The organism is Arthrobacter sp. Leaf234, from assembly GCF_001422665.1.
In the GTDB taxonomy this organism is placed as follows: Bacteria; Actinomycetota; Actinomycetes; order Actinomycetales; family Micrococcaceae; genus Arthrobacter_D.
Window position 1 is genome coordinate 57,672 of sequence record NZ_LMLU01000010.1, and the last position, 43,228, is coordinate 100,899.

Consider the following 43,228-nt stretch of genomic DNA (forward strand, 5'->3'; position numbering starts at 1 on the left):
CATGGGGGACCACCGCAACGCCTCGGCCGATTCGCGGGCGAACCGTGACAAGCCGGGCGAGGGCTTCGTGAGCGTGGACGAGATCGAGGGCAAGGCCGCGGTCATCGCGTGGCCACTCAACAGGATCGGCTTCCTCGGGAACCATCCCGAGGTCTTCGACGGCATCCCCGAGCCGGAGGCCGCGGCCCGGCCCACTCCCGCAGCACCCACGCCCTCGGGACCATGACCGCAGCGCGCAGGAAGCGCACCGCGGCCCCGAACCTGACCTTCGAACGGACCTTCGGTGAGCAGGGGCACCGCTTCGTCGCCGGCTGCGACGAGGTGGGCAGGGGAGCGTTGGCCGGGCCGGTGTCCGTCGGCATCGTCGTCGTGGACCTGTACTCCGTCGCCGGCCTGAGGGGCGTCCGGGACAGCAAGCTGCTCGCTGCCGCCGAGCGCGAGGCGCTCGTGCCACGAATCCGGCGCTGGGCGGTCGCTTCCGCCGTCGGTCACGCCTCCGCTGCCGAGATCGACGCCCTCGGGTTGCTACCCGCGCTGCGCACCGCGGGTAGCCGTGCGTGGGACGGGGTGCTCAGGACCGTGTCTCCCGACGTCGTCGTACTCGACGGCAACCACGACTGGCTGTCCGCGCGGCAGCAGGAACCCCTGTTCCTGACGGACGAGGGCGCCCCTCCCGTGGAGGCCCGGGGATGCACCGCCCCCGTGCACACGAGGATCAAGGCCGACCTGACCTGCCTCAGCGTTGCGGCGGCCAGTGTCCTTGCGAAGGTCGAGCGGGACGCGTACATGGTGACGCTGTCCGGCGATCATGCTGCCTTCGGCTGGGACGTCAACAAGGGCTACGCCACAGAGGCCCACCGGGCAGCGATCGACGCCGTCGGGCCCACCGGGTTCCACCGCAGGACCTGGCGGCTGGGCAACCTGGAGCGCGTTGGCGCGTCGACCACGGAGAGTGGGGGATGATGGTCCGATGAGTGCCGAGGATCTTGAGAACTACGAAACCGACATGGAGCTCCAGCTCTACCGCGAGTACCGGGACGTCGTGGGGCTCTTCAGCTACGTGGTGGAGACGGAGCGCCGGTTCTACCTGGCGAACAACGTGGACCTCCAGGCGCGGTCGGCAGACGGCGAGGTCTACTTCGACCTCACGCTGCAGGACGCGTGGGTGTGGGACGTGTACCGTTCCGCCCGCTTCGTGAAGAACGTCCGCGTCATCACCTTCAAGGACGTCAACGTCGAGGAGCTGACGAAGTCGGACGACATCGCGCTCCCCAAGGACGGGACGCTCGGCAACTGACGCGTTCCCCGGCGTTCCTTCCTGCTCTCCCCTCCTGCCGTCGTGGGGTCCGGTGTCGAGTGGTTGATGTCGGGACCGCGATCTCCGTCGCCTGGCGCCTTCGCCCTGATTCCCCCGCGGCTCGTCCATCGGGTCGGCGACCCGGTACGGCGTCCGGCTCAGGGGTGAGTTACTCAGGGGGTGAGTCCATCCTCGTCGGCGCTGCGGGAGAAGGTGTCCTCGCCGTCGTCCGGGCCGGATGCGGCCTGCTCCAGCCGGTCCGCCTCCGATCCACCCGTCCCGCCGCCGTCGATGCCACCTCCGGCCGTGGCGTCGTCCGGCTGCGCCGGTGTTCCCTGGTCCTGCCGGTCTGCCTCCGATCCGCCGGTTCCGGCGTCCGCGATGGTGCCGGACGCGGTCGGGGCGTCCGGGAGCGCCGGTGTCACCTGGTCCTGCCGGTCTGCCTCACTGCCGCTGAACTCCGACATCGACGCCTCCTCGGCTCTCGTGTGTCGGCATCCATGGATGCCGCTGGCCTTCCACCGTACGAGAGGCAGCGATGCGGGGGCCAGTACTTCCCGCTGCCGGGATGGCGTCCCCGTGGACACCGGTTTCCTCGACGTCCGCAGATCGGGCACGTCGTGATTCCTCCGTTGTCCACATAGGGCATCCCGCCCGGCTGTCGTCCTCCCGCTGCCCCGAAGCTGGGGAAGGAGGTGATCGCCATGGTGGCGAAGGATCAGTTGGGCCGCCGCGGAGAAGCGACGGCGGCGCAATATCTGGAACGCGCAGGACTGCGGATCGTGGACCGGAACTGGCGTTGTCCGGTCGGCGAGATCGATCTCGTGGCCGTGGACGGGTCCACGCTCGTGATCGTCGAGGTCAAGACGCGCAGCTCGGACGATTTCGGGCAACCGCTCGAGTCGATCACGGCGAGCAAGCTCGAGCGGCTGTATGTCCTCGCGTCCCAGTGGGCCCGGGCGCACAACCAGCGCTTCAGTGGCTTCCGCATCGATGCGGTGGGCGTTCTCGACGACGGCAGCGGTGACCCGCGCATCGAGCATGTCCGGGCGGTGATCTGACCGTGCTCGGTCGGACCTACGCAGTGTCCCTGGTCGGGATGAACGGGCACATCGTCGAGGTCGAGGCGGACATCGGGCAGACTCTTCCGGCGTTCGTGCTCCTCGGACTTCCCGATGCGTCCCTGAACGAGGCGAAGGATCGCATCCGTGCGGCAGCCCGCAACGCCGGTGTCCCCCTCAGCAGGCGCAAGATCACCGTCAACCTCATCCCGGCGTCCCTGCCGAAGCGGGGATCGTCCTTCGACCTGGCGATCGTCATGGCTGCACTCGCTGCGGCAGGAGATGTGCGGGGTTGCGGCACGACGGTCTTCATCGCGGAACTGGGACTCGATGGACAGCTTCGTCCCGTGCGCGGGATGCTGCCTGCGGTGATGGCCGCCGTGGACGCCGGCTACCGCAGCATCGTGGTGGCGGCGGAGAACGAGGCAGAGGCGGCTCTCGTCCCGTCGGCGGAGGTCAGGTCCTTCCACACCCTCAGATCAGTGGCCGCGGGCTTCGGCGCGGACGTCGAGGGCGAGGACCCCGCCGAAGCAGCGCCACGGGACCCGGTCGCTGTCCCAACCGCGCAGCCCGGCCTCCTGAAAGACCTGTCCGACATCGCCGGACAGGTGGAGGCCCGGTTCGCTCTGGAGATCGCCGCGGCGGGAGCCCATCACCTCCTGATGGTGGGTCCTCCGGGCGCGGGCAAGACGATGCTCGCCGAGAGGTTGCCGGGCATCCTGCCCGATCTGGAGGACGACCACGCGATGGAGGTGACAGCCATCCACAGCCTGAGCGGCGAGCGGCACTGTGCGGAGCTGGTCCGGAAGCCGCCCTTCGAGAGCCCGCACCACACGGCGACACCGGCGTCGATCATCGGTGGCGGGAGCGGCATCCCCAGGCCGGGCGCGGCGTCCAGAGCCCACCGCGGCATCCTCTTCCTCGATGAGGCGCCGGAGTACGAGCGCCGCGTGCTCGAAGCGCTCAGGGAGCCGCTCGAGAGCGGTCGCCTCGTCCTTCATCGCGCCTCCGGCACTGCCTCCTACCCCGCCCGATTCCAATTGGTGCTCGCCCTGAACCCCTGTCCGTGCGGACTCGCGAACGGGAAGGGAATCGACTGCCTGTGTACGGCGCAGCAGCGACGCCGGTACTTCAACCGGTTGTCCGGACCGCTCCTGGATCGGGTCGACCTCCAGGTGGTCGTGCAACGCGTGAGTCTCGCGGACTACGCGGACGGGGCGCCGTCCGAGGCCTCGTCCGTGGTGGCGGCTCGGGTGGCCGAGGCACGAGCTGCCCAGCGCGCCCGGTTGGGCCGATGGAGCTATGCGACGAACTCGGAGGTGCAGGGCCGCATCCTGCGCGGCGAGCTCGCGCTTCCGCGCAGGGTGACGGCGCCCCTGGACCGGGCGCTCGATCGTGCCCTCGTCAGTGCGCGTGGCTGGGATCGTGTGCTGCGGGTGGCGTGGACCATCTGCGACCTCAGCGGCCGCGGGAGCCCTGATGCGGACGACGTCGTCACCGCCCTGGGGTTCCGACTTCAGGAGCGTGCCGCGTGAGCGCGCCCGTCTCGGCCGCGGTTCAGGCGCGGGCTGCCCTGTCGAGATTGTTCGAGCCGTCCGATACGGTCGGGCTCGGGCTGGCGGCTGTGGTGGGTGCCGTCGATGCCCTGCGGATCGCCCGGAGGGAGCTCAGGGCCGGGCGCGAGATCCGAGCACAGCTCTACGACCTCCTGGACCTGACGGAGCACGGGAGCCGCGACCACCTGCAGGAGGGGTTGGACCGGTGGGCGCCTCGCCTTGCCGACCTCGCGCCCGACCGCGATCTGGCGACTCTCGCGCGCCTCGGGGGTCGTCTGGTGACACCGGAGTCGGGAGAGTGGCCCGGCGCGCTGGACGATCTGCAATCAGCTGCTCCTCTGTGTCTGTGGGTGCGCGGCCGGCCTGAGATCCCCGACCGCCGTCGGCTGGCGGCCGTCGTCGGATCGAGGGACAGCACCTCCTACGGAGCGTCCGTGACGGCGGACCTGGCCGCCGGTCTCATCACCCGCGGGTACTCGGTGGTGTCCGGTGGTGCCTACGGGATCGATGCCCAGGCTCACCGCGCCGCGCTCGCCTCGGGGGAGGATGACGGGTTTCCGCCGACCGTCGCCGTTCTCGCCTGCGGCATCGACCGCTACTACCCAGCAGGGAATGAGGAGCTTCTGCGCGTCATCGCAGAACGGGGACTACTCATCTCGGAGGTGCCTCCCGGCAGTTCGCCGACGAGGTGGCGGTTCCTGCAACGCAACCGGCTGATCGCTGCACTGAGCGGGGTGACGGTTGTCGTCGAAGCCCGCTGGAGGTCCGGCGCCCTGAACACGGCCCATCATGCGGCCGGCCTGGGGCGCCCTGTCGGGGCTGTGCCAGGGTCGGTGCACTCGGCCAATTCGGCGGGGTGTCACCGGCTGCTGAGGTACGGTACGGCAGTCTGCGTGACCGATGCGGCCGACGTCGCCGAGCTCGCAGGGCCCCTCGGCAGCCTCCCGACGGGGGATCGCACGCGTGAGGCCGCGACGCCCGCGAAGGAGCAGGACGGGCTCGCCATCCCCGATCTGCTGGTTCTGGACGGTCTTCCGGTTCGTGCGTCGACGACGGTCGACAAGCTGGCCGTCGTGGCGGGGCTGTCCGCCCGGGAGGTGATGGGCGGACTCGGTCGGCTCGAACTCGCAGGGCTCGCCGTGAGGACGCCGGAGGGGTGGCGCCGGCAGAAGGCCTGAACTGTTGCGGACCGCTGTCCCTGCTGCCCTCCTGAGTCGGTACCACAGGTGTCCATCGCACGAACCCCAATGAACCCCCATGCACCCGCACGAACGCACCTGAAGGAGATCCTGATGTCCGAAACCCGGTCCACCGGTCCGCGGAAATCTGCCGGGCGACGCGACGTTCGCTGGTACCTCGACGTCGACAGTCCCGTCGGCACACTTCGCATCGTGGTCGACAGTGAAGCTGTCATCGGTCTGTATCACGGAGAGCACGTGCCGCGTCCCACCGCGGAGGTCCTCGGACACCTGGCGTCGGTGCCGCCCGACCCACCAGTAGATGTGCCATGCGGCCACGTGATGCCCCCGTCCGCTCTGACGGCGGGCGATGACGCAGTCGGCGAGCGGGGCCGTCCCATCGCAGCAGCGGGGGAGAGCGTCGTCGTCGTTTCGGACGCGGCACGGCGACTCCTGGTGCGGACGGCCGGTGAGCTCCGGGAGTACTTTGCAGGAAGTCGGCAACAGTTCGACGTCCCCGTCGTACTGCGGGGCACCGCGTTCCAGTGTTCGGTGTGGGCCGCCCTGACAGACATCCCCTTCGGCGAGCGTCGCAGCTATCGCGACATCGCCGAGCAGTTGGGCAATGCGAGCATGGGCAGGGCCATCGGAGCCGCGGTGCGAGCCAATCCGGTGTCCATCATCGTGCCCGGACACCGTATCGTCGCCAGTACGGGCGCAGTCGTGGGCTACGCAGCAGGCATCGGCGTGAAGACGGCCCTTCTGGAGCACGAAACGGCCGATCATCCCAGGACCCCTCTTCGTGCGGCTGCACCGGTTGAATCGGGTGAGGTGCAGTAGTGCGGAGGTGCAGGGGGATCGGCAGGGCGCTCCTTCCGGGCGGAACCTTGATCCGGGGAGATACTGGTGACGTGCACGGAGGCGACATGAACAGGGGACACGTGGTCGATGCCGTCGCGGACGGCCCGACCCCGAACTACGCGGTCGAGGCTGACGCCGTCGCGGCCGGTACAGTCACGGACAGCGGGGTCGAGGCCGGCACCGTCGCGAACGACGCCGCAGGGCACCAGGCGGTCGTCGAGTCGCCGGGCGACGCCGCGCACCAGTTCGCCTTCTCCGCCGCGCTGCGGGCGTTCGAGGACTATCTGGCGTTCGAGCGCAACCGGTCCGTTCATACGATCCGGGCATATCTGAAGGATGCCCGCCTCTTCCTCAGCCACGCGCAGCAGGCCGGCGTCACGAGCCTCGGCCAGCTCGAGCTCCGCCACTTCCGGAGCTGGCTGGGAGTGCTCGACGACGCAGGGTTGGCTCGCTCGACCCTGGCCCGGCGGGCGGCATCCGTCCGGACCCTCATGGACTGGGCGGTGCGTGAAGAACTGGTCCCGGCCAATCCGGCCCTCCGGCTCCGTGCGCCCAAGCGCAGCAGCGCGCTGCCCGCGGTCCTCAGCCATGCCCAGGCACAGAGCTTGTTCGAGGGACCGGTATCGGACGTCGGTACGGACGCCGGTCTCCTGCAGCGCCGCGCCATCCTCGAGGTGTTGTACGCCACCGGGGTCCGCGTCGGTGAACTGGTGGGGATCGACATCGACGACGTGGACACGGGGCGCCGTACCCTCGTCGTCACCGGCAAGGGTGACAAGCAGCGGACCGTTCCGTACGGCGAGCCCGCCGGTAACGCGATCGAGGCGTGGCTGCGCCACGGCCGTCCGCAATGGATCAGCCCGGCGAGCGGACCTGCCCTGTTCCTCGGCAGGCGGGGAGGGCGGATCGACCAGCGGTCGGTCCGAAGCCAGGTGAAGGAGGCGCTCGATGCGCTCGATGACACGGCAGCCCGAGGCCCCCATGCCCTGAGGCATACTGCGGCGACCCACCTGCTCGACGGCGGGGCCGACCTCCGCGCCGTGCAGGAACTGCTCGGCCACTCCAGCCTCGCCACCACGCAGCTCTACACCCACGTCTCGGTCGATCGACTCCGACGCAGCTACGAGCAGGCTCATCCGCGCGCCTGATGCAGGCAGTGTGGCCCAGCTCCGGCGCGGCGCTGCCGCTCAAATGGCACCGCGGTAGTTACAGTGGCGAAATTCAGGTTCGTCGGGCACAATGAGCAGTGGCAACACAGAGCTCGCACTCCGGTGCGGGTGGGTCTCGTAAGGTAGCAGCACGCTCGTTCGCAGTTTCATCAGCCAGTGCAGGTCGTTGGGGAAGACGTACCTACAGCTATGGAGGATGGAATGTCTGTTGTGATGGCGCGCGGTGTCCTGTACGTGCACTCAGCCCCTACTGCGCTGTGCCCTCATGTCGAATGGGCCATCGGCTCGGTGCTGGACAAGCGCATCGACATGGAGTGGACGGCTCAGCCTGCCGCGCCCGGAATGCTCCGGGCAGAACTGTCCTGGGTCGGCCCCCAGGGAGCCGGCGCGCAGCTCGCATCCGCTCTCCGCGGCTGGGCGCATCTCCGCTACGAGGTGACCGAGGAGCAGAGCGCAGGCGCCGACGGCGGCCGGTGGTCCCACACTCCAGAGCTCGGGATCTTCCACGCCACGACGGACGTCCACGGAAACATCATGGTGACCGAGGATCGCATCCGGTACGCCTACGAGGCCGGCGCCGGCGATCCCGCAGCGGTGTACCACGAGTTGTCCCTCGCCCTCGGTGAGTCCTGGGACGAGGAGCTCGAGCCCTTCCGCCACGCAGCCGAGGGAGCGCCGGTGCGCTGGTTGCACCAGGTCGGCTGAGCCACCGCATCCCGTCCGTCTGCGCCCTGCCGCGCAGCGTGATCCAGGGGGATCCGCACTACGGGATCACCGCCCGTGCCCCTCGTCCATAGCGTCGGGTCCGCGGCTGAATGAAGAAGGCGCCGCCCCGTCCGGGGCGGCGCCTTCTCGCGTAGCAGGTGTCAGACGCTGCGGAGGACGATCACCGCGTTGTGCCCGCCGAACCCGAACGAGTTGCTGAGTGCGACGATGTCCCCGGACGGCAGGTCGCGCGGCGCTGTGACGACGTCGAGGGGGATCTCCGGATCCTGGTCGTCCAGGTTGATCGTGATCGGCATCGTGCGTTCGTACAGGGCGAGGACCGTCATGACGGCTTCGACGGCACCGGACGCCCCGAGCAGGTGGCCCGTCTGCGACTTGGTCGCGGAAACCGCGACCTGATCGAGGTGCGAGCCGAGAGCAGCCTTCAACGCCGTGTACTCCGGCTTGTCGCCGACCGGCGTGGAGGTCGCATGCGCGTTGACGTGCACCACGTCCTCTGCCTGCGCTCGCGCGTCGAACAGCGCCGCCTTGAGCGCCCGCGTGGCTCCGAGGCCCTCGGGATCAGGGGCAGTGATGTGGTAGGCGTCGGCGGTGACGGACGTCCCGGCCAGCTCGGCGTAGACACGGGCACCGCGGGCACGTGCGTGCTCCTCGGCCTCGAGGACGATCGCCCCGGCGCCCTCGCCCATGACGAAGCCGTCACGGTTCGTGTCATAGGGCCTCGACGCCGACTCGGGGTCGTCGTTCCGCCGGGACAGCGCGTGCATGGAGGCGAAGGCAGCGATCGGCATCGGGTGGATCGCGGCTTCCGCACCGCCGCAGACGACGACGTCGGCCTTGCCGGACCTGATGAGTTCGAGTCCCTGATGCAGGGCTTCGGTTCCCGAGGCGCAGGCGGAGACGGGAGTGTGCGCGCCGGCGCGGGCGCCCAGATCAAGGCTCACCGCTGCTGCGGGCCCGTTCGGCATGAGCATCGGTACCGTCATGGGCAGGACGCGCCGCGGCCCTTTCTCGCGGAGGGTGTCCCAGGCGTCGAGGAGGGTCCAGACGCCACCGATGCCCGTTGCGAAGGCGACCGCCAGACGGTCCTTGTCGATGTCCTCGATCCCGGAGTCCCGCCAGGCTTCGCGGGAGGCGACGACGGCGAACTGCGTCGACGGGTCCATGCGCTTGGCTTCCACGCGGGACAGCACCTCCGACGCCGGCACCGTGATCTGCGCGGCGAAGGTGACCGGCAGTTCGTACTGCTGCACCCAGTCGGCTTCGATGGTCCGGGCGCCCGATACTCCCTTGAGGGAGTTGGCCCACATGGTGGGGACGTCCCCGCCGATCGGGGTGGTTGCACCGAGTCCGGTGATGACGACTTTGCGTGGCATGGTCACTCTTTCGAAGCTAGGGCGTGCGCCGGCGGAACGGGGCGCAGGGATGACGGAGACGGCCGCCCCCGGCAGGTGACACCGGGAGCGGCCGTAGCGCCGGGAGCTGCAGGACTAGGCCTGAGCGCCGGAGATGAAGTTCACGGCGTCGCCGACGGTCTTCAGGTTCTTGACCTCTTCGTCGGGGATCCGCACACCGAACTTCTCCTCGGCGTTGACGACGATCGTCATCATCGAGATGGAGTCGATGTCGAGGTCGTCGGTGAAGGACTTGTCCATCTCGACGGACTCGGGCGCGAGGCCGGTCTCCTCGTTGACGATCTCGGCCAGACCGGCCAGGATTTCTTCGTTGCTAGCCATGTTGGCTCCTTTTCTGTTGCTGCCGGTACACCGGCGGGGATGGTCAAACCGCGCTGTCACGGTCTGGGCTTGAAAACTAGGGAAGGACCACGACCTGTGCCCCGAAGACGAGGCCGGCCCCGAACCCGATCTGCAGCGCGAGCGTGCCGCTGAGTTCAGGCTGTTCCTTGAGCGTGCGGTGCATGGCGAGGGGGATGGACGCGGCCGAGGTGTTGCCTGCATCCACGATGTCCCGCGCCACGTACACGTGGTCGGGGAGCTTCAGCTGCTTCACCATCTCATCGATGATACGGATGTTGGCCTGATGCGGCAGGAAGACCGCGAGGTCATCGGCAGTCACCCCGGCGGCGTCGAGCGCGCGCTGCGCCACCTTCGCCATCTCCCAGACCGCCCAGCGGAAGACGGTCGGCCCGTCCTGGCGCATGGTGGGCCAGAGACTCTCGCGTGCGGCGTCGGCGTCCTGTTCGGCCTCGCCCTCGGTGGAGACGGTCCCGAGCGAGAAGTCCCGCGTGTCGAGCAACGACCTCGTCATGCGGATCGCCCCGTGCTTGCTGCCATCGGAACCCCAGACCGAGGGGCCGATGCCGGCCGAATCGCCAGGGCCGACGACCACGGCCCCGGCTCCGTCACCGAGGAGGAAGGAGATGGTGCGGTCGGAGTTGTCGATGAAGTCCGAGAGCTTCTCGACGCCGACCACGAGGACGTACTCGGCGGTCCCGGCGTGCACCAGCGCGTCAGCCTGGGCGATGCCGTAGCAGTAGCCGGCGCATGCCGCAGAGATGTCGAAAGCCGGTGCGGGGGTGGCTCCCAGGCGATCGGTGAGTTGCGCGGCCGCGGAGGGTGTCGCGTGCGGGTGGGTGACGGTGGACACGAGGACGGCGCCGAGCTGCGACGCCTCGATCCCGGCGGCGACGAGTGCTTCCCGTGCTGCTGCCTCGGCCATGTCGATGACGCTGATGTCCCGCGGTGCCCGGTGCCGGGTGACGATGCCGGTGCGCTGTCGTATCCACTCGTCGGACGAGTCGATCCACTGGCACACGTCCTCGTTGGTGACGACGATCTCGGGCCGGTAGGCGCCGACGCCGAGGATGCGCGTGTGCTCACGCAGGGGTGATTGCTTGATGGCGCTGATGCTCACTGAGGTCCTTCGGAGATGGGTGCGGTGACCGGGTCCGTGGTCCGCGAGTGTTCCTCGATGAAGCTGCGCGCGGCGTCCAGGTCCTCAGGAGATTTTACGGCGAGGGTGGCCGTACCGCGCATTCCGCGCTTGGCCAGGCCCGTCAGCGTGCCGGCGGGGGACAGTTCGACCATCCCCGTGACCCCCATGGCCTGCATCGATTCCATGCACAGATCCCAGCGCACGGGGCGGGAGACCTGCGCGATCAGGCTGTCGAGGTTGCCCTGGCCGGTGGCGATGGGCTTCCCGTCGTCGTTGGACATGAGGGTCGCCGTGGGATCGGCCGGCGTGAGCGTGGGCCGGAGCTCCTCGAGCGCCGTCACGGCGGGCGCCATGTGCGCGGTGTGGAAGGCGCCGGCGACCTTGAGGGCGATCACGCGGGCTTTCGCCGGGGGGTTCTCGGCGAGGCCGGCCAGCTGTTCCAGGGTTCCCGCTGCCACCACCTGTCCTCCGCCGTTGGCGTTCGCCGCCGTGAGCCCGAGGTCGGCGAGCCGTGCGGCGACCTCCTCGGGATCACCGCCGAGCACCGCGCTCATGCCGGTAGGCGTGGCTGCTGCCGCTTGGGCCATCGCGTTCGCCCGTACGCGGACGAAGGCGACGGCGTCGTCCTCCGTCAGGGCCCCTGCAATGGCGGAGGCGGTGAGTTCACCGACGGAGTGCCCGGCGACGACGGTCGCTGCGGTCATCGTGTGACCGGTCAGGAGCAGGCGGGCCGTGACGAGTCCGGCGGCGACGATGAGCGGCTGCGCGACGGCGGTGTCCTTGATGGTCTCCTCGTCGGAGGTGGTCCCATGGCGGACGAGGTCGGTGCCTGCGCGGTCGCTCAGCTGCTCGAGGTGCTCGCGGACTCCGGGGAGCTCGAGCCAGGGGGCGAGGAAGCCGGGAGTCTGGGAGCCCTGTCCGGGGCAGGCAATTGCAAGCACTCTTCCAGCTTTCCAAAGGGGAGGGGCAATATCGGGTGTTCAGCAGAACCAAGCTGACGGTGTCGCGTTGTAGGAAGTCTACAAGGCTGCGGCTCTCCCCGCGGCTGTCACGCCCTTGTCGACACTGGCCGGCCGGGAGGTCCGGGTGCTTCCCCCGGCCGCGGCGGAGCCGGGGCCGGCCGGTGCCGTGGCAGCGGCCAGCCGCCCCACCACGAGCGCGGTCTGCAGGACGTAGGCCTCGCGCGGGATGAGCGGATCCCACCCCGTGACGTCACAGACGCGCCGCAGGCGGTACCGCACGGTATTGGCGTGGACGAAGAGTGACCTCGATGTGGCTTCGAGGGAGTGTCCGAGGGTGAGGTACGCGGACAGCGTCTGTTCGAGACCGTTGGAGGCTGCGAGGAGGGGACGGTAGATGCTGCGGACGAGGGCGCGGCGCGCAGTGTCGTCGCCGGAGATGACCCGTTCGGGCCACAGGTCCTCCGAGGACACCGGCCGGGGGGCGGAGGGCCACGCTCGGGCAGCGGTGAGACCCGCGAAAGCGGCCTGCGCGGACGTGCTCGCCGCGACGAGCGACTCGGCTTCCGGGCCGAAGACGACGGCCCCGTCGCCGAAGAGTTCGCTGATCCTGGGATAGGCCTTGTCCGCATCCCGGACACCGCCGAGGACGAGGATCAGCCGTTCGCCCTGGATCCCCACGAGGACGTCCTCGGCGAGACGCCCGGTGATCCTCCGCAGCTCGTTGAGGAAGCCCGCATTGGGTTCAGATGGGGCGCTGCCGACCATGACGGTGATCGGGGCCTGAGAGCTCCAGCCCACCGCGGCGATCCGAGAGCGCAGTGCGTCCGAGCTCTCCCCCCTCAGGATCGCGTCGACCACGAGGGCCTCCAGGCGTGTGTCCCAGGAGCCGCGGGTCTCGGCGGCACGCGCGTAGACGTCCGCCGCGGCGAAGGCGACCTCCCTGGAGTACCTGAGCACGGCTTCGCGGAGCGGCGCCTGGTCGGCGGCAGGCGCTAGGAACGGCACGTGGTCCTCGACGACCTGCACCACCACGCGGATGAGCTGGAGGGCTTTCTGCAGGCTGATGGAGCGAGTGAGTTCGGTGGGGGCCGTCCCGAAGACATCGCTGAGCACCCAGGCGGGGGACACGGGCTTCTGGTACCAGTTGACGAAGGACGCGATGCCCTTCTGGGCGACCATGCCGAGGGCGGAACGCTCATCCGGGCGGAGTCCCCGGTACCACGGCAGGTCCGTGTCGAGTTGCTTGAGCGTCGCCGTCGAGAGCGAACCGATCGTGGCGCGCAGCTTCTCGACGGTGGCGGGATCGGGGGGCGCGGCACCCGCGTTCGTGGCACCGGACGCGCCGGGCCTGGTGCCGGAGGACGTGCCGGAGGAGGTGGCGGGGACATGGTCGGGCTGCCGCATGCTTCGAGCATACGGTCTCGGCGACGCTGCTCCCCCTTTGTGAGAAGGCTACAAAAAGGGCGACGGCGGGACGCAGCGTGCGCTGCGTCCCGCCGTCGCCCGTCGGGCTGGTGGCCGGACTAGGCGTCCCCGCCTGCGTTACCGGTGGTCCCGGCATTCACGTCGAGGAGGCTGTACTTCTCGATGGCCTCCCTCGGCGCGTTCGCGTCGACCTCGCCCCGGCGGGCGAGCATCTCGAGGGCGCGGACGACGACGGAGTGGCTGTCGATCTTGAAGAACCGGCGTGCCGCAGCGCGTGTGTCCGAGAAGCCGAAGCCGTCGGCACCGAGGGTCGCGAACTCGTTCGGCAGGAACTGCCGGATCTGGTCGGGAACCGCCTTCATGAAGTCCGAGACCGCGACGATCGGACCCGTGGCCCCCTCGAGCTGCTGCGTCACGAACGGCTTGCGGGCTTCGGCGCCGGGGTTGAGGAAGGCGTCCTCCTCGGCATCGAGGCCGTCGCGGCGGAGTTCGTTCCAGGACGTGACCGACCAGACGTCGGCGGACACACCCCAGTCCTTCGCGAGGATCTTCTGTGCCTCGAGCGCCCACGGCACAGCCACGCCGGAGGCCAGCAGCTGCGTGCGGGGACCGTCGACCTTGGCGGGCTTCAGCAGGTAGATGCCCTTGAGCAGTCCCTCGACATCCAGTTCCTCCGGTTCGGCCGGCTGCACGAACGGCTCGTTGTACACCGTGATGTAGTACATGACGTTGCGGAAGGACTCCGGCTTGTCGCCGATGTCGCCGTACATCCGGTTCAGGCCGTCACGGACGATGTGCCCGATCTCGTAACCGAAGGCCGGGTCGTACGTGATGACGGCCGGATTCGTCGACGCGAGGATCGGCGAGTGACCGTCCGCGTGCTGGAGGCCCTCGCCGGTCAGCGTGGTGCGGCCGGCCGTGGCTCCGATGATGAAACCGCGGGCCATCTGGTCGGCTGCCGCCCAGATGGAGTCGCCCGTGCGCTGGAAGCCGAACATCGAATAGAAGACGTAGATGGGGATGAGCGGCTGCCCCTGCGTGGCGTACGCCGTGCCCGCCGCGGTGAAGGCGGCCATCGATCCTGCCTCGTTGATGCCCGCATGCAGGATCTGCCCCTCGATGGACTCCTTGTACGCGAGGACCAGGTCGCGGTCCACGGACAGGTAGTTCTGACCCTTGGGGTTGTAGATCTTCGCCGTCGGGAAGAACGAGTCCATGCCGAAGGTGCGCGCCTCGTCGGGGATGATCGGCGCGATCCGCTTGCCGAACTCCTTGTCCCGCATCAGGTCCTTGAGGATGCGCACGAACGCCATGGTGGTGGCGGCCATCTGCTTGCCGGAACCGCGCTTGGCCATCTCGTACGCCTTGTCGCCCGGCAGCACGATGTCGGCGTGCTTGGTGCGGCGCTCGGGGATGAATCCGCCGAGCTCACGGCGACGCTCGAGGAGGTACTTGATCTCTGGAGCGTCGGCGCCCGGGTGGTAGTACGGAGCGTTGTAGAGGTCGTCGTCGATCTGCTCGTCGGTGACCGGGATCCGGAGGTGGTCGCGGAAAGCCTTGAGGTCGGCGTTGGTCAGCTTCTTCATCTGGTGGGTCGCGTTGCGTCCCTCGAAGTGCGACCCCAGGCCGTAGCCCTTGACGGTCTTCGCGAGGATGACGGTCGGCTTGCCCTTGAACTCCGTCGCGGCCTTGTACGCCGCGTAGACCTTGCGGTAGTCGTGCCCGCCGCGCTTGAGGTTCCAGATCTCGGCGTCGGTCAGGTCCTCCACCATGGCCTTGGTCTCGGGGGACTTGCCGAAGAAGTGGTCGCGGACGAACCCTCCGGACTCGGCCTTGTACGTCTGGTAGTCGCCGTCGGGCGTCTGGTTCATGATGTCGACCAGGGCGCCGTCGTCGTCCTTGGAGAGCAGCGAGTCCCACTCCCTGCCCCAGACCACCTTGATGACGTTCCAGCCCGCACCGCGGAAGAACGCCTCGAGCTCCTGCATGATCTTGCCGTTGCCGCGCACGGGTCCGTCGAGACGCTGCAGGTTGCAGTTGATGACGAAGTTCAGGTTGTCCAGGTTCTCGTTGGCAGCGAGCTGCAGCAGCCCACGCGATTCCGGCTCGTCCATCTCACCGTCGCCGAGGAAGGCCCAGACCTGCTGGTCGGAGGTGTCCTTCAGTCCGCGGTTGTGCAGATAGCGGTTCGACTGCGCCTGGTAGATGGCGTTCATGGGGCCGATGCCCATGGAGACCGTGGGGAACTCCCAGAACTCCGGCATGAGGCGCGGGTGCGGGTAGGAGGACAGCGCATGGCCCTCCTTGGACTTCTCCTGGCGGAAGCCGTCGAGGTCCTCCTCGGTGAGCCGTCCCTCGAGGTAGGCGCGGGCGTACATGCCGGGGGAGGCGTGGCCCTGGAAGAAGATCTGGTCCCCGCCGCTCGGGTGGTCCTTGCCCTTGAAGAAGTGGTTGAAGCCCACCTCGTACAGGGTTGCGGCGCCGGCGTAGGTGGAGATGTGGCCGCCCACCCCGATCTCGGGGCGCTGGGCGCGGTGCACCATGACGGCTGCGTTCCAGCGCAGCCATGCGCGGAACTTCCGCTCGATCTCCTCGTCACCCGGGAACTCGGGTTCCTGGTCGGCGGGGATCGTGTTGACGTAGTCCGTCGTCGTGACCATGGGCACGCCCACGGACTGCGCACCGGCACGCTGGAGGAGCGAACGCATGATGTACTGCGCGCGCTCGGTGCCCTGGGTGCGGATCAGCTGGTCGAGGGATTCGATCCACTCAGCGGTCTCCTCGGGATCCCCGTCGGGCTTGCCGACTGTCAGACCGCTCAGAATATCCGCCGTACCTTGTTCAACAGCCACGCGATATCTCTCCACTTCCACAGATTCTGTCTGTGTCGTTTTATGCCTGCGCACGGCTCGTTGGCCCGCGCAGAGATGCATGCTCGGCCGGACGGTGTGAGCACCGTGGCCATATATCGGTTCACTCTATCGCCGCCGTACGGTCCGTGCGTAGCGGGATGGGGGTCGCCGGGCAGATTACGCCGAGGGCTTGCGCACGCCACGTCCGGGGGCCGGTCCGAGCGTGCCTGCGGACGACGGCGGCCAAAAGCGCCCTCCGGCTTGATGCTTGGCGTATAAAGGTGTTGGCTGGTAGCAATGTACATCCATACGAGGGCGCGTCAGGCCCGTCTTTCCAGGAGGAGCTAAGTGAGCGAGGCTGAAGCCGCCACTGCGGTCAACGTGGCAGGCAAGTTGGGTTTCAAGAAGGGAGACCTCGTTCAGGAGCTCGGATACGACGACGACGTCGACTTCGAGTTCCGGGAGGAACTGGAGGACGGCCTCGGGTCCGAAGTGCTCACGGAGGACGACCAGGACGTCGTCGACGGCGTGATCCTGTGGTGGCGGAGCGGCGACGGCGACCTCGTGGACGCCCTGGTGGACGCACTGACCTCACTCGGGGCGGGGGGAGTCGTCTGGCTCCTTACGCCGAAGTCCGGCCGTCCCGGATATGTGCCGCCCGCTGACGTCCAGGAGGCGGCTCCTACCGCCGGCCTCCACTCGACCTCCTCGGCCGGCGTGTCCAGGGAATGGTCCGCCACCCGGCTCGTCAGCCGACGGAAGCAGTAGCGGTGCCCCTCGAGATCGGTTCCCCCGCACCCGCCTTCACGCTCGCCAACCAGTTCGGCGAGGTCGTCGAGAGCTCTTCCCTGGTGGGCGGCGCCGTGGTCGTCTTCTTCCCCTTCGCCTTCTCCCGCGTCTGCACGGACGAACTCGGCCAACTGCGCGACAACCTGGAGCTGTTCGACGCGGCAGGCGTCACGCTCGTCGCCGTCTCGGTCGACCACAAGTACACGCTTCGTGCCTTTGCGGACGCCAACGACATCTCCTTCGATCTCCTCGCCGACTTCTGGCCGCACGGCACCGTCACAAGGAGCTACGAGGCGTTCGACGACACGAAGGGCTACGCCGATCGTGTGAGCTATGTCCTCGACGGTTCCGGCACGGTCCGCGCCGTCGTGTCCTCCGACCACGGACAGGGACGCCCGATCGCCGACTACGCCCACGCGTTGTCCTCGGTCGAAGCAGCCCTGTGACGCCGTGACCCCCACGGTCCGGGCGTGACGACGAGTTCGGCGGGGGACCGTCCCGTCCGGCAGGACGATCTCCCGGGACCGGAGTCCAACCCGAGGTTCGGTCTGACCGGGTTCGTGAGCGAAACCCCCTCCGCGGCCCTCGCACCGCTGGGCCCGGAGGAGCGCGCAGCACTGGAGCGTGCGGTGTCCCTCCTCGCCGGCCGACGCCTCGCCGTTCTCACCGGAGCGGGCCTGAGCACGGACTCCGGGATCCCCGACTACCGCGGGCCCACATCCGTACCCCGCAATCCCATGACCTATCAGCAGTTCGTCGGCGACGAGGTGCTGCGGCGGCGTTACTGGGCGCGGAACCACGTGGGCTGGCGACACCTGCGCCGGGCCGATCCCAACGCCGGCCACGCGGCCGTGGCACGGCTGGAGCAGCGCGGCCTGCTGTCCGGGCTCATCACGCAGAACGTCGACAAGCTGCACTCCGCGGCGGGCAGCACGAGGGTCATCGACCTGCACGGGACCTTCGACCGCGTGGTGTGCCTGCAGTGCTCGTCGACGTTCCCGAGATCGCGGATCGCCGAGATCCTCGAGGATCTGAATCCCGGCTACCTGGAGCGGGAGTCCGACGCGGGCGATGTGGCTCCCGACGCGGATGCCGATGTCGACGACACGGGCGACTTCGTCATGGCACCGTGTCCGGTGTGCGGTGGCATGCTCAAGCCGGACTTCGTCTACTTCGGCGAGAACGTCCCGAAGGACCGCGTCGCGGAGGCGTATGCGCTGGTGGACGGCGCCGAGGGCCTGCTGGTCGCGGGCTCCTCCCTCACGGTGATGAGCGGACTGAGGTTCGTGCGGCACGCCTCGAAGGCGGGAAAGCCCGTGGTGATCGTCAACCGCGGGTGGACCAGGGGGGACGAGTTCGCCTCGCTGAAGATCGAGGCGGGCGTCTCCGAGGCCCTCACCTATCTCGCCGACGAGTTGCCCGACCTCCCGGACTGACACGTGCTGCCTGCTGCCGGAAGCAAGTAGTCACTGAACGATTCGAGTATCGGCTACTGTTCCGGCCCCGCCCCGGGCGTCCTACGGTCTACCCATAGGTCTCTCACCCGGGGTGGAAAATGCGTTCGTCGATCAGGTCTCTCGCCATCGTTCTCAGCACTGTCGCGGCCGTCGTCGTCGTGCCTGTCGCCGTCGATCTCCGCAGTGGAGCGGGGGTCGATGATCCGACAGGGATTGTCGAGGCGACTGCTGCAGGCGTCGCCGAGCGCTCCCCGGGGCACGGTGCCGGTGTGTCCGGTCCTCCGGACGAGCCGTTCGTCCGATCGGTATTTACCCCGGTCGGTCCTTCCGACGCAGACGGATCCGGCAGTGTCGGGACGGGAGTCGCCGACCCCGGCGCGTCGGTTCCGGCCGGGCCTCGTCCGCTCGACGCCGTCGCCGGGCCCGCGTCATCCGTTGTTCCTCCTGCCACCCCGGTGGTGCCGGTGATGGTCGAGCGGGCCGAGGTCCAGATCGACGTTCCGCCGTCCGCGGAGGTGACAGTCGTCGTCGTGGACGCCGGCGGGACGGGTCGGCCCGACCCGGGGATCGGCAGCGGAATGGGCGGTGACCTGCCGCCCGGGAACCTACCCGCACCGCCCTACCCGCACTGCCCCATCACCGCGGCCGGCGCCTGGTGGACCGACCCGGCCGACCCCTACACATGCATTCCGCCGGCATCGGTCCCCTGGCACGAGCCGACTCCGCCGGGTATCGATCCTGAGCTCCTGGAACCGATCGTCGAGGTCGAGGCTCCGCCGGCATCGGTCCCCTGGCACGAGCCGACTCCGCCGGGTATCGATCCTGAGCTCCTGGAACCGATCGTCGGGGTCGAGCCTCAGACCGGTTTTCTCGACGACGGGACACACTCCACCGACGCTGCTTTGGCCGATACCGCGCTCGTCGTCGCGACCCGGCGATAGCCGCATCCGCGACGATCATCCCGACGCCGCGCCCTGCCGTCCGCCTCGACAACAGAAGGAGCCCCGCCGTGGCGGGGCTCCTTCCGTCGTGTACTGCCGGTGGTGGGTCCTACCGGGATCGAACCGATGACATCCACGGTGTAAACGTGGCGCTCTACCAGCTGAGCTAAAGACCCATCGAACCTGATGCCGCCATCGGATCCTGACGGACGGGCTGCATCACGAGGACCGACTATACCGGCACGCCGAGTGGTCGCGCCACTCAGACGATCGCTATTCGCCCGCCGCGAGCTGGCCGCAGGCGCCGTCGATCTCCTTGCCGCGGGTGTCCCGCAGCGTGGTGGGGATACCCGCGGCGCGCAGCCGGTTGATGAACTCCGTCGAGACGCTCTTCTCCGACGCGGTCCAGATGGAACCTGGCGTGGGGTTGAGGGGGATCGGATTGACGTGTACCCATCCGCGTCCGCGCTGGTTCAACTTCTTGGCGAGGAGATCGGCCCGCCAGGCGTGATCGTTCATGTCCTTGATGAGCGCGTACTCGATGCTCACCCGGCGCCCCGTGGTCCGGTAGTAGTTGTACGCGGCGTCCAGGGCCTCGTCGACCTTCCAGCGGGTGTTGACGGGGATCAGTTCGTCGCGCAGTTCGTCGTCGGGTGCGTGCAGGGACAGGGCGAAGGTCACGGGGAGGTTCTCCGCGGCCAGCTTGTCGATCGCAGGCACGAGGCCCACCGTCGACACGGTGATGTTCCGCGCGGACATACCGAGGCCCTCGGGGGAGTCGTCGACGAAGCGGTGCAGGGCCGCCATGACCCGCTTGTAGTTGGCGAGCGGCTCACCCATCCCCATGAACACGATGTTGGTGACGCGGTCGGCGTCGTGCCCACCGTCGGTCCGCAGATCACCCAGCGCACCCTCGGCGAGGGCCCGGTTCGCCGCGACGACCTGATCCACGATCTCCGCCGTCGACATGTTGCGGGTGAGGCCGGCCTGGCCCGTGGCGCAGAACGGGCAGTTCATGCCACAGCCCGCCTGCGAGGACACGCAGAGCGTGACGCGGCCCGGGTACCGCATGAGCACCGACTCGACGAGGGCTCCGTCGAACAGGCGCCAGAGGAACTTGATGGTGTCGCCGTTGTCCGTCGTCAGGCGCTTCACCTCGGTGAGCAGCGGCGGGAACATCGCCGCCACCAGCTCCTCGCGACCGGCCTTCGGAAGATCGCTCATCGCGGCGGGATCCGTGCTGTAGTGCGAGAAGTAGTGAGTGGAGAGCTGCTTCGCCCGGAAGCCCTGGTGCCCCAGCTCCTTCAGGCGGTCCTGCCGCTCAGCGAGCGTGAGATCGGCCAGGTGCACCGGCGGCTGACTGACGCGCGGCGACTTGAACTGCAGCAGAGGCCGGCCGTCGCTCGCCACGATGGGCTGCGCACCTTCGACTTCCGGGCGCACCTGAGGGCGCGCCGTGGCGGGGGCGGGGGCAACGGGGGTAACGGTAACGTCGGACATCCCTACCATTCTTTCACGGATGGCGCCAGCGACCCAGCCGGAGCAGCTGTCGATCGGGACACATGTCCGGCGGTCCCGGAATCGTCGCCCGACGAAACAAACCGTCCCCGCAGGCCGGCGGTGTAGCGGCAGGTGTCGCGACGGTAATAGTGTGAAAGCGACCGGACGGCCCGCGCGGAGACGCGCCGAGCACCGGCACCTGCAGCGCACATGCATGCAGCTGACAAACGACGGAGAACACATTGAGCGCACAGATCGGCGTCACAGGCCTGGCAGTCATGGGAGCGAACCTGGCCCGGAACCTGGCCCGCAACGGGTACACCGTGGCCCTGCACAACAGGTCCATCGAGAAGACCGACACCCTGCTGGAGAAGCACGGCGGCGACGGCGAGTTCATCCGGACCGAGACACTGCAGGAACTCGTCGATTCCCTCGAGAAGCCCCGCCGGGTGCTCATCATGGTCAAGGCGGGCAAGCCCGTGGACTCCGTCATCGACCAGCTCACGCCGCTCCTGGAGCCCGGCGACATCGTGATCGACGGCGGCAACTCCCACTACGAGGACACGCGCCGCCGCGAGGCGGCCCTGTCGCAGCAGGACCTGCACTTCGTGGGCGTCGGCGTCTCGGGCGGCGAGGAGGGCGCCCTCCTCGGCCCGTCGATCATGCCCGGCGGATCCCGCGAGTCCTACGACTCCCTGGGCCCGATGCTCGAGAAGATCTCGGCCAAGTTCAACGGGGAGCCCTGCTGCCGCTGGATCGGCACCGACGGCGCCGGCCACTTCGTGAAGATGGTGCACAACGGGATCGAATACGCCGACATGCAGGTCATCGGCGAGGCCTTCGACCTTCTGCGCTCCGGCGCGGGCATCGAGCCCGCCGAGCAGGCGAAGATCTTCACGGACTGGAACTCCGGCACCCTGTCCTCCTTCCTGATCGAGATCACCGCAGAGGTCCTCGGCCACATCGACGGGCGCACGGGCAAGCCCTTCGTGGACGTCGTCGTCGACTCGGCGGGTCAGAAGGGCACCGGCCGCTGGACGGTCGTGTCAGCCCTCGAGCTCGGGAGCCCCACGTCGGGTATCGCCGAGTCGGTGTTCGCCCGGGCGCTGTCCTCGCAGAAGGATCAGCGGATGCCCGCCCAGGAGATGCTGCAGGGCCACGAAGCGACGGTGGAGCTCCCCGAGAGTTTCGTCGAGGACGTGCGGCTCGCCCTCTACGCCTCAAAGCTCGTCAGCTACGCGCAGGGCATCGACATGCTCACGGCGGCCGCGAAGGAGTACGGCTGGGACCTGAAGCTCGACGAGATCGCCTCGCTGTGGCGCGCGGGCTGCATCATCCGGGCGGAACTGCTGGACGACATCATGAAGGCGTACGCCGTGGCCGACGAGCGTCCGGCGAACCTGCTGCTCGCACCGGCCTTCACCGAGGCCATCGCCGGTGCGGTCCCCGCCTGGCGGCGGGTCGTCTCGACCGCCGTCCAGCTCGGCATCCCCGTGCCGGTCTTCTCGGCATCGCTCGCGTACTACGACGGACTGCGCCGCCCCCGCCTGCCGGCCGCGCTCACCCAGGGACTGCGGGACCTCTTCGGAGCGCACACCTACAACCGCGTGGACACCGAGGGCACCTTCCATACCCTGTGGGGCGAGGACAAGTCCGAGATCGAGGCCGTCGACACCCACTGACGGCACGCTGAACGCAGGGAGACCCCGGACCGTGGTCCGGGGTCTCCCTGCGTCCGAGGCTCAGATGTAGATCGCGGGGTCCACGTACTCGGCCGGATCCACCGCGGGCTGGGTCTCGCGCCGCGAGTCGCGGTGGCGGAACGTCGCAGGGATCCCCGTCACGATCGAATCCGGCGGGGTGTCCTTAACGACGACGGCGTTCGCGCCCACCGCGCTGCCCGCGCCGATCGTGATGGGACCGAGCACCTTGGCGCCAGCCCCGATCGTCACGCGGTCACCGATCGTGGGGTGGCGCTTGACCTTCTCGAGCGATCGTCCGCCCAGGGTCACGCCCTGGTACAGCATGACGTCGTCGCCGATCTCGGCCGTGCCGCCGATGACGATACCCATGCCGTGGTCGATGAAGAACCTCCGGCCGATCGTCGCCGCCGGATGGATCTCGACGCCGGTCAGCACCCGAGTGAGTTGCGAGAGTACCCGCGCGGGAAAGCGCAGGGCCTCGGTACGCCACATGCGATGCGTGAGGCGGTGGACCCAGATCGCGTGGAGGCCCGAGTACACGACGGTGTTCTCCACGTCTCCACGGGCGGCCGGATCATGAGTGCGCGCCGTCTCGAGATCCTCGCGCAATCGTTCTAGAAAACTCACCGGCTACCTTCGCATGGGTGGTGGTGCTGCATCGACGGGTCGTGATGTCAGCGGATCGGAGCGGCTGTCCGGGATGGTCCGCGGCCCGTTCAGCCGCGGATGTCGTCGAAGAGCACCGTGGAGATGTAGCGCTCGCCGAAGTCGCAGACGATCGCCACGATGAGCTTACCGGCGTTCTCGGGCCGCTTCGCGAGCTCGAGAGCTGCCCACACGATCGCGCCGGACGAGATCCCCCCGAGGATGCCCTCCTGCGTGCCGAGCGCGCGTGCCACGCGGACGGAATCCTCGACGGTGGCGTCCAGCACCTCGTCGTAGGCGTCGCGGTCCAGGTTCTCCGGGATGAAGTTGGCGCCGAGGCCCTGGATCTTGTGCGGTCCGGGAGCTCCACCGTTGAGGATGGGCGAGTCGGCGGGCTCGACGGCGACGATCTGCACGCCGGGCTTGCGTTGCTTCAGCACCTGGCCGACGCCGGTGATGGTCCCGCCGGTGCCCACGCCCGCAACGAAGATGTCGACTGCGCCGTCCGTGTCCTCCCAGACCTCCTCGGCGGTGGTGGCACGGTGGATGGCGGGGTTGGCCGCATTGGCGAACTGCTGGGCCCAGATGGCGTTCTCGGTCGAGGCGACGATGTCCTTGGCCCGCTCGACGGCGCCGCGCATCCCTTCGGAGCCCGGCGTCAGGACGATCTCCGCGCCGTACGCGCGCAGCATGACCCGGCGCTCGGTGGACATGGTCTCGGGCATCGTCAGGATCACCTTATACCCCCGGGCGGCGCCGACCATCGCGAGGGCGATCCCGGTGTTCCCCGACGTGCCTTCCACGATGGTGCCACCCGGGCGCAGTGCGCCGGCCTGCTCGGCGGCATCGATGATGGCGACGCCGATGCGGTCCTTCACGCTGTTCGCAGGGTTGTAGAACTCGAGCTTGACGGCGACCTGCGCATCGAGTCCCTCGGTGAGGCGGTTCAGGCGCACGAGGGGAGTGCGTCCGACCAACTGGGTGACGTCGTCGTAGATCTTTGCCATGCGGGGCCTGCCTGTTCTGGAGTCGGGAGGAGGGGTGTCGTCACGGCGGAGGCCTTCGGACCATCCGCCGTGACGACGGCGGTCAGCCTAACGGCTGGAGGCCCTGCCGCCTACGCGGCGAGCCACTGGGAGTAATACTTCCGAGCCTTGGACAGCTTCGGATTGATGATCACCTGGCAGTATCCCTGCTCGGGGTGCTTGGCGTAGTAGTTCTGGTGCCAGTCCTCCGCCACGTGGAACTCGGGCAGCCTGCTGACCTCGGTGACGATCGGGTTCTTCCAGTTCTCCTGGTTCCGCGCGATCGCCTCCTCGTAGAGCGCCTTCTGCTCGGCGTCCTGGTAGTACATGACGCTGCGGTACTGCGTGCCGACGTCGTAGCCCTGGCGGTTGAGCGTCGTGGGGTCATGGGAGACGAAGAACATGTCGAGGATGACGTCCTCGGGGATGACGGTCTCGTCGAAGCTCACCGCGACGACCTCCGCATGGCCGGTCATACCGGAGCAGACGGAGTCGTAGTCGGGATGCTTCGTGTGGCCACCGGTGTAGCCCGAGACGACGTCGGTCACGCCGCGGGTCTTCTGGTAAAGGGCATCGAGGCACCAGAAACAGCCCCCTCCAAGCACAAATGTCTTCATGACTGTGTCAATGCGCGGCGCGCACCGAAGATTCCCGCGGCGGATCAGCCCGCAGTGAAAGCCGACTGCGTCCGGCAGGAGCTCCGAGGCGGGTCCGGCGGTGAGTTGGAGGGCCGTGCGGCGGACGGGTATTACTGGTGGCATGGACAACAACGAGCACGACGCCGGCGTCGCCCCCTCGACGGAGGAGGAGACCAAGCAGACTCTCCAGGGCGACCCCACGGCACCCGAGGGACCCGGCTCCGACGCCGCGCCGGCGGCCGACAGCTCCCGCGCCGGGCTGGTGACCGACAGGACGGCGACGCCGACCGTCGGCGATGTCCTCGTCGCCATCGAGGAGTTGTGGCCGGAGAGCCTGGCGGAGGGGTGGGACGCCGTCGGCCTCGTGGCCGGGCGGTCCGGGAACCGCGTGGGGAAGATCCTCTTCACCGTCGACCCGACCGCGGCCGTGCTCGACGAGGCGCTCGGCTGGGGTGCGACGATGATCATCTCCCACCATCCCCTCCTCCTGAAGCCGGTCTCCTCGGTCGCCGCCGCGGGCTTCAAGGGCGAAGCGGTCCACCGCCTCATCGAAGCCGGCTGCGCTCTCGTAACGGTGCACACCAACGGCGACAGCGCCGTCGGGGGCGTCTCCGACGTCCTCGCCGACGCACTCGGCCTGCAGGACGTGGAGCCGCTCACCCGCGCCGCCGAGGGCCTGCCCGAGGAGGGCATCGGGAGGGTGGGCGATCTCGCCGCCCCGGCGACCCTCGGAGACTTCGCCGCCTCGGTGTTCTCGATCCTCCCCGCGGTCGCCGGTGGCGTCCGGGTGGCAGGGGACAAGGACGCGCTGGTCCGGCGCATCGCCGTCTGCGGCGGCGCAGGGGACTCACTGTTCGACAGCGTCCGCGCGAGCCGCGCCGACGTCTACGTCACGGCGGACCTGCGCCACCACCCCGCGTCCGAGGTGCGGGAGGCGGCCGCCGGCGCCGCACCGTACCTGATCGACGTCTCCCACTTCGGCAGCGAATGGTTGTGGCTCACCCCCGCGGCCGACGCCCTCGGCAACGTGCTGTCGGACCAGGGCTTCAGCACCGACATCCGAGTCAGCGGCGTCAACACCGATCCGTGGGACTTCGTCCTGACCCCGGGCCACTGAGCCGCCACCGAGCTGCTGCTGCCCCCCAGGCTACTGAGCCGCCGCAGGCCGTCGTCGTCCGTCGCGCGGTCCGCGCTCGCGGCCTGCCGCCCGTCGGGCCGCCCACGCCGTGCACGCGTGCACGCCCGCACCGTGGCCTAGGCTTGGACGACGCCCCCGCCCGCCCGTCGTGCACCACCCGTCCCACCCTGGAGGTTTTCCGTGGCCAAGGCTGCTCCCGAGGAACAACTACGCCTGCTCGATCTGCAGGCCCTCGACTCGACCCTCAACAAGCTGTCACGCCAGGCGGCCGCCGCGCGCAGCAACCCCGAGCTGGGGATCGTCGGCGCCCGCGTCGCCGAGGTGGACGGGGAACTTGTCCGGGCCACCACGGAGCTCGGCGACCTCGAACGCGAACTCACGCGTGCGGAGGACGAGGTGCAGTCGGTGGTGACCCGGCTGGAGCGTGACGACAAGCGGCTGAACAGCGGAACCGGGTCGTCGAAGGACCTGACGGCGCTGCAGCACGAGGTGGCCTCCCTGACGAAGCGGCGTTCCGATCTCGAGGACGTCGAACTCGACGTCATGGAGCGCGTGGAGGCCGCGCGGTCCGCCCAGCTCGAGGTGCAGGGCAGGACCAACGGCGTGCGCGCCGAGCTGCGCGGCCTGGAGGAGGTCCGCGATGCCGAGCTGGCGGCCATCGACGAACAGCGTGGCTCCGTCCAGGCCCAGCGGGATGAGCTCGCCGCGACCTTCGACGCGCCGCTCCTGACGATGTACGAGCGGATCCTCGCGCGGCGCGGTGTCGGCGCCGCGCGCCTGTTCCACGGCAAGTCCGAGGGGTCGGGCATGCAGCTCAGCCCCGGCGACCTGGCCGACATCTCTGGAGCCGCCCCGGACGAGATCGTGCTGTGTCCGGATTCCGGCTGCATCCTCGTGCGGTCGAGCGACTGGGGGAACCAGCAGCCGTGACGGATCAGCAGTTGTTCGACCCCTACGAGCGGGACCAGCAGAGCGGGGAGACGGTGACGGGTGCCCCGGCGCGGCTCGTCGTCGAGGCCGATGGCGGCTCCCGCGGCAACCCGGGCCACGCCGGTTACGGCGCCCTCGTCAGGGATCCGGAGACGGGCCGGATCCTCGTCGAGAAGGCCGCCTACATCGGCAAGGCATCCAACAACGTGGCAGAGTATTCCGGCCTGGTGTCCGGTCTGGAACTCGCCCGTGAGATCAACCCGACCGCCTCCGTCCAAGTGAAGATGGACTCGAAGCTCGTCGTCGAGCAGATGTCGGGTCGGTGGCAGATCAAGCACGCCGACATGCGGGTGCTGGCGGCGAAGGCACGGAAAGTGCTCGATCCGCGGCGTGTGAGCTACGAGTGGATCCCGCGTGAGCGCAACAAGGATGCCGATCGCCTGTCGAACGAGGCCATGGATGCGGGCATGGCCGGTGTCGAGTGGACGCCACGTGCCCAGAAAACTCCCGTGGCCGCCGTCGAGCCCGATCCCGCGCCCGCCGTGCCACGACCCGCCGGCAGGTTGCACCACGTCGAGGTCTGGACCGGTGATCTCGCCGGGTCGCGGGAGAGCCTCGGCTGGCTGCTCGAGCGGTTGGGTTTCCCGCAGCGTGAGTCCTGGCGGGACGGCACCAGCTACGGATCCGACGACTTCTATGTCGTGCTCGAGAGCGGTCCCGACCTCGCGGCGGGACACCACGAACGCCGCCGCCCGGGCGTCAACCACCTCGCGTTCCACGCCGGCTCCACGGCGGACGTCGACCTCCTGGTGCGCCGCGCGGCGAGTCACGGCTGGTCGCTGCTCTTCCCCGATGAACATCCTCACGCAGGGGGCGCTGACCATTACGCCGCCTACCTCGAGAACGCCGAGGGGTTCGAGGTGGAGCTCGTCGCCGGTTGAGTGGTCCGCGAGGGGGGACCATGTACCCGGTGTACGCGGTGCACGCGGTGCACGCGGTGCACGCGGTGCACGCGGTGCACGCGGTGTACGCGGTGTACGCGGGGCGTCAGGACCGTCGTTCCGCGCGGGACACCGGGCCGTTGATGGTCAGTCGATGAGGATGGCGAGCTGGGCAGGCTTGCGTGCCGTCGCCGGAGTGAGCTCCGCAGACCACCGCTCCTGAGTGGCGCGCAGGAGCGCCTCCGGGGAGGTGGGAGCAGCGCCTCGCCGGGTCAGGAGGTGTCGCGCGAGTTCACCGCGCGTGTGCTTCGCGAAATGCGAGACGACGGTGCGCTTCCCCTTGCGGAGCTGGAAGACACCGACGGCGGCGGTCTGCTGCGGGGGTGGGACCCAGGCCGGCGTGTAGGTGCTGGATCTGCAGTCGACGATCAAGTCCGCACCGGCGCGCCCGGTCAGGGGGTCAGCAAGGTGCTGCTTCCAGTAGCTCGCCAGCCGCCCGATCCCGGGTAGGTCCACGGACATGGACAGGCGGTAGGCCGGGATACGGTCGCCGAGACCGATGGCTCCCCACAGGCCGGAGACGACGACGCACTGCTCGCGTGCACGGCGCTTCTGCACCGCGGTCATCGTGGCGTACCCGAGCGCGTCGTAGAGCACCCCGGAGTACACGTCGTGCGCCGGGGCGGCAGGGGCGGTCTCGAGGACCAGGTTCCGGCGCAGGTCCTCCGCCAGCGATGCTCCGACGCCGAGGAGCGTGTGGGCGTCGTCGTGGGCGCTTGCCGCTTCCAGCCCTGTGAGGACAGTCCTGCGGGCGGCCGTGAGTCCGGGGAACGCGAGATCCTCGAGGACGAGGGGGTCCCCCCTCCGGGCTGCGGCTTTGCCTTCGGAGGGCGGGAGGAGGATCAGCACCGGTCCACCGTATCGGATGCCGGCGGGCCGGCCGCACGCGTGGACGGCCGCCTGCCTGCCGATCGGAGGAGCGGGGCCGAACCCCTAGAATGGATGACGGATGGGTCGACCAGGCGGCCGCGTTGAGCCCGCTTGCGGGCCACCGAGGAACGTCCGGGCTCCGCAGGGCAGGGTGGTGGGTAACGCCCACTCGGGGTGACCCGCAGGCCAGTGCCACAGAAAAGAGACCGCTCCCCACCACGCTCCGGCGTGGACGGGAGTAAGGGTGAAAAGGCGGTGTAAGAGACCACCAGCGTGCCGGGTGACCGGTGCGGCTCGGTAAACCCCACCCGGAGCAAGGCCAGACAGTGCGCGTCCGAGGGCTGCCCGCCCGAGTGCACGGGTAGGCCGCTGGAGGGCGTCGGTAACGGCGTCCGTAGATGGATGGTCGCCACTCGCACAGCGGCAACGTCGTGCGATGACAGAACCCGGCGTATCGGTCGACCCATCCCCCGACCACCCGGAGAGCTGCAGGAACCCGACGACGAGCGTGGGCCCCACGTGCTGACCTGGGTGATCACTGCGCAGGTGACTGGAGGGACCGGATCCGTGCGGGCGCACCTCACCGACGAGCCCGGGGCATCCAGGATCGGCCGCCGCGTGCCGGCGGCACCGGCTCGACTACGCTGGACAGATGGCGAAAACGCACCCGTGGCCCCGCGTGACCTTCCTCCTGGGAGCCTCGCTGATAGCGCTCGTCATCGCTGCCCGCCGGCTCGGCTGGGGGACCGGCGATGGCGACGAGGGTCCGGCTCTCTGGCTCGCGCTGCTCTTCATCGTCGGAGCCGTACTTCTTCTCGCCGTCCTGGTCCGAACAGCGGTCCTCGTCCGCCGACGGAAGTGACGCATCGGCGCAATGGGCGCGCCGCCCGTTGTCCATGCCCGCCGAGCGGCCTACTGTGTGAGGACCGCCGCGGGTCTCGTACGCAAGCGCGACGGTATGAACGGGCCGGCCTACAGCTGGGGCTTCGGGGCCGGTCCGTTCGCCTCGGTCCCGCACGCGACGCAGGCAGCAGAGCGGTGGACCTGAGCAGCGCATGAAACGGTCCCCCGTACCCGGTCTCAAGAGGTAGGGGGACCGCCCGGCGTCTATAGCCGCCTCGAAGGGGCATCGACCGCGATGCTGCTGGGGGAACGATCGCGGGATGACCCTCCACCTCCATGGTCCGCCCCTGCTGCGGCCACGGCAATCGGGAGACGCCGCTCTTCGCCAGGGGAGAAACCGGGAACTTCCAGCCGACGGCACAGTTTGATTGCCGAGGCGAATGATTATCGGTGGAACGTGCTCGCCCGTCAAGGGTGGCTGAAGTCCTGGCTCCGAATGGCGGTGCTTCGGCGGGAGCCCTACAGCGGCTCGGTTATGGTGTTCGAATGAGCGCTGGGGGTATGCAGGAGCGACGACTCGTCGCGCGCAACCGCAACTTCCGTGCCCTTCTCGTCTCGAGCACCTCCGGCGTCCTGGGGAACGCGGTGGCCGCCGTGGCCCTCCCGATCATCGCGGCCGTCGAACTGCAGGCCAGCAACTTCGAGGTCGCGGCGCTTGCCGGTATGACCTTCCTCCCGTGGCTGGTGCTCGGACTCCTGATCGGTGTCTGGGTGGACCGGCTGCCGCGGAAGCCCGTGATGATGGCCGCCCTCGCGGTGCGCGTGCTCGTACTCGGCCTGCTGCCGATCGGGTACTGGCTCGATTTCCTGTCCACGCCCCTCCTCTTCGTCGTCGCCTTCGTCGCGGGCATCGCCTCCGTCTTCTTCCAGCTGGCTGATGCCGCCCTGGTCCAGCAGGCGGTCACGCCGGACGAACTCATGGAGGGCAACGGCCTCATCACCGGAACGGGGGCCGCAGCGGACGCCGCCGGTCGCGCGATGGCAGGGTGGCTGACCACGTTCGCCGGTGCTTCCAACACCCTCCTGGTGCAGTTGACCGCGTCGATCGTCTCGCTCCTCGCGGTACAACGGCTCGACGTGAGGGAGGTGGTGCAGCCACCGGCGAAGCGTCCCATCCTCAGGGAGATGGCGGACGGGTTGCGCTACACGTTCAGCACCGCGCCCCTGCGTGCGCTCCTCCTCAATGCCGCCCTGTGGAACCTCGGCGGGAACATCGCCGCGTCCCTCCTCGTGCTCCTGGTGCTCCGCACGCTGGGTGAGTCCGAGATCTGGCTCGGTCTGCTCCTCGCCGCAGCGTCGGTCGGTGGGGCCGTCGGAGGGGTCACCGCGAACGCCCTGGGGGAGCGTATCGGCACCGGTCGTCTCTGGCGGTGGTCCATGGTGCCGGGGGTCCTCGGGTACGCATCGCTGCTGGTGCTCTCGCCCGGCTGGGGCATGCTCTGGGGCCTGCTCGGCATGTTCGTCATGGGAGCGAGCGTCTCGTGGAACATCGTGGTGGGATCCAGCTTCCGCCAACGCGTGTGCCCGCCCGGCATGATGGGCCGGCTCGGCGCCGCGTCCCGGACGGTCAGCTGGGGCATGCTCGCCCTGGCCAGTCTCCTGGCGGGTGTGCTCGCAGAGTCGATCGGGATCAGGGAGGCGATCCTCGTCGGCGTCGTGATCGCCTGCTCGGCGCCACTCGTCGCCCTGCTGGGTCCACTCAGGGGTGTCACGCGCCTCGAGGACCTCGTAGAAGCGCCCGCACCGATGGGTCAGGAGCACACCCCGAAGTCCTCGTCATGACGCCCGCTCACCGAGCGATCGATCGAACCGGGCGGAGCGGCGCGGTCGGCAGCGCGATCAGTGACCGAAGGGGTCCGGATCCACCCCGGGCATCCAGGTGAGCCCCGCGATACCCCACCCGTTGGCCTTCACGGCCTTCCTGGCCCGGCGCGTGTGCTTCGCGTTGAGCCGGTCCACGTACAGTTTCCCGTCCAGGTGGTCGTTCTCGTGCTGCATGCACCGGGCGAACCACCCCGTCGCCTCGAACTCCACGGGAGCCCCCTCGCCGTCGAAGCCGGAGACCCGCACCCAGTCGGCGCGCTTGAGCGGAAACGCTTCACCCGGAACGGAGAGGCATCCTTCCGACTCCTCGTCGGGGTCGGGCTCCGAGCCCGGGATCTTCGATGTGACGAGCGTGGGATTCACGACGACGCCCCGTGCCGGCACGTCGTCGTCGTTCTCCATGCCGTAGACGAAGATCCGCAGGCCGACGCCGATCTGCGGCGCCGCGAGACCGACCCCGTTGGCGGTGTCCATCGTCTCGAACAGATCGGCGATCAGGGTACGCAGTGCGTCGTCGAACGCCTCGACGGGCCGGGCGCGCTGATGCAGGACCGGCTCACCGGTGATCGTGATGGGGTGGACGGTCATGGGACTACCTCTTCCGTGCGGCGCGGTCCGCGATCGTGCGACCGATGGACTCGCGCATGATCTCGCTGGTACCGCCGAAGATCGTCAGCAGCCGCGCGGCCAGGAAGGCCTGCGCCACGGGGTACTCCAGGATGTAGCCGTACCCGCCGTGCAGCTGCAGGCAGCGGTCCGTGATCGATTTCGCCCGTTCGCCGGCCCACAGCTTCGACTGCGCTGCAGCGGTGGGGGTCAGGCTCCCGGCGTTGAAGGCGAGGACCGCCCGGTCCACGAAGGTCTCCGTCACCTCGACCTCGGTGAGGATGTCGGCGAGGACGTGGCGGGTGTTCTGGAAATCGAGCACCCGTTCACCGAAGGCGCTCCGATCCGTCACGTAGCGGACGGTCTGCTCGTAGGTCGCCCGGGCGAGAGCGGCTGCCGCGACGGCGATACCCAACCGGCCCTGGGGGATCTGCTCGAGGCTGTAGCGGAGGCCCTGCCCCACCTCGCCCACGAGGTCCGTCCCGGGGACCCGCACGTTGTCGAAGAACAGCTCGGCCGTGTCGGAGGCGTGGAAGCCCATCTTGTCGAGCTGCCGGCCCGGCGTGTATCCCTCGCCCTTCCGCACCATGAACAGGGAGAACGAGTCGCTGGCGCCGCGACCGGAGCCGCCGTCGGTCCTCGCGAGGACGAGTGACGCGTCCCCGCTGATCCCGTTGCCGATGAAGACCTTCTGGCCGCTGATGAGCCAGTCGTCGCCATCCCGCACCGCCTTGGTGCGGATCCCGCGCAGGTCGCTGCCGGCTCCGGGTTCGGTCCATGCACACGAGGTCACGATCTCCCCCGAGACCATCCCGGGGAGCCAGCGTTCCTTCAGGTCGTCGGAGCCGTGCGCGAGCAGGTGGGGGAGGACCAGATCGTCGTGGAGGTGGAACGCCAGGCCCACGGAGAGATGGTTGCTACGGGCGAATTCCTCGTCGAGGACGGATCGGAAGCGGTAGTCGGGCATGCCGGCTCCGCCGAATTCCTCGGGGACCGCCAGGCCGAGCAGGCCCTGCTCCCCGGCGGCCGTCCACACCGCGCGGTCCATCATGTGCTGCCTGTCCCAGTCCGCGTAGTGCGGTGCGACGGCACGCTCGTTGAACTCGCGGGCGACGTCGCGGAAGAGCTCGTGATCCTCGTCGAACACTGTGCGTTCCATGGTGGGTCCTTCGGTGCTCTCGGCCGCCGGGGCCGCGGGCCTGTGCAGGCTGCGTCCGGGAGGCGTGGGCGTACGGGGTCCGGAAAATGCGGATGCCGCCCCGGACGATCTCCGGGACGGCATTCGTGGTCAGGAATCAACCTGACGACTGAGGGTGAGTAACGGGGGTTGAACCCGCGACCTCCTGGACCACAACCAGGCGCTCTGCCAACTGAGCTATACCCACCATGTGCTTCGCTGTCCGGCCCGGCGAGAACCTTCGTCCGGACTGGCTGCGAAAGGCAGCGGATACAAGTTTACACACTTTTCGGAGTGCTCCGGACAGCGCCCGCCGACACCGCGTCGGCGCCGCCGGGCGGGGTCAGGAGACGATGCCGCGGGCGATCGCCTTGCTGGTGGCCGAGTCGGGTCCGGGCGCGGGAACGAAGACGGCGGCCCGGTAGTAGCGCAGCTCCCGGATGGAGTCCTCGATGTCCCCCAGGGCCCGGTGGCCGCCCGTCTTGGCCGGCGACTGGAAGTAGGCGCGGGTGTACCAGCGGCGGGCCAGCTCCTTGATCGTGGATACGTCGATGATCCGGTAGTGCAGGTGATCGGTCACGAGGGGCATGTCGCGCAGGAGGAAGTTCCTGTCCGTGCCGACCGAATTGCCCGCGAGCTGGGCCTTGCGGGGTTCGGGGACGTGGGTCCGGATGTAGTCGAGGACCTGCTGCTGCGCGTCCTCCATGCTGATACCGCCGTCGAGCTCCTCGAGGAGGCCCGAGGTGGTGTGCATGGTGCGCACGAAGTCGCCCATCTGTTCGAGGGCCTCCGGCGCCGGCTTGATCACGACGTCCACACCGTCGCCGAGGATGTTGAGCTCGGCGTCCGTGACGAGCACGGCGACCTCGATCAGCGCGTCGTTCGTGAGGTCCAGGCCCGTCATCTCGCAGTCGATCCAGACGATGTGTTCATTCGATATCGGCATTCGACCAATGTACCGTCCGCCGACGACGCGCTTCGCGGAGGCGCGGGTCGGTCCACGGGAGAGGCGCGGCGCGCCCCGTGGCGGGCAGCCGGAGCAGCAGCGGACCGGACAGCTTATGGCCGTCGGGCACGGGATGCGGGCCCCTGTCGACGCGCCGCCGAGGACAGCGGCTGCCGGTCCCGGAGCTCCACCCGGTGCTAATATTCGAACAGTTCGCTCAGGGCTGCGGGGAGATCTGGGTAACCCTGCTGCTTCCGGTACAGGCACCGATGTGCCCCGCGCCAGGCCGTCGCCGGCCGGCCGCCTGAGGACATGGGCGTTCGACGCCGACTCATGCCTGCCGACGATTGGATTCCCCAGATGCCCGCCCAGCTCCCCGCCCTGCAGGTCGAGACGCAGCCGGGCCCCAACCGGCCGAACGTCGCGATCGTGCAGGGGTTCGTCGGGTCGCTGATGATGTGGATGGGCTCCCTCGGGGTCGGCTGGCTGTCCCTCGCGTCGGTGGAGCTACGACGCAACCCCGTCATCATCTGGCTGCGCTTCGAACCGGTGGGCGCGGTGCTCTCGGTCCTGCTCCTCGCCCTCGGCGGGATGCTGCTGATCCGCGCGTGGCTGCGCCTGGGCCAGCGGTTGAACGGTTGGTCCGACGAGACGCGTCCGTACGTGCTCAAGGCCATCCTAGCCTGGACCGTCCCGCTCGCTGCGTCGCTGCCCCTCTTCAGCCGCGACGTCTTCGCCTACATCGCGCAGGGCCAGGTCATGATCGCCAAGCTGAATCCCTACCGGGACGGCTACTCGCAGATCTCCAACTACCTGCAGATCGGCGCCGACGACCTGTGGGCACAGAGTCCGACGCCCTACGGTCCGGTGTTCCTGTGGATCGAGGAGGGCATCGTCCGCGTCACGGGCGGCTACCCGGACACGTCGATCATCCTGTTCAGGGTCGTGGCGCTGTTCGGCGTCGCACTGTGCATCTATTTCGTCCCGAAGCTCGCGGCGCTCCACTCCATCAACGCGACCCGAGCCCTGTGGCTGACCGTCGCCAATCCGCTCTTCCTCATCAATTTCGTCGCCGCCATCCACAACGACTCCCTGATGATCGGGCTGGCGCTGGCCGGCCTGTACCTGTGCGCGACGAAGCGACCCCTGCTCGGGATCCTCCTCATCACGCTGTCCGTCGGCATCAAGCCGATCACCCTCATCTTCCTGCCGTTCGTCGGCCTCATGTGGGCAGGCAAGGGTGCCTCCTGGCCCCGGAAGTTCCTCTACTGGTTCATGACGGCCGGCCTGTGTCTCGGCATCCTCTGGATCATGGGGCTCATCAATACGTTCGGGTTCGGCTGGGTCGGTGCACTCAGCACCCCGGGGAGCGTCTGGATCTGGTACGCGCCGGTCGGCTTCATCGGGCTGGTGATCGCGACCCTCGGCAACGCCGTCGGCCTCAGCGGGTGGGACTTCGCCAACGCCTTCCACACCGTTGCGCGCATCGCCTCGCTCGTGATCATCGCGATCCAGGTGTTCCGCGGGGACCACAGCCGGCTCGTCCGACGACTCGCGTTCGCCTTCGCCGCCATCGTGCTGCTGGCCCCCATGATCCAGTCCTGGTACGTCGTCTGGCTGATCCCACTGTTCGCCGTGACCGGGATCCGGGACGACTGGCAGGTCAAGTTCCTCTACTTCACGGTGGCGTTCTTCATGGTCTACGCCATCTCGGACCAGCTCGACATCTTCCCCTACTTCGATCTCAGCCTGACGGTGGCGCGGCAGGTGGCGGCCGTCGTCGCGCTCGGGTTCGCGCTGTACCTCGTGTTCCTGGACCGCAGCACCAAAGTGCTCTTCCGACGGCGGTACAGTCCGCTTGCCCCGGGTCAGCTGCACTGATCCGACGTCGGCCGGGGTGTCGAGGCGGGACGGATCCGGGGTCGCGCGAGCGGGGGAGGCGCGGAACGGCGATACTGGACCGATGACCGATACAGGAACGACGGCGTACACCGGCGAGTACGAGATCAGCGAGTGGGTCGCGGAGCCGTACTCCGAACCCGGAAGCACCGGCGAGCTCTCCCGCGTGCGGGCCGCGAAAGTCTTCGAGGGCGAGATCAGCGGAACGAGCACCGCAGAGCTGCTGATGGCAGGGAACGACGTCGGAGCCGGCTATGTGGCGTCCGAACAGTTCGTCGGCTCGATCGGCGAGCGCACGGGCGCGATGACCGTGCAGCACTGGGGGGTCGCAGAGGGCGCCGACGCTGCGAGCTCCGGGCACATCATCCCGGGATCCGGGACGGACGGACTGCGAGGCATCTCCGGGAAGGCCGTCTACTCGCAGGACCCTGACGGCCAGCACCGCCTCGAACTGCGGGTGACCTTCACGGCGGAGGCCGCCGTCGACGACGAATGATGCCGTGGCAGCCCGTCGCCGCCGGCTTATGGCCATCGACCCTGAGCGGTCCCGGGCGGCCATAGTAAACTCGGGGTACTGCCTCCGTAGCTCAGGGGATAGAGCAGGGGCCTTCTAATCCTCTGGTCGCAGGTTCGAATCCTGCCGGGGGCACTCAAGGGCCGGGCGCGCGCGTCCGGCCCTTGCTATGTCCTGGTGGAACTGTCTTCGCTGCCGGCCGGGTCCCTACGACCCGGATGAATTCTCGGCTAGGGCTGGTTCCCGGCGTCGAAGCGCTCGTCGTACACCTGTCCCGCCTCGCACAGCAACCGATCGCTGATGCGCCCGAGGGGCACCACGTCCGTGAGCAGCGGCTCGCAGTCCGGTCCGCGGCCGACCGGCAATCCGGTGAGGATCCAGGCGTGCCGCTCCTCCTGCTCGGCGAGATGCCGGTACTGGCAGATCTGCCGTGCGAGCCAGTCCTCCAGGGGGCGCGTCCACCAGTCCTCCGGGGTGAGCGGATTGACCGAGAGCCCGGGCAGCGTCAGGCCGCTCTCCCCATCCCTGCTCGTGGACGTCCTGTCTGCCGCGAAACCGCACGAGTAGCGGAGGTAGACGGGACCCGAATCCTCGACCACCCCGGCGAGCTGCTCGAGGCTGTCGACGACCCTTTCCTCCGTCCTGATGTCGGAGCCGGTGGGGGCGGCGTCGCGTGCCTCGGGGTGGTGGGCGCTGTCGACGGATGCTGCGGTGTCCATGCCTCCACGGTAGGAAACCGGTCGCCGGCCGTTCAAGACATCGCTCCGACCCGGGAATGCCTTCCACGGCCTGGATCGGTGGGCTAGGAAGGGTCGGCGACCGTTCGCCGCCTTCGCTTGTCAACATAGCGCCCGTTGCTCGGCGACCGCATGGCAGGCCGTCCCACACTGGACCCGGGCCGGGCGCCCGGCACTCCATCTCAACCGAAAGGAACATCATGACCGACATCATCACCGTGCGGGGCTACGTCGCCACTGAGGTCCGGCTGACACTGGCGCAGAGCGGGCTGCCCATCACGGGCTTCCGGATGTGCTCCACGGAACGACGTCTCGACAGGGAGACGGGCACCTGGGTCGACGGCCACACGAACTGGTACTCCGTCTCGATGTTCCGTCAGCTCGCCACCAACGCCGGCGCGAGCATCAAGAAGGGTGACCGCGTCATCGTCAGCGGACGACTCAAGGTCCGTCCGTGGATCAACGCCGACGGCCGCACGGGAACGTCGGTCGAGATCGATGCCGACACGGCGGGCCACGACCTGATGTGGGGCACAGCGAACTTCAGGCGGACCAGCGCCGACCGGAGCGATCCCTCCGCCGGGGCCGAGGACCGGCGGAGGGAGGACACCGCGGACCAGGACGACGCCGGCGCGCTGCCGGACGGCGTGGATCCTGTGACGGGGGAGCTGTTCGACCCGGCGACGGAACCCGAGGCGACGGACGCTGCGGAGGACGGTGCGGCGCCCACGGACGGCCGCGCGGGCACAGCACGCGACGACCTCGTCGACGCGACGTCCGTCCCGTTCTAGGGACCAGGCCCGCTGCGGGAGAGCGGCCGTCGGTCAGGCGCGTGGCAGGATGAGGGCGTGAGTCGCCGCCTCTTGATCAGACCGCCGTCCGCGCTGTGGCGCATCCTCACGGTGTCGGCGGCACTCGCCGTGGGTGTCACCGCCTGCACCGCCCCGCCCGATCCGGGCGCCGGGCCGATCAGCAACCCGGCATCGGACGCAGCGGAGGGGACGCCGAGGCCTGGCGCTGCGGTGGGGGCACCGTCCGACGGTTCCTCCTCCGGTGTGCTTTCGCCGGAGGGGACGAGCCCCACGGCGACGGCGGCCGGGGACGCCATTGGTGTCGCGGAAGCCGTCAGGTCCTCCCTGCAGGCACTCGCCGACGGCCAGGACTCGGTGACCCGGGATCAGGTACGCGCGGCGATCGAGCAGGGCTTCGCCGACGGGGGGACCGTCCCGGAACGTGTCGAGGTGTCGGTCGACCGGACCCCCACAGGGCTCGACGTCGACGCCATCCAGGGCGCCGGGCTGATCGGGGACCGATGCGTCGTGGGGGAGGTGCGCGAGGGCGCCGTCTCGGCGGTGGTGCTTCCGGTCCTCGCCACGGGCCTCTGCTTCGTCGGGGATCAGCGCTGACGCAGCAGAGGCGCGCTGCAGGTCATGGCCGACCGGCTGTGGCGCGGGGAGGTTCCGTCGAGTGGGAGAACTCGCCCGGCACGCACTAGCCTTAGGACCATGGCGGAATTTATCTACACAATGACCAAGGCCCGCAAGGCCGTTGGCGACAAAGTAATCCTCGACGATGTCAGCATGTCCTTCTTCCCTGGTGCGAAGATCGGCGTCGTCGGCCCGAACGGTGCCGGTAAGTCCACCATCCTGAAAATCATGGCCGGCATGGACACCCCCTCGAACGGTGAAGCCCGCCTGTCACCCGGCTACAGCGTCGGGATCCTCCTGCAGGAGCCTCCCCTCAACGAGGAGAAGACCGTTCTCGGCAACGTCCAGGAGGGCGTGGGCGAGATCTACGGCAAGATCCAGCGCTTCAACGAGATCTCCGACGAGATGGCGAACCCGGACGCGGACTACGACACCCTGCTGGACGAGATGGGCAAGCTGCAGGAGGCCATCGACGCTGCGGACGCGTGGGACCTCGACTCCCAGCTCGAGCAGGCCATGGACGCTCTTCGCTGCCCGCCGCCGGACGCGGACGTCACCGTCCTCTCCGGTGGTGAACGTCGACGCGTAGCGCTGTGCAAGCTGCTGCTCCAGAAGCCCGATCTTCTCCTGCTCGACGAGCCGACCAACCACCTGGACGCCGAGAGCGTGCTCTGGCTCGAGCAGCACCTGAAGTCCTATGCCGGTGCAGTCCTCGCCGTGACCCACGATCGCTACTTCCTCGACCACGTGGCCGAGTGGATCGCCGAGGTGGACCGCGGCCACCTCTACCCCTACGAGGGCAACTACTCGACGTATCTCGAGAAGAAGCGCGCGCGTCTCGAGGTGCAGGGCAAGAAGGACCAGAAGCTGTCGAAGCGCCTCTCCGAGGAACTCGAATGGGTCCGCTCGAACGCCAAGGGACGCCAGACGAAGTCGAAGGCGCGTCTCAACCGCTACGAGGAGATGGCGGCGGAGGCCGACCGCACCAGGAAGCTCGATTTCGAGGAGATCCAGATCCCGATGGGTCCACGCCTCGGGAGCCAGGTCATCGAGGCGCACAACCTGAAGAAGGGGTACGACGGCCGCGTCCTCATCGACGGACTGTCCTTTTCCCTCCCGCGGAACGGCATCGTGGGGGTCATCGGCCCCAACGGCGTCGGCAAGACCACGCTGTTCAAGACCATCGTGGGGCTCGAGGAGCTCGACGGCGGAGAGCTGCGCATCGGTGATTCCGTGAAGATCTCCTACGTCGACCAGTCACGTGGCGGCCTCGATCCGAACAAGTCGCTTTGGGAGGTCGTGTCCGACGGACTCGACTTCATACAGGTCGGGCAGGTCGAGATGCCGTCGCGGGCCTATGTCTCGGCCTTCGGTTTCAAGGGTCCTGACCAGCAGAAGAAGGCCGGCGTCCTTTCCGGTGGTGAGCGCAACCGGCTGAACCTCGCCATGACCCTGAAGCAGGGCGGAAACCTCCTGCTCCTCGACGAACCGACCAACGACCTCGACGTCGAGACGCTCTCGAGCCTCGAGAACGCCCTGCTGGAATTCCCCGGGTGTGCCGTCGTGGTCTCGCACGATCGCTGGTTCCTCGACCGCGTGGCGACGCACATCCTGTCCTACGAGGGCACGGAGGAGGACCCCGACAACTGGTACTGGTTCGAGGGCAACTTCGACGCGTACGAGCAGAACAAGGTGGAGCGGCTGGGTGCCGACGCGGCGAAGCCGCACCGGGTCACGCACCGCCGCCTGACGCGTGACTGACGGACGGCTTGCCCCGACCGTGGTCGGGCGTACGCACAGGTCGGACGGCGTCGCGCGTTGACGATTGCTGACGGACGAGGGGCCCGGCCGTTGGCCGGGCCCCTCGTCCGTCTCCGGGCGAGACGCCGGTCCGGCCGGCATGACTCCGCCTGGTGGTCAGTCCCGCGGGATGCGGATCATGCCCTCCTGCGCCACGCTGGCGACGAGTTCGCCGCCCCGGTTGTAGATGCGGCCGGCGGCCAGCCCCCGCGCGCCGGACGCGCTCGGCGAACTCTGCACGTAGAGGAGCCACTCGTCGACCCTGACCGGTCGGTGCCACCACATGGCATGGTCGAGGCTCGCCACACTCATGCCGGGCTGAATCCAGCTGAGCCCGTGCGGTCGCAGGATCGATTCGAGCAGGGTGTAGTCGCTCGCGTAGGCGAGGGCGGCGCGGTGCAGGTCGGGATCGTCCGGCATCGGGCCGAGGCTGCGCATCCAGACGGCGTTCCGCGGTTCCTTCGAGCCCTCGTTGGTGAGATAGAGGGGCGCGTCGATGTGCCGGATGTCGAAGGGGCGCTCGTAGGCCCAGGCCCGCGCGACTGGATGGTCGAACCCGCCGAGGAGGTCCGCCGTCGTGGGCAGGTCCTCCGGGTCGGGTACGCCGGCCGGCATCGGATCCTGGTGCTCCACGCCGTCGTCGGGCTCCTGGAAGGACGCGATCATGGACAGGATGGGGACGCCGTTCTGATACGCGTGGGTGCGCCGGGCGGAGAAGGAGCGTCCATCCCTGAGGCGCTGGACCCCGAAGGTGATGGGCTTGTCGGCGTCCCCGGCACGCAGGAAGTACCCGTGCATCGAGTGGACGTCCCGCGTCGGTTCGACGGTGCGCATGGCGGCGATCAGGGACTGCGCGAGGACCTGACCGCCGAACACCCTGCGGCTGGGCTGCCGTGCGGAGGTGCCGACGAAGATCTCCTCGTCCGTCTGGGCACCCTCGGCCGGGCTCAGGTCGAGCAGGCCGAGGAGGGCCGCCGTGGGATCCGTCACGGAGTCCGACGACCCGGCGGCGGTCTCCTCTCCGGGCGACTCCGACGTACCGGACGGTCCTGCCGCTCGCGGTGCGGTCGCGCGGGGCCGGTGTTCTGCCATGGTTCGGGGTCTCCTCGGGACGGGTGCTGTGGGAGCGACGGCTCCCTGACGTCTTCTGACAGTAGACGCCGACCCTGCGGCGCTCAACACCGCTGCTTGCCCTCCGGTCGTCGACGTGGCCGGCGCCCGCGGATTGGATTCGGTGTGGCTGCCTTTGCGAGGATGAGGTCATGTCCACGGTCCACACCCTTCCCCTCCACCTGCGCTTCGGCGACGAGGACTCCTACGGCCACGTCAACAACGTTCGCTACTTCCAGTTCCTCGAGGACGCCCGCGTGCAGCTCATGAGCCGTCCGGCCGGCGGGGTCTGCTTCATGGACACCGTCGACCCGGACCACTACACCCTGGTGGGCCGGCAGGAGATCGAATACCTCGCGCCCCTGAACTTCAGCACGGTCCCGGCGGCGGTGGATCTCTGGACCACCGCTGTCGGGGTGTCCAGTTTCGACCTCGGCTACGCGGTGCGGGACCGCATCGGGTCGGCGGGGAGTGTGACCAGTGCCATCGCAGCAACCACCATGGTTCTCGTGAGTCGCAGCACGGGCCGGCCGGTCCGCCTGTCCGGGACCCAGAAGGACATCCTCGGATCGTGGCAGGGCGAGCCCGTCCCCTTCCGCCGTGCGCGTGCCAGGTAGCGACGTCGTGCCCGATCCCGTGCTCCGATTCGCCGACCCTCCGACCGTTGCCGATTTCCGCACGTTCAGCGCACGGGCCAGGGCGAACGACGACGGCGGCATGCGCCTGGTCGCCTCGGGTCCGGTCCTCGCCGCGTACGTCCGCACCCTCGGCCCGACCGTCCTCGGCGAAGCGTTACCCACGGTCCTCGGCCTGAGGACCATGGCGCTCGATGCCGCCCACCCTTTGATCGGTCCGGTGGACACGACCGTCGCGCTCGGGTCGGTGCTCGACCGCCTCGCCCGGATGCAGGACGGCGACCTGGCGTTCACGCTTCCCACGGTGACGGTCACGGAGGCCTGGGCGGGCGTCCTGCCGCCGCGATCGGGCTGGACGCCCGTCGGCTCGATCCCCAACAGCCTCCTGGAGCAGGCTGCACGGAACGGTATCGGCGAGGTGGCCAGAAGCCTTCCCGACCGTGCAGGGGCACCCGTTGTGAGCAGCGCCCGCGCCGCGGTGTGGGGCCGGGAGCTCGACGGTGTGCCGGGATCGGTCGCCGCGGGAGCGGCGTTCGGTGCGTTCAGCCTCGGCTTCCTCGATCCTGAGGGCGATGCGACGGTGCACACGAACGGTCGTTGGTCCCGCGTGAGCACGGGCCGCGGCCACATCCTGGTCCGGGCCGCAGCGCTCTTCTGACCGGTCGTCGGGAGCCGGCGTCAGGCCGCAGCGGCGCGTGTCTGCGCAGGCGCCGGTCACAAGGGGGCACCCCTGGGGCACAACCCGCGCCCGTGGTGATGACCGGCCCATCGCGTCACAACCGTCCCCACGCGCTGTCACAACCGTCTTCACATCGCTGTCACAACCGTCCCCACGCGCTGTCACGACCGTCCCCACGCGCTGTCACGACCGTCCCCACGCGCTGTCACCCAGTGTCACGCGATGCGATGCGATGCCACGCGGTGCCCACCGGGTGCGGCGGGGGCTGCCGCCGAGCTCGACGAAGGAAGGCGCTTCTCGGCCGGGTGACGTCGGCGAGGGCGGGGGTGGCGGGGTCGTGCCAGATCAGTTC

The 43,228-nt window shown here is 68.9% G+C and carries 43 protein-coding genes, 3 tRNA genes and 1 other RNA gene (1 of these 47 running past the window's edge); 28 read left to right on the forward strand and 19 right to left on the reverse strand.

The window, feature by feature from the left end:
• The 3 genes in view from lepB to ASF21_RS15425 are tightly spaced (at most 7 nt apart) and all read left to right on the forward strand, a layout consistent with a single transcriptional unit that may run on beyond the window.
• Positions 1-226, forward strand: partial view of a signal peptidase I gene (gene lepB, locus ASF21_RS15415; protein ID WP_055773323.1) — the 3' end only. The gene continues 608 nt to the left of window position 1, outside the view; only the last 226 of its 834 coding nucleotides appear in the window; its start codon lies off the left edge, out of view; it ends in the stop codon at positions 224-226.
• Entirely contained in the window at positions 223-963 is a 741-nt protein-coding gene (locus tag ASF21_RS15420) for a ribonuclease HII (RefSeq protein WP_055773325.1), read from the forward strand. Before lepB ends, ASF21_RS15420 begins: the two co-directional genes overlap by 4 nt.
• Positions 964-970: 7 nt before the next feature.
• A complete protein-coding gene (locus ASF21_RS15425; protein ID WP_055773327.1) occupies positions 971-1,297 on the forward strand; it encodes a DUF2469 domain-containing protein in 327 nt (108 codons plus the stop codon).
• A gap of 173 nt (positions 1,298-1,470) precedes the next feature.
• Here ASF21_RS15425 and ASF21_RS15430 read toward each other — a convergent pair whose 3' ends face one another.
• Entirely contained in the window at positions 1,471-1,764 is a 294-nt protein-coding gene (locus ASF21_RS15430) for a hypothetical protein (protein ID WP_055773329.1), read from the reverse strand.
• Between the two features lie 228 nt (positions 1,765-1,992).
• On the opposite strand from ASF21_RS15430, the gene ASF21_RS15435 reads away from it, so the two are divergent.
• From ASF21_RS15435 to ASF21_RS15460, 6 genes are all read left to right on the forward strand, one after another.
• Positions 1,993-2,358 (forward strand): YraN family protein, encoded by a 366-nt coding sequence (locus ASF21_RS15435; RefSeq protein WP_200914855.1) that lies wholly within the window; start codon positions 1,993-1,995, stop codon positions 2,356-2,358.
• Between the two features lie 38 nt (positions 2,359-2,396).
• Complete coding sequence (locus ASF21_RS15440; RefSeq protein ID WP_055773399.1) at positions 2,397-3,893, forward strand: YifB family Mg chelatase-like AAA ATPase; 1,497 nt, start codon at positions 2,397-2,399, stop codon at positions 3,891-3,893.
• The gene (gene dprA, locus ASF21_RS15445) at positions 3,890-5,092 is read left to right on the forward strand and encodes a DNA-processing protein DprA (protein WP_055773333.1); all 1,203 of its coding nucleotides are present in this window, start codon (positions 3,890-3,892) and stop codon (positions 5,090-5,092) included. The genes ASF21_RS15440 and dprA overlap by 4 nt, the downstream gene beginning before the upstream one ends.
• Positions 5,093-5,434: 342 nt before the next feature.
• Entirely contained in the window at positions 5,435-5,932 is a 498-nt protein-coding gene (locus ASF21_RS15450) for a methylated-DNA--[protein]-cysteine S-methyltransferase (protein WP_235499045.1), read from the forward strand.
• 86 nt (positions 5,933-6,018) lie between these two features.
• Positions 6,019-7,101, forward strand: coding sequence for a tyrosine recombinase XerC (locus ASF21_RS15455; RefSeq protein WP_082471643.1), 1,083 nt, complete (start codon positions 6,019-6,021; stop codon positions 7,099-7,101).
• A gap of 222 nt (positions 7,102-7,323) precedes the next feature.
• Positions 7,324-7,827: a DUF3145 domain-containing protein gene (locus ASF21_RS15460; RefSeq protein ID WP_055773336.1), complete on the forward strand. Its 504-nt coding sequence runs from the start codon at positions 7,324-7,326 to the stop codon at positions 7,825-7,827.
• Positions 7,828-7,988: 161 nt separating this feature from the next.
• On the opposite strand, the gene fabF is transcribed toward ASF21_RS15460, so the two are convergent.
• The 6 genes from fabF to aceE form a co-directional block, all read right to left on the reverse strand.
• Positions 7,989-9,224 carry a beta-ketoacyl-ACP synthase II gene (fabF, locus tag ASF21_RS15465; RefSeq protein ID WP_055773338.1) on the reverse strand — a complete coding sequence of 412 codons (1,236 nt, stop codon included), beginning with the start codon at positions 9,222-9,224 and terminating at the stop codon, positions 7,989-7,991.
• 114 nt (positions 9,225-9,338) lie between these two features.
• Positions 9,339-9,584 carry an acyl carrier protein gene (locus tag ASF21_RS15470; RefSeq protein WP_019482900.1) on the reverse strand — a complete coding sequence of 82 codons (246 nt, stop codon included), beginning with the start codon at positions 9,582-9,584 and terminating at the stop codon, positions 9,339-9,341.
• A 76-nt stretch (positions 9,585-9,660) separates the two neighbouring features.
• The gene (locus ASF21_RS15475) at positions 9,661-10,722 is read right to left on the reverse strand and encodes a beta-ketoacyl-ACP synthase III (protein WP_055773340.1); all 1,062 of its coding nucleotides are present in this window, start codon (positions 10,720-10,722) and stop codon (positions 9,661-9,663) included.
• The gene (locus ASF21_RS15480; RefSeq protein WP_055773342.1) at positions 10,719-11,684 is read right to left on the reverse strand and encodes an ACP S-malonyltransferase; all 966 of its coding nucleotides are present in this window, start codon (positions 11,682-11,684) and stop codon (positions 10,719-10,721) included. Before ASF21_RS15480 ends, ASF21_RS15475 begins: the two co-directional genes overlap by 4 nt.
• Before the next feature lie 78 nt (positions 11,685-11,762).
• Positions 11,763-13,109: a PucR family transcriptional regulator gene (locus ASF21_RS15485; RefSeq protein WP_082471644.1), complete on the reverse strand. Its 1,347-nt coding sequence runs from the start codon at positions 13,107-13,109 to the stop codon at positions 11,763-11,765.
• 119 nt (positions 13,110-13,228) lie between these two features.
• On the reverse strand, positions 13,229-15,982 hold the full coding sequence (aceE, locus tag ASF21_RS15490) for a pyruvate dehydrogenase (acetyl-transferring), homodimeric type (RefSeq protein ID WP_055773344.1): 2,754 nt from the start codon (positions 15,980-15,982) through the stop codon (positions 13,229-13,231).
• Between the two features lie 348 nt (positions 15,983-16,330).
• On the opposite strand from aceE, the gene ASF21_RS15495 reads away from it, so the two are divergent.
• The 4 genes from ASF21_RS15495 (at position 16,331) to ASF21_RS15510 (ending at position 19,169) form a co-directional block, all read left to right on the forward strand.
• On the forward strand, positions 16,331-16,750 hold the full coding sequence (locus ASF21_RS15495) for a DUF3052 domain-containing protein (protein ID WP_055773346.1): 420 nt from the start codon (positions 16,331-16,333) through the stop codon (positions 16,748-16,750).
• A gap of 2 nt (positions 16,751-16,752) precedes the next feature.
• On the forward strand, positions 16,753-17,217 hold the full coding sequence (locus ASF21_RS15500) for a redoxin domain-containing protein (protein ID WP_235499047.1): 465 nt from the start codon (positions 16,753-16,755) through the stop codon (positions 17,215-17,217).
• A gap of 102 nt (positions 17,218-17,319) precedes the next feature.
• Positions 17,320-18,207, forward strand: a complete 888-nt coding sequence (locus tag ASF21_RS15505; RefSeq protein WP_055773402.1) for an NAD-dependent protein deacetylase — start codon at positions 17,320-17,322, stop codon at positions 18,205-18,207.
• A 119-nt stretch (positions 18,208-18,326) separates the two neighbouring features.
• On the forward strand, positions 18,327-19,169 hold the full coding sequence (locus tag ASF21_RS15510; RefSeq protein WP_055773350.1) for a hypothetical protein: 843 nt from the start codon (positions 18,327-18,329) through the stop codon (positions 19,167-19,169).
• 100 nt (positions 19,170-19,269) lie between these two features.
• Here the strand turns inward: ASF21_RS15510 and ASF21_RS15515 are convergent.
• Together ASF21_RS15515 and rlmN are read right to left on the reverse strand one after the other, a co-directional pair.
• Positions 19,270-19,345, reverse strand: a tRNA-Val gene (locus ASF21_RS15515).
• A 97-nt stretch (positions 19,346-19,442) separates the two neighbouring features.
• Positions 19,443-20,669 carry a 23S rRNA (adenine(2503)-C(2))-methyltransferase RlmN gene (gene rlmN, locus ASF21_RS15520; RefSeq protein WP_055773352.1) on the reverse strand — a complete coding sequence of 409 codons (1,227 nt, stop codon included), beginning with the start codon at positions 20,667-20,669 and terminating at the stop codon, positions 19,443-19,445.
• A 242-nt stretch (positions 20,670-20,911) separates the two neighbouring features.
• Here rlmN and gndA point away from each other — a divergent pair, with 242 nt between their 5' ends.
• Positions 20,912-22,351 (forward strand): NADP-dependent phosphogluconate dehydrogenase, encoded by a 1,440-nt coding sequence (gene gndA, locus ASF21_RS15525; protein ID WP_055773354.1) that lies wholly within the window; start codon positions 20,912-20,914, stop codon positions 22,349-22,351.
• A 60-nt stretch (positions 22,352-22,411) separates the two neighbouring features.
• Here the strand turns inward: gndA and epsC are convergent, their stop codons facing one another.
• The 3 genes from epsC to msrA form a co-directional block, all read right to left on the reverse strand.
• Positions 22,412-22,999 carry a serine O-acetyltransferase EpsC gene (epsC, locus tag ASF21_RS15530; protein ID WP_055773356.1) on the reverse strand — a complete coding sequence of 196 codons (588 nt, stop codon included), beginning with the start codon at positions 22,997-22,999 and terminating at the stop codon, positions 22,412-22,414.
• Positions 23,000-23,088: 89 nt separating this feature from the next.
• Positions 23,089-24,024, reverse strand: coding sequence for a cysteine synthase A (gene cysK, locus ASF21_RS15535; protein WP_055773358.1), 936 nt, complete (start codon positions 24,022-24,024; stop codon positions 23,089-23,091).
• A 110-nt stretch (positions 24,025-24,134) separates the two neighbouring features.
• Complete coding sequence (gene msrA, locus ASF21_RS15540) at positions 24,135-24,659, reverse strand: peptide-methionine (S)-S-oxide reductase MsrA (RefSeq protein WP_055773360.1); 525 nt, start codon at positions 24,657-24,659, stop codon at positions 24,135-24,137.
• A 142-nt stretch (positions 24,660-24,801) separates the two neighbouring features.
• Between msrA and ASF21_RS15545 the strand changes: the two genes are divergently transcribed.
• From ASF21_RS15545 to ASF21_RS15555, 3 genes are all read left to right on the forward strand, one after another.
• Positions 24,802-25,797, forward strand: a complete 996-nt coding sequence (locus ASF21_RS15545; RefSeq protein ID WP_082471645.1) for a Nif3-like dinuclear metal center hexameric protein — start codon at positions 24,802-24,804, stop codon at positions 25,795-25,797.
• A gap of 201 nt (positions 25,798-25,998) precedes the next feature.
• Positions 25,999-26,748, forward strand: coding sequence for a zinc ribbon domain-containing protein (locus ASF21_RS15550; RefSeq protein ID WP_055773362.1), 750 nt, complete (start codon positions 25,999-26,001; stop codon positions 26,746-26,748).
• A complete protein-coding gene (locus ASF21_RS15555; protein WP_321166904.1) occupies positions 26,745-27,689 on the forward strand; it encodes a reverse transcriptase-like protein in 945 nt (314 codons plus the stop codon). Before ASF21_RS15550 ends, ASF21_RS15555 begins: the two co-directional genes overlap by 4 nt.
• Positions 27,690-27,836: 147 nt before the next feature.
• Here the strand turns inward: ASF21_RS15555 and ASF21_RS15560 are convergent, their stop codons facing one another.
• Positions 27,837-28,598 carry a YaaA family protein gene (locus ASF21_RS15560; protein WP_055773364.1) on the reverse strand — a complete coding sequence of 254 codons (762 nt, stop codon included), beginning with the start codon at positions 28,596-28,598 and terminating at the stop codon, positions 27,837-27,839.
• Between the two features lie 101 nt (positions 28,599-28,699).
• Here ASF21_RS15560 and rnpB point away from each other — a divergent pair.
• The 3 genes from rnpB to ASF21_RS15570 all read left to right on the forward strand — a co-directional run bounded on the left by rnpB (position 28,700) and on the right by ASF21_RS15570 (position 31,304).
• Positions 28,700-29,089: RNase P RNA component class A (gene rnpB, locus ASF21_RS15645), an RNA gene on the forward strand.
• A gap of 182 nt (positions 29,090-29,271) precedes the next feature.
• On the forward strand, positions 29,272-29,481 hold the full coding sequence (locus tag ASF21_RS15565) for a hypothetical protein (RefSeq protein ID WP_157365948.1): 210 nt from the start codon (positions 29,272-29,274) through the stop codon (positions 29,479-29,481).
• A gap of 527 nt (positions 29,482-30,008) precedes the next feature.
• Complete coding sequence (locus ASF21_RS15570; protein ID WP_082471646.1) at positions 30,009-31,304, forward strand: MFS transporter; 1,296 nt, start codon at positions 30,009-30,011, stop codon at positions 31,302-31,304.
• 57 nt (positions 31,305-31,361) lie between these two features.
• On the opposite strand, the gene def is transcribed toward ASF21_RS15570, so the two are convergent.
• The 4 genes from def to orn all read right to left on the reverse strand — a co-directional run bounded on the left by def (position 31,362) and on the right by orn (position 34,075).
• Positions 31,362-31,934: a peptide deformylase gene (gene def / locus ASF21_RS15575; RefSeq protein WP_055773370.1), complete on the reverse strand. Its 573-nt coding sequence runs from the start codon at positions 31,932-31,934 to the stop codon at positions 31,362-31,364.
• 4 nt (positions 31,935-31,938) lie between these two features.
• Entirely contained in the window at positions 31,939-33,111 is a 1,173-nt protein-coding gene (locus tag ASF21_RS15580) for an acyl-CoA dehydrogenase family protein (RefSeq protein WP_055773372.1), read from the reverse strand.
• 153 nt (positions 33,112-33,264) lie between these two features.
• Positions 33,265-33,337: transfer RNA gene (locus tag ASF21_RS15585), tRNA-His, on the reverse strand.
• 135 nt (positions 33,338-33,472) lie between these two features.
• Positions 33,473-34,075 (reverse strand): oligoribonuclease, encoded by a 603-nt coding sequence (gene orn / locus ASF21_RS15590; protein WP_055773375.1) that lies wholly within the window; start codon positions 34,073-34,075, stop codon positions 33,473-33,475.
• Between the two features lie 360 nt (positions 34,076-34,435).
• Here orn and mptB point away from each other — a divergent pair, with 360 nt between their 5' ends.
• The 3 genes from mptB to ASF21_RS15605 all read left to right on the forward strand — a co-directional run bounded on the left by mptB (position 34,436) and on the right by ASF21_RS15605 (position 36,623).
• Positions 34,436-35,956, forward strand: coding sequence for a polyprenol phosphomannose-dependent alpha 1,6 mannosyltransferase MptB (gene mptB / locus ASF21_RS15595; RefSeq protein ID WP_055773377.1), 1,521 nt, complete (start codon positions 34,436-34,438; stop codon positions 35,954-35,956).
• 82 nt (positions 35,957-36,038) lie between these two features.
• Positions 36,039-36,470: a DUF3224 domain-containing protein gene (locus ASF21_RS15600; RefSeq protein WP_055773379.1), complete on the forward strand. Its 432-nt coding sequence runs from the start codon at positions 36,039-36,041 to the stop codon at positions 36,468-36,470.
• A gap of 80 nt (positions 36,471-36,550) precedes the next feature.
• A tRNA-Arg gene (locus ASF21_RS15605) sits at positions 36,551-36,623 on the forward strand.
• A 95-nt stretch (positions 36,624-36,718) separates the two neighbouring features.
• Here ASF21_RS15605 and ASF21_RS15610 read toward each other — a convergent pair.
• On the reverse strand, positions 36,719-37,207 hold the full coding sequence (locus ASF21_RS15610) for a DUF6098 family protein (protein WP_235499050.1): 489 nt from the start codon (positions 37,205-37,207) through the stop codon (positions 36,719-36,721).
• Positions 37,208-37,425: 218 nt separating this feature from the next.
• Between ASF21_RS15610 and ssb the strand changes: the two genes are divergently transcribed.
• The 3 genes from ssb (at position 37,426) to ettA (ending at position 40,413) form a co-directional block, all read left to right on the forward strand.
• Positions 37,426-38,016 carry a single-stranded DNA-binding protein gene (ssb, locus tag ASF21_RS15615; protein ID WP_082471647.1) on the forward strand — a complete coding sequence of 197 codons (591 nt, stop codon included), beginning with the start codon at positions 37,426-37,428 and terminating at the stop codon, positions 38,014-38,016.
• A 57-nt stretch (positions 38,017-38,073) separates the two neighbouring features.
• The gene (locus ASF21_RS17410; protein ID WP_235499052.1) at positions 38,074-38,631 is read left to right on the forward strand and encodes a DUF6993 domain-containing protein; all 558 of its coding nucleotides are present in this window, start codon (positions 38,074-38,076) and stop codon (positions 38,629-38,631) included.
• Between the two features lie 99 nt (positions 38,632-38,730).
• Complete coding sequence (gene ettA, locus ASF21_RS15625; protein ID WP_055773380.1) at positions 38,731-40,413, forward strand: energy-dependent translational throttle protein EttA; 1,683 nt, start codon at positions 38,731-38,733, stop codon at positions 40,411-40,413.
• Between the two features lie 156 nt (positions 40,414-40,569).
• Here ettA and ASF21_RS15630 read toward each other — a convergent pair whose 3' ends face one another.
• Positions 40,570-41,544: an acyl-CoA thioesterase gene (locus tag ASF21_RS15630; protein ID WP_082471648.1), complete on the reverse strand. Its 975-nt coding sequence runs from the start codon at positions 41,542-41,544 to the stop codon at positions 40,570-40,572.
• 170 nt (positions 41,545-41,714) lie between these two features.
• Here ASF21_RS15630 and ASF21_RS15635 point away from each other — a divergent pair, with 170 nt between their 5' ends.
• Together ASF21_RS15635 and ASF21_RS15640 are read left to right on the forward strand one after the other, a co-directional pair.
• Entirely contained in the window at positions 41,715-42,179 is a 465-nt protein-coding gene (locus ASF21_RS15635; protein ID WP_055773382.1) for an acyl-CoA thioesterase, read from the forward strand.
• The gene (locus tag ASF21_RS15640; protein ID WP_235499053.1) at positions 42,163-42,855 is read left to right on the forward strand and encodes a hypothetical protein; all 693 of its coding nucleotides are present in this window, start codon (positions 42,163-42,165) and stop codon (positions 42,853-42,855) included. The genes ASF21_RS15635 and ASF21_RS15640 overlap by 17 nt, the downstream gene beginning before the upstream one ends.
• The last annotated feature ends 373 nt before the right edge of the window (positions 42,856-43,228 follow it).

Bases quoted from the DNA above. Each gene is read 5' to 3' on its own strand.
- ASF21_RS15420 (WP_055773325.1), top strand. From the start codon at position 223: ATGACCGCAGCGCGCAGGAAGCGCACCGCGGCCCCGAACCTGACCTTC.
- ASF21_RS15425 (WP_055773327.1), top strand. From the start codon at position 971: ATGAGTGCCGAGGATCTTGAGAACTACGAAACCGACATGGAGCTCCAG.
- ASF21_RS15430 (WP_055773329.1), bottom strand. From the start codon at position 1,764: ATGTCGGAGTTCAGCGGCAGTGAGGCAGACCGGCAGGACCAGGTGACA.
- ASF21_RS15440 (WP_055773399.1), top strand. From the start codon at position 2,397: ATGAACGGGCACATCGTCGAGGTCGAGGCGGACATCGGGCAGACTCTT.
- ASF21_RS15450 (WP_235499045.1), top strand. From the start codon at position 5,435: ATGCCCCCGTCCGCTCTGACGGCGGGCGATGACGCAGTCGGCGAGCGG.
- ASF21_RS15455 (WP_082471643.1), top strand. From the start codon at position 6,019: ATGAACAGGGGACACGTGGTCGATGCCGTCGCGGACGGCCCGACCCCG.
- ASF21_RS15460 (WP_055773336.1), top strand. From the start codon at position 7,324: ATGTCTGTTGTGATGGCGCGCGGTGTCCTGTACGTGCACTCAGCCCCT.
- fabF (WP_055773338.1), bottom strand. From the start codon at position 9,224: ATGCCACGCAAAGTCGTCATCACCGGACTCGGTGCAACCACCCCGATC.
- ASF21_RS15470 (WP_019482900.1), bottom strand. From the start codon at position 9,584: ATGGCTAGCAACGAAGAAATCCTGGCCGGTCTGGCCGAGATCGTCAAC.
- ASF21_RS15485 (WP_082471644.1), bottom strand. From the start codon at position 13,109: ATGCGGCAGCCCGACCATGTCCCCGCCACCTCCTCCGGCACGTCCTCC.
- ASF21_RS15510 (WP_055773350.1), top strand. From the start codon at position 18,327: ATGCGTTCGTCGATCAGGTCTCTCGCCATCGTTCTCAGCACTGTCGCG.
- rlmN (WP_055773352.1), bottom strand. From the start codon at position 20,669: ATGTCCGACGTTACCGTTACCCCCGTTGCCCCCGCCCCCGCCACGGCG.
- cysK (WP_055773358.1), bottom strand. From the start codon at position 24,024: ATGGCAAAGATCTACGACGACGTCACCCAGTTGGTCGGACGCACTCCC.
- msrA (WP_055773360.1), bottom strand. From the start codon at position 24,659: ATGAAGACATTTGTGCTTGGAGGGGGCTGTTTCTGGTGCCTCGATGCC.
- ASF21_RS15545 (WP_082471645.1), top strand. From the start codon at position 24,802: ATGGACAACAACGAGCACGACGCCGGCGTCGCCCCCTCGACGGAGGAG.
- ASF21_RS15565 (WP_157365948.1), top strand. From the start codon at position 29,272: ATGGCGAAAACGCACCCGTGGCCCCGCGTGACCTTCCTCCTGGGAGCC.
- ASF21_RS15570 (WP_082471646.1), top strand. From the start codon at position 30,009: ATGAGCGCTGGGGGTATGCAGGAGCGACGACTCGTCGCGCGCAACCGC.
- def (WP_055773370.1), bottom strand. From the start codon at position 31,934: ATGACCGTCCACCCCATCACGATCACCGGTGAGCCGGTCCTGCATCAG.
- ASF21_RS15580 (WP_055773372.1), bottom strand. From the start codon at position 33,111: ATGGAACGCACAGTGTTCGACGAGGATCACGAGCTCTTCCGCGACGTC.
- orn (WP_055773375.1), bottom strand. From the start codon at position 34,075: ATGCCGATATCGAATGAACACATCGTCTGGATCGACTGCGAGATGACG.
- mptB (WP_055773377.1), top strand. From the start codon at position 34,436: ATGCCCGCCCAGCTCCCCGCCCTGCAGGTCGAGACGCAGCCGGGCCCC.
- ASF21_RS15600 (WP_055773379.1), top strand. From the start codon at position 36,039: ATGACCGATACAGGAACGACGGCGTACACCGGCGAGTACGAGATCAGC.
- ASF21_RS15610 (WP_235499050.1), bottom strand. From the start codon at position 37,207: ATGGACACCGCAGCATCCGTCGACAGCGCCCACCACCCCGAGGCACGC.
- ssb (WP_082471647.1), top strand. From the start codon at position 37,426: ATGACCGACATCATCACCGTGCGGGGCTACGTCGCCACTGAGGTCCGG.
- ettA (WP_055773380.1), top strand. From the start codon at position 38,731: ATGGCGGAATTTATCTACACAATGACCAAGGCCCGCAAGGCCGTTGGC.
- ASF21_RS15630 (WP_082471648.1), bottom strand. From the start codon at position 41,544: ATGGCAGAACACCGGCCCCGCGCGACCGCACCGCGAGCGGCAGGACCG.
- ASF21_RS15635 (WP_055773382.1), top strand. From the start codon at position 41,715: ATGTCCACGGTCCACACCCTTCCCCTCCACCTGCGCTTCGGCGACGAG.